The 54371-nt window shown below is 69.6% G+C and carries 58 protein-coding genes and 1 tRNA gene (2 of these 59 running past the window's edge); 29 read left to right on the top strand and 30 right to left on the bottom strand.

Annotation, left to right across the window (positions count from 1 at the left end):
* From AC1RKE_RS03405 to AC1RKE_RS03415, 3 genes are all read left to right on the top strand, one after another.
* Window positions 1-738: the 3' portion of a fumarylacetoacetate hydrolase family protein gene (locus tag AC1RKE_RS03405; protein WP_348683605.1), read on the top strand. Its footprint begins 282 nt before the window's first position; only the last 738 of its 1020 coding nucleotides appear in the window; its start codon lies beyond the left edge, outside the window; its stop codon occupies window positions 736-738.
* 52 nt (window positions 739-790) lie between these two features.
* Window positions 791-1339 (top strand): CcdC protein domain-containing protein, encoded by a 549-nt coding sequence (locus tag AC1RKE_RS03410; RefSeq protein WP_054764120.1) that lies wholly within the window; start codon window positions 791-793, stop codon window positions 1337-1339.
* Window positions 1340-1408: 69 nt separating this feature from the next.
* A tRNA-Leu gene (locus AC1RKE_RS03415) sits at window positions 1409-1493 on the top strand.
* 58 nt (window positions 1494-1551) lie between these two features.
* On the opposite strand, the gene AC1RKE_RS03420 is transcribed toward AC1RKE_RS03415, so the two are convergent.
* The 4 genes from AC1RKE_RS03420 to AC1RKE_RS03435 all read right to left on the bottom strand — a co-directional run bounded on the left by AC1RKE_RS03420 (window position 1552) and on the right by AC1RKE_RS03435 (window position 6345).
* Window positions 1552-2451, bottom strand: a complete 900-nt coding sequence (locus AC1RKE_RS03420) for a manganese catalase family protein (RefSeq protein ID WP_152949091.1) — start codon at window positions 2449-2451, stop codon at window positions 1552-1554.
* Window positions 2452-2477: 26 nt separating this feature from the next.
* Window positions 2478-2999, bottom strand: a complete 522-nt coding sequence (locus tag AC1RKE_RS03425) for a ferritin-like domain-containing protein (protein ID WP_231681367.1) — start codon at window positions 2997-2999, stop codon at window positions 2478-2480.
* A 337-nt stretch (window positions 3000-3336) separates the two neighbouring features.
* Complete coding sequence (locus tag AC1RKE_RS03430) at window positions 3337-4233, bottom strand: alpha/beta hydrolase (RefSeq protein WP_395942038.1); 897 nt, start codon at window positions 4231-4233, stop codon at window positions 3337-3339.
* Window positions 4234-4311: 78 nt separating this feature from the next.
* Window positions 4312-6345 (bottom strand): AsmA family protein, encoded by a 2034-nt coding sequence (locus tag AC1RKE_RS03435; RefSeq protein WP_348685158.1) that lies wholly within the window; start codon window positions 6343-6345, stop codon window positions 4312-4314.
* Between the two features lie 199 nt (window positions 6346-6544).
* On the opposite strand from AC1RKE_RS03435, the gene AC1RKE_RS03440 reads away from it, so the two are divergent.
* The gene (locus AC1RKE_RS03440) at window positions 6545-6898 is read left to right on the top strand and encodes a hypothetical protein (RefSeq protein ID WP_054764123.1); all 354 of its coding nucleotides are present in this window, start codon (window positions 6545-6547) and stop codon (window positions 6896-6898) included.
* 81 nt (window positions 6899-6979) lie between these two features.
* Here AC1RKE_RS03440 and AC1RKE_RS03445 read toward each other — a convergent pair whose 3' ends face one another.
* Window positions 6980-9103, bottom strand: coding sequence for a S9 family peptidase (locus tag AC1RKE_RS03445; protein ID WP_348684667.1), 2124 nt, complete (start codon window positions 9101-9103; stop codon window positions 6980-6982).
* Between the two features lie 111 nt (window positions 9104-9214).
* On the opposite strand from AC1RKE_RS03445, the gene AC1RKE_RS03450 reads away from it, so the two are divergent.
* From AC1RKE_RS03450 to AC1RKE_RS03495, 10 genes are all read left to right on the top strand, one after another.
* The gene (locus AC1RKE_RS03450) at window positions 9215-9457 is read left to right on the top strand and encodes a type II toxin-antitoxin system Phd/YefM family antitoxin (protein WP_054764125.1); all 243 of its coding nucleotides are present in this window, start codon (window positions 9215-9217) and stop codon (window positions 9455-9457) included.
* Entirely contained in the window at window positions 9454-9837 is a 384-nt protein-coding gene (locus AC1RKE_RS03455; protein WP_054764126.1) for a type II toxin-antitoxin system VapC family toxin, read from the top strand. Before AC1RKE_RS03450 ends, AC1RKE_RS03455 begins: the two co-directional genes overlap by 4 nt.
* Before the next feature lie 40 nt (window positions 9838-9877).
* On the top strand, window positions 9878-10735 hold the full coding sequence (locus tag AC1RKE_RS03460; RefSeq protein WP_054764127.1) for a GNAT family N-acetyltransferase: 858 nt from the start codon (window positions 9878-9880) through the stop codon (window positions 10733-10735).
* Complete coding sequence (gene tsaE / locus AC1RKE_RS03465; protein WP_054764128.1) at window positions 10732-11190, top strand: tRNA (adenosine(37)-N6)-threonylcarbamoyltransferase complex ATPase subunit type 1 TsaE; 459 nt, start codon at window positions 10732-10734, stop codon at window positions 11188-11190. The genes AC1RKE_RS03460 and tsaE overlap by 4 nt, the downstream gene beginning before the upstream one ends.
* Window positions 11177-12274 (top strand): N-acetylmuramate/N-acetylglucosamine kinase AmgK, encoded by a 1098-nt coding sequence (gene amgK / locus AC1RKE_RS03470; RefSeq protein ID WP_152949097.1) that lies wholly within the window; start codon window positions 11177-11179, stop codon window positions 12272-12274. Before tsaE ends, amgK begins: the two co-directional genes overlap by 14 nt.
* Window positions 12271-12987 (top strand): N-acetylmuramate alpha-1-phosphate uridylyltransferase MurU, encoded by a 717-nt coding sequence (murU, locus tag AC1RKE_RS03475; RefSeq protein WP_395942039.1) that lies wholly within the window; start codon window positions 12271-12273, stop codon window positions 12985-12987. Before amgK ends, murU begins: the two co-directional genes overlap by 4 nt.
* A complete protein-coding gene (gene addB, locus AC1RKE_RS03480; RefSeq protein WP_395942040.1) occupies window positions 12984-16034 on the top strand; it encodes a double-strand break repair protein AddB in 3051 nt (1016 codons plus the stop codon). Before murU ends, addB begins: the two co-directional genes overlap by 4 nt.
* Window positions 16031-19462, top strand: a complete 3432-nt coding sequence (gene addA, locus AC1RKE_RS03485; protein ID WP_348683795.1) for a double-strand break repair helicase AddA — start codon at window positions 16031-16033, stop codon at window positions 19460-19462. Before addB ends, addA begins: the two co-directional genes overlap by 4 nt.
* Before the next feature lie 117 nt (window positions 19463-19579).
* The gene (gene trxA / locus AC1RKE_RS03490; RefSeq protein ID WP_191558857.1) at window positions 19580-19918 is read left to right on the top strand and encodes a thioredoxin; all 339 of its coding nucleotides are present in this window, start codon (window positions 19580-19582) and stop codon (window positions 19916-19918) included.
* A gap of 71 nt (window positions 19919-19989) precedes the next feature.
* Window positions 19990-20178 (top strand): hypothetical protein, encoded by a 189-nt coding sequence (locus AC1RKE_RS03495; protein ID WP_183217897.1) that lies wholly within the window; start codon window positions 19990-19992, stop codon window positions 20176-20178.
* Here the strand turns inward: AC1RKE_RS03495 and AC1RKE_RS03500 are convergent.
* From AC1RKE_RS03500 to AC1RKE_RS03555, 12 genes are all read right to left on the bottom strand, one after another.
* Window positions 20175-21449 carry a bifunctional folylpolyglutamate synthase/dihydrofolate synthase gene (locus AC1RKE_RS03500; protein WP_348683793.1) on the bottom strand — a complete coding sequence of 425 codons (1275 nt, stop codon included), beginning with the start codon at window positions 21447-21449 and terminating at the stop codon, window positions 20175-20177. The two genes, AC1RKE_RS03495 and AC1RKE_RS03500, sit on opposite strands and share 4 nt — an antisense overlap.
* Window positions 21450-21454: 5 nt before the next feature.
* On the bottom strand, window positions 21455-22345 hold the full coding sequence (gene accD, locus AC1RKE_RS03505) for an acetyl-CoA carboxylase, carboxyltransferase subunit beta (RefSeq protein ID WP_348683791.1): 891 nt from the start codon (window positions 22343-22345) through the stop codon (window positions 21455-21457).
* A 10-nt stretch (window positions 22346-22355) separates the two neighbouring features.
* On the bottom strand, window positions 22356-23195 hold the full coding sequence (gene trpA / locus AC1RKE_RS03510) for a tryptophan synthase subunit alpha (protein WP_348683789.1): 840 nt from the start codon (window positions 23193-23195) through the stop codon (window positions 22356-22358).
* Window positions 23192-23641, bottom strand: coding sequence for a hypothetical protein (locus AC1RKE_RS03515; RefSeq protein WP_348683787.1), 450 nt, complete (start codon window positions 23639-23641; stop codon window positions 23192-23194). The genes trpA and AC1RKE_RS03515 overlap by 4 nt, the downstream gene beginning before the upstream one ends.
* The gene (gene trpB, locus AC1RKE_RS03520; protein WP_348683799.1) at window positions 23638-24840 is read right to left on the bottom strand and encodes a tryptophan synthase subunit beta; all 1203 of its coding nucleotides are present in this window, start codon (window positions 24838-24840) and stop codon (window positions 23638-23640) included. The genes AC1RKE_RS03515 and trpB overlap by 4 nt, the downstream gene beginning before the upstream one ends.
* Window positions 24841-24917: 77 nt before the next feature.
* Window positions 24918-25559, bottom strand: a complete 642-nt coding sequence (locus tag AC1RKE_RS03525) for a phosphoribosylanthranilate isomerase (protein ID WP_395942069.1) — start codon at window positions 25557-25559, stop codon at window positions 24918-24920.
* Window positions 25556-25969: a type II toxin-antitoxin system VapC family toxin gene (locus tag AC1RKE_RS03530; protein WP_395942068.1), complete on the bottom strand. Its 414-nt coding sequence runs from the start codon at window positions 25967-25969 to the stop codon at window positions 25556-25558. Before AC1RKE_RS03530 ends, AC1RKE_RS03525 begins: the two co-directional genes overlap by 4 nt.
* On the bottom strand, window positions 25966-26229 hold the full coding sequence (locus AC1RKE_RS03535; protein ID WP_182714770.1) for a type II toxin-antitoxin system Phd/YefM family antitoxin: 264 nt from the start codon (window positions 26227-26229) through the stop codon (window positions 25966-25968). The genes AC1RKE_RS03530 and AC1RKE_RS03535 overlap by 4 nt, the downstream gene beginning before the upstream one ends.
* Window positions 26230-26248: 19 nt before the next feature.
* Window positions 26249-26983, bottom strand: a complete 735-nt coding sequence (locus AC1RKE_RS03540) for a pseudouridine synthase (RefSeq protein WP_395942067.1) — start codon at window positions 26981-26983, stop codon at window positions 26249-26251.
* A gap of 142 nt (window positions 26984-27125) precedes the next feature.
* A complete protein-coding gene (locus AC1RKE_RS03545) occupies window positions 27126-28037 on the bottom strand; it encodes a class I SAM-dependent methyltransferase (RefSeq protein ID WP_348684798.1) in 912 nt (303 codons plus the stop codon).
* Window positions 28038-28082: 45 nt separating this feature from the next.
* Window positions 28083-28883, bottom strand: coding sequence for an undecaprenyl-diphosphate phosphatase (locus tag AC1RKE_RS03550; RefSeq protein ID WP_348684800.1), 801 nt, complete (start codon window positions 28881-28883; stop codon window positions 28083-28085).
* Between the two features lie 24 nt (window positions 28884-28907).
* Window positions 28908-30074, bottom strand: a complete 1167-nt coding sequence (locus AC1RKE_RS03555) for a citrate/2-methylcitrate synthase (protein ID WP_333897560.1) — start codon at window positions 30072-30074, stop codon at window positions 28908-28910.
* A gap of 157 nt (window positions 30075-30231) precedes the next feature.
* Between AC1RKE_RS03555 and AC1RKE_RS03560 the strand changes: the two genes are divergently transcribed.
* A complete protein-coding gene (locus AC1RKE_RS03560; RefSeq protein WP_333897561.1) occupies window positions 30232-31242 on the top strand; it encodes a cation diffusion facilitator family transporter in 1011 nt (336 codons plus the stop codon).
* Window positions 31243-31300: 58 nt separating this feature from the next.
* Window positions 31301-31987 carry an FtsZ-binding protein FzlA gene (fzlA, locus tag AC1RKE_RS03565; RefSeq protein WP_191554653.1) on the top strand — a complete coding sequence of 229 codons (687 nt, stop codon included), beginning with the start codon at window positions 31301-31303 and terminating at the stop codon, window positions 31985-31987.
* Here the strand turns inward: fzlA and AC1RKE_RS03570 are convergent.
* Window positions 31984-32319: a GIY-YIG nuclease family protein gene (locus tag AC1RKE_RS03570; protein WP_152949115.1), complete on the bottom strand. Its 336-nt coding sequence runs from the start codon at window positions 32317-32319 to the stop codon at window positions 31984-31986. The two genes, fzlA and AC1RKE_RS03570, sit on opposite strands and share 4 nt — an antisense overlap.
* Window positions 32320-32377: 58 nt before the next feature.
* On the opposite strand from AC1RKE_RS03570, the gene AC1RKE_RS03575 reads away from it, so the two are divergent.
* Complete coding sequence (locus AC1RKE_RS03575; RefSeq protein WP_054764148.1) at window positions 32378-32917, top strand: DUF2239 family protein; 540 nt, start codon at window positions 32378-32380, stop codon at window positions 32915-32917.
* A gap of 195 nt (window positions 32918-33112) precedes the next feature.
* Window positions 33113-34240 (top strand): tRNA epoxyqueuosine(34) reductase QueG, encoded by a 1128-nt coding sequence (gene queG, locus AC1RKE_RS03580; protein WP_054764149.1) that lies wholly within the window; start codon window positions 33113-33115, stop codon window positions 34238-34240.
* A 225-nt stretch (window positions 34241-34465) separates the two neighbouring features.
* Here queG and bamJ read toward each other — a convergent pair whose 3' ends face one another.
* Both bamJ and AC1RKE_RS03590 read right to left on the bottom strand, forming a co-directional pair.
* Window positions 34466-34981, bottom strand: coding sequence for a BamJ family beta-barrel-assembly machinery protein (bamJ, locus tag AC1RKE_RS03585; RefSeq protein ID WP_348684223.1), 516 nt, complete (start codon window positions 34979-34981; stop codon window positions 34466-34468).
* Window positions 34962-36164, bottom strand: coding sequence for a threonine ammonia-lyase (locus AC1RKE_RS03590; RefSeq protein ID WP_191555103.1), 1203 nt, complete (start codon window positions 36162-36164; stop codon window positions 34962-34964). Before AC1RKE_RS03590 ends, bamJ begins: the two co-directional genes overlap by 20 nt.
* A gap of 188 nt (window positions 36165-36352) precedes the next feature.
* On the opposite strand from AC1RKE_RS03590, the gene AC1RKE_RS03595 reads away from it, so the two are divergent.
* The 3 genes from AC1RKE_RS03595 (at window position 36353) to AC1RKE_RS03605 (ending at window position 37796) form a co-directional block, all read left to right on the top strand.
* Window positions 36353-36862 (top strand): hypothetical protein, encoded by a 510-nt coding sequence (locus tag AC1RKE_RS03595; RefSeq protein ID WP_054764151.1) that lies wholly within the window; start codon window positions 36353-36355, stop codon window positions 36860-36862.
* 67 nt (window positions 36863-36929) lie between these two features.
* Window positions 36930-37472, top strand: coding sequence for a BA14K family protein (locus tag AC1RKE_RS03600; protein ID WP_348684222.1), 543 nt, complete (start codon window positions 36930-36932; stop codon window positions 37470-37472).
* 129 nt (window positions 37473-37601) lie between these two features.
* Complete coding sequence (locus AC1RKE_RS03605) at window positions 37602-37796, top strand: hypothetical protein (RefSeq protein WP_182714603.1); 195 nt, start codon at window positions 37602-37604, stop codon at window positions 37794-37796.
* Window positions 37797-37810: 14 nt separating this feature from the next.
* On the opposite strand, the gene AC1RKE_RS03610 is transcribed toward AC1RKE_RS03605, so the two are convergent.
* The 5 genes from AC1RKE_RS03610 to AC1RKE_RS03630 all read right to left on the bottom strand — a co-directional run bounded on the left by AC1RKE_RS03610 (window position 37811) and on the right by AC1RKE_RS03630 (window position 41158).
* On the bottom strand, window positions 37811-38344 hold the full coding sequence (locus AC1RKE_RS03610; RefSeq protein WP_054764154.1) for a GNAT family N-acetyltransferase: 534 nt from the start codon (window positions 38342-38344) through the stop codon (window positions 37811-37813).
* A 164-nt stretch (window positions 38345-38508) separates the two neighbouring features.
* Window positions 38509-38796: a 50S ribosomal protein L27 gene (gene rpmA / locus AC1RKE_RS03615; protein ID WP_054764155.1), complete on the bottom strand. Its 288-nt coding sequence runs from the start codon at window positions 38794-38796 to the stop codon at window positions 38509-38511.
* Window positions 38797-38893: 97 nt separating this feature from the next.
* Window positions 38894-39460, bottom strand: coding sequence for a 50S ribosomal protein L21 (gene rplU / locus AC1RKE_RS03620; RefSeq protein WP_348684221.1), 567 nt, complete (start codon window positions 39458-39460; stop codon window positions 38894-38896).
* Between the two features lie 122 nt (window positions 39461-39582).
* A complete protein-coding gene (locus AC1RKE_RS03625) occupies window positions 39583-40116 on the bottom strand; it encodes a phosphoribosyltransferase (RefSeq protein WP_054764157.1) in 534 nt (177 codons plus the stop codon).
* The gene (locus tag AC1RKE_RS03630) at window positions 40109-41158 is read right to left on the bottom strand and encodes an MJ0042-type zinc finger domain-containing protein (RefSeq protein ID WP_348684220.1); all 1050 of its coding nucleotides are present in this window, start codon (window positions 41156-41158) and stop codon (window positions 40109-40111) included. Before AC1RKE_RS03630 ends, AC1RKE_RS03625 begins: the two co-directional genes overlap by 8 nt.
* A gap of 71 nt (window positions 41159-41229) precedes the next feature.
* On the opposite strand from AC1RKE_RS03630, the gene AC1RKE_RS03635 reads away from it, so the two are divergent.
* From AC1RKE_RS03635 to AC1RKE_RS03655, 5 genes are read left to right on the top strand one after another with little or no spacing between them, the layout of a single operon-like run.
* Complete coding sequence (locus tag AC1RKE_RS03635; protein ID WP_191554659.1) at window positions 41230-41949, top strand: cell division ATP-binding protein FtsE; 720 nt, start codon at window positions 41230-41232, stop codon at window positions 41947-41949.
* The gene (locus tag AC1RKE_RS03640; RefSeq protein WP_054764160.1) at window positions 41946-42851 is read left to right on the top strand and encodes a cell division protein FtsX; all 906 of its coding nucleotides are present in this window, start codon (window positions 41946-41948) and stop codon (window positions 42849-42851) included. The genes AC1RKE_RS03635 and AC1RKE_RS03640 overlap by 4 nt, the downstream gene beginning before the upstream one ends.
* Window positions 42848-43504 (top strand): YdcF family protein, encoded by a 657-nt coding sequence (locus AC1RKE_RS03645; protein WP_348685229.1) that lies wholly within the window; start codon window positions 42848-42850, stop codon window positions 43502-43504. Before AC1RKE_RS03640 ends, AC1RKE_RS03645 begins: the two co-directional genes overlap by 4 nt.
* Complete coding sequence (locus AC1RKE_RS03650; protein WP_348685231.1) at window positions 43505-44236, top strand: lysophospholipid acyltransferase family protein; 732 nt, start codon at window positions 43505-43507, stop codon at window positions 44234-44236.
* Between the two features lie 26 nt (window positions 44237-44262).
* Window positions 44263-45057 (top strand): MipA/OmpV family protein, encoded by a 795-nt coding sequence (locus AC1RKE_RS03655; RefSeq protein WP_348685233.1) that lies wholly within the window; start codon window positions 44263-44265, stop codon window positions 45055-45057.
* A 19-nt stretch (window positions 45058-45076) separates the two neighbouring features.
* Here the strand turns inward: AC1RKE_RS03655 and hisC are convergent, their stop codons facing one another.
* The 5 genes from hisC to AC1RKE_RS03680 are packed head-to-tail and all read right to left on the bottom strand — an operon-like array spanning window position 45077 to window position 51336.
* A complete protein-coding gene (hisC, locus tag AC1RKE_RS03660) occupies window positions 45077-46174 on the bottom strand; it encodes a histidinol-phosphate transaminase (RefSeq protein WP_348684715.1) in 1098 nt (365 codons plus the stop codon).
* A 14-nt stretch (window positions 46175-46188) separates the two neighbouring features.
* Window positions 46189-46875 carry a hypothetical protein gene (locus tag AC1RKE_RS03665; protein ID WP_348684713.1) on the bottom strand — a complete coding sequence of 229 codons (687 nt, stop codon included), beginning with the start codon at window positions 46873-46875 and terminating at the stop codon, window positions 46189-46191.
* A complete protein-coding gene (locus tag AC1RKE_RS03670) occupies window positions 46875-47927 on the bottom strand; it encodes a DUF2125 domain-containing protein (RefSeq protein WP_348684712.1) in 1053 nt (350 codons plus the stop codon). The genes AC1RKE_RS03665 and AC1RKE_RS03670 overlap by 1 nt, the downstream gene beginning before the upstream one ends.
* A gap of 54 nt (window positions 47928-47981) precedes the next feature.
* Entirely contained in the window at window positions 47982-48455 is a 474-nt protein-coding gene (gene ybaK, locus AC1RKE_RS03675) for a Cys-tRNA(Pro) deacylase (RefSeq protein WP_201463303.1), read from the bottom strand.
* A 1-nt stretch (window position 48456) separates the two neighbouring features.
* A complete protein-coding gene (locus AC1RKE_RS03680; RefSeq protein ID WP_395942360.1) occupies window positions 48457-51336 on the bottom strand; it encodes an ATP-dependent DNA helicase in 2880 nt (959 codons plus the stop codon).
* A gap of 96 nt (window positions 51337-51432) precedes the next feature.
* Between AC1RKE_RS03680 and AC1RKE_RS03685 the strand changes: the two genes are divergently transcribed.
* The 3 genes in view from AC1RKE_RS03685 to AC1RKE_RS03695 are tightly spaced (each overlapping or abutting the next) and all read left to right on the top strand, a layout consistent with a single transcriptional unit that may run on beyond the window.
* Window positions 51433-51672, top strand: coding sequence for a hypothetical protein (locus AC1RKE_RS03685; RefSeq protein ID WP_182714615.1), 240 nt, complete (start codon window positions 51433-51435; stop codon window positions 51670-51672).
* Window positions 51669-52106: a type II toxin-antitoxin system VapC family toxin gene (locus AC1RKE_RS03690; RefSeq protein ID WP_182714616.1), complete on the top strand. Its 438-nt coding sequence runs from the start codon at window positions 51669-51671 to the stop codon at window positions 52104-52106. Before AC1RKE_RS03685 ends, AC1RKE_RS03690 begins: the two co-directional genes overlap by 4 nt.
* Window positions 52076-54371 carry the 5' portion of a ligase-associated DNA damage response DEXH box helicase gene (locus AC1RKE_RS03695; protein ID WP_492896426.1) on the top strand. 323 nt of this gene lie beyond the right edge of the window, so 2296 of the gene's 2619 nt are visible here — the first part of the coding sequence; its start codon is at window positions 52076-52078; the stop codon falls past the right edge of the window. The genes AC1RKE_RS03690 and AC1RKE_RS03695 overlap by 31 nt, the downstream gene beginning before the upstream one ends.

Below are 54371 nucleotides of genomic sequence, written 5' to 3' on the forward strand. Positions count from 1 at the left end.
CGGGCGCGCGGCGCCGAAATGCCCGAAAGCTTCTGGACCGACCCCCTGATGTACCAGGGCGGCTCCGACGGCTTCCTGGCCCCCCGCGACCCCATCCCGCTCGCCGACCCCGCCTGGGGCTGCGACCTTGAGGCCGAGATCGTGGTCGTGACCGGGGACGTGCCCCAGGGCGCGACGCGGGACCAGGCCCTGGCCGCCGTCCGCCTGGTCGGCCTGGTCAATGACGTCTCCCTGCGCAATCTGATCCCGGCCGAACTGGCCAAGGGTTTCGGCTTCGTCCAGTCCAAGCCCTCAAGCGCCCTCTCGCCCGTCTTCGTCACCCCCGACGCCCTGGGCGACCGCTGGAAGGACGGAAAGCTGCACGGCGAGCTGACGGTCCAGCTGAACGGCAAGGACTTCGGCAAGGCCGACGCCGGGGTGGACATGACCTTCGACTTCGGAACCCTGATCGCCCACCTGGCCAAGACCCGGTCCCTGTCGGCCGGAACGATCATCGGCTCGGGCACGGTCTCCAACCGCGACGCCGACGGCGGACCCGGCAAGCCGGTCACGGAAGGCGGCCTGGGCTATTCCTGCATCGCCGAGGTCCGCACGGTCGAGACGATCCTGCGCGGCGCGCCCGAAACCCCCTTCCTGACCCACGGCGACACGGTGCGGATCGAAATGCTGGACGATCATCACCGCTCCATCTTCGGTGCCATCGAACAGACGGTGGCCCCGCTTCCGGCCGGGTCCTGACGGGTGTAGGCTGCCCCACGTCGGCTTCCGGGGGGGAGGCCCGGAGAACGACATGCCGCCTGAAAAACTGATTCCGCTTCTGGTCTTCCCGGCCGTCCTGGCGCTTGTCCTGCTGCGGAACCGGCGGCGGCGGCCGCTGAAGCTGAAGTTCATCTGGGTGACGCCTGCGGTGGTCCTGCCGCTGATCGCGCTTGGCCTTTGGGGTTCGACCCAGGCGCCCGGCGCGGTCCACGCGCCGTTCGGCCCCGCCGGCTGGGCGATCCTGGCCTTGGGCGGACTGTTGGGGGGCTTGGCCGGCTGGTATCGCGGCAAGACCGTGGCCATCGAAAAGGAGCCGGACGGCAGCCTCATGGCTCAGGCCTCGCCCCTGGGGCTGATCCTGCTGGTCGCCCTGTTCGCGGGCCGCACGGCCCTGCGCGACCTGATCGAAGGTCATGCGGCCCAGTGGCATCTGAACGCAATGGCCGTGACCGACGCCTTCCTGGTCTTCGCCATGGGGCTGATCGTCATGCAGCGCGTCGAAATCTACATTCGCGCCAAACGCATCCTCGCCGGCGGGACCGACGCCCATGTGGAGGTCGCGGCGCCGCCCGCCGCTTGACGGTGGGCCGACGCCGACGCGGTTGAATTGCGGCCGAGGCCGGTATAGGAGCGGTGCCTTCGCGCCTGTGCGGGTGTGGTGGAATTGGTAGACGCGCTGGACTCAAAATCCAGTTCCGAGAGGAGTGTCGGTTCGAGCCCGACCACCCGCACCAAAGATCAGATCCGGCGGACGCCGCCGCAGCCGCGCCCGCCGTCTCTCTTCTCGTCTCTTCAGTCTTCGATCGGGGTCGTCCGACCTGCGCCCGCCCCTGCGCCCAGGTCCGCGCCGGTCACGGGGTCCGACTCGGGGTCCGACATGGTCCGGCTCATGAAGGCTTCCACCGCCTTGCCCGCCTTGGCGTCCATCTCGACCGTGGCGTGGCCGTCGCCGCCGTCCACCGCCATCTGCATCTCGCGATCGGACACCACCTCCCACTGCTCGCCCTCGTTCCAGGGACCGGAGGCGTCGCCCTCGCCTTGGGACATGTTGTAATATTTGTCGGCGAACTCCGGCCGGCCGGGGATCTTGCCGGGCGGGAAGTTGGCGGGGATGGCGTAGAGCGCCTTTTCGAACGACTTCTGGTGCGCCACTTCGCGCGTCATCAGGAAGGACAGGGCGTCCTTGATCCCCGGATCGTCGGTGACGTTGATCAGCCGCTCATAGACGATCTTGGCCCGCGCCTCGGCGGCGATGTTGGAGCGCAGGTCGCAGGCCGGATCGCCGATGGAGTCGATATAGGCGGCCGTCCACGGCACGCCGGACGAGTTCACCAGGGCCGTGCCGCCGCCATAGAGGATCGACATGGTGTGGCTGTCTCCGCCAGAGGTCATGCTGGCGTAGAGATCCGCCTCTTCCTCGGCCGCCTCGGCCAGCTTGCCCTTGGCGCCGCGGTTCAACATGGCGACGATGGAGCCGATGACTTCCAGGTGGCTCAGTTCCTCGGTCGCAATGTCCATCAGCATGTCGCGCCGATTGACGTCCTCGTCGGCCAGTCCTTGGGTGAAGTAGCGCATGGCCGCCGCCAGCTCGCCTTGCGGCCCGCCGAACTGCTCCAGCATCAGGGTGGCCAAGCCGGGGTTCGGCTCGGCCACTCTTACCGTATACATCAGCTTCTTGTTGTGCATGAACATGGAGCAATCCTAGATTGTATCGCCGATCAACGGCTGGGGTTTTCGCCTTCGCGCTTAAGGCGCAGGAATTTATCGGTCAGGGTCGGCAGGCTCTCATCGACCCAGCGGGCCATCCGCTGCTCCTCCTCCAGGGTCGCAGCGAGCGGATCGAGCGCTGAGGTATAGTCGCCGTGCCGGGCCAGGAGGATCAGCCCCTTGTAGACGGCCGCCTCATAGTTCTCGAAGGCGAAGTTGGCGAAGGCGTTCTTCAGGATCTCGTCCTCGGCGAAGACATGGCCCATGGCCGCCATGGATCCGCCCATGGAAAGGGCGGCGTCCTTCAGGCCGGAAGGCGTCTCGTCAAACTGTCCCAGCAGCTGTTCCAGCCGGGTGATCTGCTGTTCGGTCTCGGCCCGGTGCGCCGTCAGCTGATCGGCGACCTCGGTGAAGTTCTTGGCGCGTTCGATCTGACGGTCCATCAGGGCCAGGGCCTGATGTTCGACCCCATGGGCGTTCTTCAGTCCGGTCACGAACACCTCGCGCCAGACGTCGTCTGTCATCACAGCCATACATCCGCTCCTTGATTGGGATGCGGAGGTAACCGGACCTGCCGGCCGATGTTTCCGGGTGTCGAATAGCGGACGCGCCGGAACGATCGCCGCCGTAATGCGCGTGCCGGACGGCCGGACCTGTGATGTGGAAGGGTCGCCTCTGCGGCGCGATCGGGGCGGCGATTACGCCGGGCCGACACTGCACGGCCTGTACCGGAGCCAGTCAGGTTCGGCGCGTCGCCGCGTCGGAGCCAGTCAGGTTCGGAACAGGCCGTGGAAGATCGAGGTACGATACAGGTTCGACCTGCGAAGGCTTTTGCCACTAAGTCGCAGTGTTGAAAAGATGCTTTTGTGCTTAAGCAAGTGTTTCGTCGTCCCGGTCCAAGGCGCGTCGCAGGAATCCGGTCACATCCTTCAAAACCGGGGCCTTGGCGCGAAACAGGGGCGAGAAGCTCGCCACCAGATCGGCGTGATCCAGGCCGGGATAGAGCTTGGCCTCAGACCGGCCGCCGACGGCGCGCTGGCGCGCGTGCAGCAGGCGGGTGTCCTCGTCATGGACCACGACGTCCGCCGTGCCGTGGCCCAGCCAGATCGGCGGAGCGTCGGGGCGGACGAAGGTGATCGGCTGGGTCAGGGTCGGATCGGGCGCCCGGCCGAAGGCGTTGCGGGACGCCGCCACATCGAAGGGCAGAAAGTCGTAAGGCCCCGCCAGACCGGCCGCGGCCCGGATCAGGTCCGGCCGTTCGACCGCCGCCATATAGCGCCGATCCAGGGTGATCATCATCGCCAGATAGGCGCCGGCCGAATGGCCCAGCACGCCCAGGCGGCGGGGGTCGCCGCCGTGGTCCGCCGCCGCCTCGGCCGCTGCAGCCGTCGCGGCGGCGGCGTCCTGAACGAAGGCGGGAAAGACCACCTGCGGAACCAGCCGATAGTCCGGCAGGGCGACGACGAACCCCTGGGCCGCCAGGGCCTGCGCCGCCCAGCCATACAGGTCGCGCGACCCTGAATCCCAGCCCCCGCCATAGAAGAAGACCAGGACCGGATGGGGACCCGGCGCCTTGGGCGCATAGAGGTCCATGCGCTGGCGCGGGTCGTCGCCGTAAGGCAGGTCGCGCGCCACGCGACGCGCGCCGGCATCCCGCGGGCCCAGGCTGTTCAACAGGCCGAGCGGCGAAAGCGCCGGGGAGCTCAGGGGCGAACAGGCCGCCGCCACCAGTCCCAGGGCGGGCGCGAAAAGGCCCCGGCGCGTCATCTGATCCGATCCATGGACCTCAATACGCCCGACGAGGCGAATCGGCTCAACATCGTCGAGACTCTTTTCCGGAAGTCCCTAGCGCGCGCCGGCGATCAGCTGGCCGCAGTTGGCGTCCTCCGCCAGACCGGGATCGACGAAGGCGAACAGGGCCGTCACCGGCGCCGCCACCGTCGCCAGAAGGCCGGCCAAGCCGCCCTGGCTCGCCACCGCGCCGACGTCCACCCCGACGCGGGGCGCCGTCAGCGGCCCCTGGACGGTGATGGGCGCCCAGACCCGCAGCAGGCGCGGCTTCTTGGACTCGCCGTCGATCCGCAGATTCAGCGTCTCCTGGCCCAGGTCGATCGACCCCCCGCCCTGGGCCAGCACCACATCGGTGTCGATGACCAGGGTCTTGGCGGCGGCCGTCCCGCCGCTGACGTTGAAATCGGCGACGGCGCAGCGGATCTGGGCGGTCGACTGATCTCCGCTCAGCAACTTCAACAGACCCGCGCTGGCGTTGATGCCCAACAGTTCGGCGAAGGCGGCCCGCATCCGCCCGTCCGGCACGACCAGGCTGATCGTGCCCTTGGACGAGGCGGCGAACTGGTGGACCGAGGCGCCCGGTCCCTCCAGTCGGGCGCGGCCCAGGGCACGACCCGTCAGCGGCGGCGCGCCGTTCCGGGCGGGCACGATGGACTCAAGAGGATAGCCGCTCAGCCGCAGGTCGACCCGGCTGTAGGGCCGCGCCTGGGTGGCGTCGATCCGCGCCGTCCCGTTCAGCGCCCCGCGATTGAAGTCGAAGCTGATCGGGTCGAGGTTCAATATCCCGTCCTTCAGCTCGGCGCCCAGGTTCACCGCCCGCACGTCCAGCTCATTGGCCTTCACCGCAGCGGCGCGATAGGTCAGGCTGCCGTCCATCTGGCGCAGCCGTTCTGTCTGGAGCGGCGCGTCCGGCAGCAGTTTTCCGCCCTTCGCCACCGGCGCCTCCGTCTCGGTTCCGCGCGCATTGGTGACGGTCCGCGCCCCCAGGACGGCCGCCAGGTCGTCGATGTCCAGACGACGCGACGCCAGTTCGGCCTCGACCCGCAGCCGGCCGCCGCCCTGGACCCGCAGATCGCCGGACAGGTCCGAGGCCCCCACCCGGCCGTCGAAGTCGTTGAAGGTCCAGACGGCCTCGTTCCGCTTCAGGGCGCCGCTCAGCCGGTAGGGGGGCGTATTGGGCAGGGTCAGGCCGGTCAGCAGATAGAGGTCCGCCAGATCGCGCCCCTCCAACGTCAGGGTCGCGTCGAACCGACCCAGGTCGAAGGGCCGGGTGACGGCGCCCGTAGCGGTCAGGCTGGAGCCCGCTCCCGCCATCCGGGCCTTGAAGCGATAGGGCCGGTCGCGGCGAATATTGACGAAGGGCCCGCCCTCGATCCGCAGCGTCAGAGGCGACCGGTTGACCGTCCCTTCGCCTTGCAGGAGGAAGCCCGCGTCGCCGTCTGCGCCTTCGTGCGCATCGACGGCCGCATCCAGGGTCATCTTGCGCCGCCGCTCTTCGAACACCAGACGCCCGTCGGTGATGACCAGCTTCTGAATCACCGGCAGTTTCATGCCTTGGCCGTCGTCGGCGTGGTCGGCGTTCAAAGCCCAGCTCTTGCGGCCGTCTTCGGCGGCGATCAGGACCACCTGCGGCCGGGTGAAGCGCAGCAGGGGCATTTCGACCTGGCCCGCCAGCAGCCGCCGCAACCGCACCGAGGCCTCGACCGTGTCGATTCTGGCCGTGTCGCGATCGCGCGCCCAGTCCGGGCCGCCGATCTTCAGTCCCTGGACCCTGACCGAGGGGGTCCAGCTGAAGAGATGAACATTCAGATCGCCGTCGATGGCGATGTCGCGGTGATATTCCGCCGAGGCCCAACGGCCGATCGGTCCCCTCAGCCGGTTCCAGTCGAACCAGGCCAGAAAGATCAGGACGACGGCGATCAGAAACAGGGTCAGGCCGCCGGCCCACCATTCGGCCGGTCCTGGGCGGCGCACGGCGGCGTAGACGGGATCATTGCGCCTGATCCAGTCGCGTCCCTGGACGGCGCGCGCCTTGGCCGAGGCGGCGCCCGCGCCGATCCGCGTCCTTAAGGCGTTCCAGTTCAACATCTTGGGCAAGGGCCGGCCTCCAGAAGCAGAGACAACGCCCCAAGGCGGTTTTGGCGCCGCCGCCCCTTTCGGGCCCGCCTCATCCGCCTCGATATTGGTCCGTTTACCGCATATTTTTCGCAATAGCTTTACATTGTAGAAAATGCGCGCATATTTGGTCCGAGTCCTGACTTTAATTCAGGCCGTAGGAGGATGCCCGATGACCCGTTTGATCACCCCCGCCCTGATCGCCGCCGCCTTGATCGCGCCCGGTCTGGCGCACGCCCAAACCCAGCCCGAAACGCAGGATAAGCCCCGTCTTCAGGCCGTTCGCGCCGAGCTCGACCGCGCTCAGACGCGCAGCTCTGCCGTCCAGCCGGTGATGATCTGTGAAACCGACGCCGCCACCCGGCGCGCCTACCAGCGCGAGTTCGGCGCCGCGCCCGTCTTCGTCACGGCGGAGGACGCCATGGCCGCGCGCCGGGCGGGTGAACATTGGGCCGCGCCCCGTTGCATGACCGAGCGGCAGTACGAGCGGCTGGTCTCCTCGACCCAGGACCGCGCCGGCCTCTAACCCCGTCGCGCATTAAAAAAGGGGCGCGGCCTTTGCGGCTGCGCCCCTTCGTCGTTCCGGCGTCGTTCCGGAGCACCGCCCCTATTGGGCGGGGGCCAGGTGTTTGTTCAGCCAGCCGAACACCTCATTGTGCCATTGCAGGCTGTTGGCCGGCTTCAGCACCCAGTGGTTCTCGTTCGGGAAGACGATCAGGCGGCTGTCGATTCCGCGGCGTTGCAGGGCGGTGAAGGTGGACAGGCCCTGAGCCGTCGGAATGCGGAAGTCCAGGTCGCCCTGGACCACCAGCATCGGCGTCTTCCAGTTCTCGACATGGTTGGCCGGGTTGAACTTCTGATAGCCCTCCGGCCTGTCCCACGGCGTGCCGCCGTATTCCCACTCGGTGAACCACAGCTCCTCGGTCGAATAGCCCATGCCGAAGGTGTCGAAGACCCCGTCGTGATTGACCAGGCACTTGAAGGCGTCCGACCAGTTGCCGGCGATCCAGTTGATCATATAGCCGCCGTAGGAGGCCCCCAGGGCGCAGGCGTTGGCGCCGTCCAGGAAGGCGTACTTCGCTTGAGCCGCCGCCCAGCCCTTCTGAAGGTCCTCCAGCGGCCGGTCGCCCCAGTGCTGGCTGATGGCGTCGGTGAAGGCCTGGCCGTAGCCGGTCGAGCCGTGGAAATCGATCATCACCACCGCATAGCCGGCGCCGGCGTAGGTTTCGGGATTCCAGCGATAGGACCAGCTGTCGCCGAACGAGCCCTGGGGGCCGCCATGGATCAGGAAGGCGACCGGATATTTGCGACCCTCGACATAGCCGACCGGCTTGATGACATAGCCGTGGACCGTCTCATTGTTCCAGCCGGGGAAGCTGAACTGCTCGTATTCCCCGAAGGCCTTGGCGTCCAGGGCCGGATTGGCCTGGGTCAGGCGACGCGGCGTTTCACGACCCAGATAGGTCTTGAAATACAGATCGCTGGGCGACTTCAGACTGTCCTGGGCGAAGACGAAGCCCGACGGCGTCTGCTGGAAGGCCGAGACATGGCCGGGTCCGGTGACCGGCGTCACCACCCCGTTGCGCGTATCCACCGCGAACAGCTTGGTCGAGCCGACGTCGCCGGCGGTCGTATAAAGGGTCTGGCCGTCGCGCGACCATTGCAAGGTGTCCGCCGAACGATCCCAGTTCGAGGCGATCTCGCGCTTCTGGCCCGACTGAACGTCCATCAGCACGATCTGATAACGATCGGCCTCAAAACCCGGACGCGCCATGGCGCGATAGGCCAGGGTGCGGCCGTCCGGCGAAAACACCGGGCCCGCGTCCCAGGCCGGATTTTCCTGGGTCAGATTGGTGAAGGTCCCGTCCCCGCTCAGGCCGTTGGTCTTCCACAGGTCGAAATTGGTGCTCCACGGCTCGCTCTTGCCGGCCAGACGCGCCGAAAAGACGATGGAGTCGCCGGCCGGGGTGAAGACGAAGTCGCTTTCGTCGCCGAACGGCTTGGACGGGGTGTCGCCGTCGAAGCCCTTGGTGACCCAGACCGGATTGCCGGTCGCCTGGCCGTTGCGGCCGATCGACTGGACGAACAGGTGGTTCTGGGTGTGGTCATTCCACGTGTCCCAATGGCGCACGAACATCCGGTCATAGACCTGGCCGGTCGACTTCCGCTCGGCCACGGCCTCGCCTGTCTCGACCGAGGCGTTCAGGTCGGCCGCGTCCGGATAGACGGCCAGAGACACCGCCACCTTGTCGCCCGAGGGACTGATCCGATAGGCGTTCACGTCCAGCGGCAGATTGGTCACCTGCACCGGCGCGGCCGTCGGCGAGGCGACGCGCCACACCTGGCTGGTCCCCGACTTGCCCGACAGGAAATACAGATTGCCGTCGGCGCCCCAGCGGGCGGTGTTGGCGCCCTGGTCCGAAATGGCCAGCCGGCGCGGCGCGGCGTCCGGCGTTTCCAGGTCCAATATCCACAGGCTGCCGCTGCGGCGGTTCGCCTCCACATCCGTCGTCGTCACCGAATAGACGACGTAACGGCCGTCCGGCGACACCTGCGGATCGCCCAGCCGGTTGGCCGAGATCATGTCCTGATAGGTGAAGGCGTCAGGCGTCGCGGCCGGCGCCGGAACCGGGGCGGGCGGAACCTGGGCCAGGGCCGGAGCGGCGCTCATCAGGGCGCCCGAGAAGGCGACGGCCGCGCAGGCGGCGAACAGGAGGGAACGGTGGCGCATGAAGCAGTCCTCGCAAAGCTTGCAGCGGCGAGGCGTAGCACCCTCGTTCGCCGGGCGGAAGTTGCTGACAGCTCAGAAGTTAGCTAAGCTGTTTGGACCAAGGAGCGCGACATGACCACCGTCACCGTCCACCACGCCAAGACCCATCTCTCCAAACTGATCGCCGCCGCCGAACGCGGCGAAGAGGTGGTGATCGCCCGCGGCGACAAGCCGGCGGTGCGGATCGTGCCGTTCGAGGCGGCGAAACCTGAACGCAGGCGAGGTCGGCTGAAGGGCATGGGGCGTTTCGACGAGAGCTTTTTTGATCCGCTGCCCGAAGAGGAACTCCGCCTCTGGGAGGGCCGGGGAGATTGAACCTCCTGCTCGATACCCACGCCCTGATGTGGTGGGTTTGGGACGACGAACGGCTGTCGGGCGCAGCCGACGACGCCATCCGGAACGCTGACGCCGTCTTTGTCAGCAGCGTGTCGGCCATCGAGATCGCGATCAAGTTTCGCATCGGCAAGCTGCCGAACGCCCACGCCCTGGCCGAGCAGTTTGCGGACGTCATGCGTCGAGAGGGGTTCGCCGAACTCCCTGTGAGCTGGCGCGAAGCCAGCCTGGCCGGTCGGATGGCCGGCGATCACCGCGACCCTTTCGACCGGCTGCTGATCGCCCAGGGCCTGCTCAACGACCTGACCCTGGTCTCGAACGAAACCCTGTTCGACGGCTTCGGCGTGGCCCGGCTCTGGTAGGCTTGCTCCCTTTCGCCGAACCGGCGACAAGCGGTCGTCCATGAATTCCGCCGCCCTTCCCGTCCGCCGCTCGCCCCACATCGTCGATGTGCTGATCGCCGAGCGTGCGCCCCGTCTGACCGCCTCGCCGCTGTGGCCGGCGGTGCGCCCGCTGCTCTATTCGATCTTGAACTACAAGGCGGCCGTGCGGATGGCCGACGCTGTGCGTGACCGCTCGGGCTCCGAGAGCCTGGACTATGTGTCGGACCTGCTTCGGCTGAAGGTGACGGCGTCCCCTCTGGACCGCCTGCCCGCGACGGGCCGGTGCGTCGTCGTCGCCAACCATCCGACCGGCATAGCCGACGGGGTCGCGGTCTATGACGCCGTAAAACGGCGCCGTCTCGACGCGGTCTTCTTCGCCAACGCCGACGCCCTGCGCGTCTCGCCCCGGCTCGCCGAGACGGTGATCCCGGTCGAATGGGTTCACGACAAACGCACCCGCGAGAAGACCCGCGCGACGCTGAACGCCGCCAAGGCGGCCTTCGAAGCCGAACGCTGCGTGGTCATGTTCCCCGCCGGCCGTCTGGCCCGCGTCGGCGCCGACGGCCTGCTGACCGACCCCGAATGGGCGCCGACCGCCGCCTCCCTGGCGCGGAAATACGGCGCGCCGGTCGTGCCCATGCACGTCGCCGGCCCCTACAGCCGGCTGTTCCACCTGTTCGACAAGGTTTCGCAGGAGCTGCGCGACGTGACCCTGTTCCACGAACTGCTGAACAAGGCGGGCAAGCCTTTCGATATCTTGGTCGGCCGCCCCATCCCGCCCGAACGGCTGGACGTGGACGCCGTAAAGGCCACCGTGGCGCTGAAACATTTCACCGAACGCACCCTGGCCGCCGATCCAGACGCGGTCTTCCCATGAAGGTCGAACTCCCTGACGCCGAGGCCACCACCCGTCTGGGCCAAGTCATCGCCCCCCTTCTGGCGCCGGGCGACAGCCTGCTGCTGTACGGGCCGCTGGGCATGGGCAAGTCCACCCTGGCGCGCGGCCTGATCCGCGCCCTGACCACGCCGGACGAGGAGGTGCCGAGCCCCACCTTCACCCTGGTCCAGTTCTATGAATCCGACCTGCCCGTCGCCCATTTCGACCTCTATCGCCTGACCCGGCCGGAAGAAGCCTTCGAGATCGGCCTGGACGAGGCCCTGGACGAGGGCTGCGCCCTCATTGAATGGCCCGAGCGGCTGGGCGAGGATCCGGGCCGGTTCTTGGGGCCCGACCGCCTTGTCATTGAGATTTCCGAACACGGCGACGGCCGTGTTGCGACCGTTTCCGGCGTAGGCCGGTGGGAAGACCTGATCGACCATGTCCGTCTCTGATCGCGAACAGCTTCGCCTCGACTTCCTGGCCGCCGCCGGCCTGGCCGAGGCTGCGCGCGCGCCTCTGCCGGGCGACGCCTCGACGCGGCGCTACGAACGGCTGACCCCGCCGGGCGGCCCCACCCTGATGCTGATGGACCAGGCGCCCGCCGCCGAGAGCCCGCCCGCCGATCCGGCCTGGACGCCCGAGCAGCGTCACGCCGCAGGCTGGAACGCCGTCGCCCGCCTTTCGGCCGGTCGGATCGAGGCCTTCGCCGCCGTCGCCGCCCATCTGAAGTCGCTGGGTCTGTCCGCGCCTGAAATCCCGGCCTTGGACGCGCCCAACGGCCTGGCGGTGCTGGAGGATTTCGGCGACGCCCTGTTCGCCCGCGTCATCGAGGACGGCGCCGAGGAGACGCCCCTCTATCTGACCGCCATCGAGGCCCTGGCCGCCCTGCACGAGGCCGGGACCCCGCCTGAGGTGCTGACCGGTCCCGGCGGCGACTGGCCGCTCCTGACCTATGACGAGACGGCGCTCCAGGGCGGGGCCGACCTGTTCGTCGACTGGTTGCCCCGTCTGGACGCGCGCGTCGCCTTCGACGCCGCCGCGGTGGCGGAATGGCGAGAGGCCTGGGCGCCGATCGTCGCCTCGGGCGCCGCCGGGGCCTCGGTCATGGCCCACCGCGACTATCACGCCGAGAACCTGATCTGGCTGCCCGAGCGTGAAGGCGCCGCCCGCGTCGGCATGATCGACTTCCAGGACGCGGTGCGCGCCCACCCGTCCTGGGATCTGCACTCCCTGCTTCAGGACGCCCGCCGCGACGTGTCGCCGGCGCTGGAGGCCGAGGCCCTGGACCGCTATTTCGCCCTTCGCCCCCAGGTGGACCGCGCCGCCTTCATGGCCGACTATGCCGGGCTAGCCGCGCTGAACGAGGCGCGGATCATCGGCATCTTCGCCCGACTGATCGCGCGGGACGGCAAGCCCCGCTACCGCCAGTTCCTGCCGCGCATGTGGCGGCATCTGAACGCCAATCTGGACCAGCCGGCCCTGGCGCCCGTCGCCCGCTGGTTTGATCGCCACGTCCCTGTCGAGGTGCGCGCATGACCCCGCCGAAAACCGCGATGGTGCTCGCCGCCGGCCTGGGCACCCGGATGCGCCCCCTGACCGACGACCGGCCCAAGGCCCTGGTCGAAGTGGCGGGCCGCGCCCTGATCGACCATGTGCTGGACCGGCTGGCCGACGCCGGGGTGGAGACGGTGGTCGTCAATGTCCACTGGTTCGCTGACCGGCTGGAAGCCCATCTGGCCGCGCGCGGACGCGGCCCCCGCATCCTCCTCTCCGACGAACGGGCCGAACTGCTGGAAACCGGCGGCGGCCTGAAGAAGGCCCGCCCCCTGCTGGGCGACGATCCGATCTTCGTCGCCAATATCGACAGCGTCTGGATCGACCGGGGCGACGCCCTGTCAGACCTGATCCGCCTGTGGAACCCGGACACGATGGACGCCGCCCTGCTGCTGGCCCGCCGCGAGGGCTCCATCGGCTTCGAGGGCGACGGCGACTTCTTCCTGGCCGAGGACGGAAAACTGACCTTCCGCGGCGACGCCCCGTCCGCCCCCTTCGCCTATATGGGGGTCCACATCACCCGCCCCGGCTATGCCGACCAAGGCCCCGACGGCCCCTTTTCCCTCAGCCCCCTGTGGCGCAAGTCCGCCGCCGAGGGCCGTCTCTACGGCTGCGTTCTGGACGGCGACTGGATGCACGTCGGCGATCCCCAGGCGCGGGATCAGGCCGAGGTGAAATTGGCGGGATTGGAGTGAGCGCGTTCGATCCCTTCACGGCGTCCTGCCCCCGCTGGTACGCCGTCCCCGCCCACCGGCCCTTCCTCGAAGACCTGGCCGCCGGCGTCCTGGCCTGGCTGGGCGATCTGCCGCCCGAGACCCTGTCCGACGCCACCCTCCTTCTGCCCAACCGGCGCGCCGCCCGCGCCTTCACCGGCGCCCTGTCGAAACTCTCCCAAGGCCGCCCCGTCCTGCTGCCCCAGGTCCGGCCGCTGGGCGATCTGGAGGAGGACGAGCCCCCCTTCACCCCCGGCGCCCTCGGCCTCGACCTGCCGCCCGCCATCCCCGCCCTGACCCGCCGGTTCGAGATGGCGCGGATGATCGTCGAGCAGTTCGACGACAGCCTGACGCCGATGCGGGCCCTGGATCTGGCGGATGCGCTCGGCGGCTTCCTCGATTCCTGCCAGCTGGAAGAGGTTCCGAACCCCGAACGGATCGCGACCCTGGTCGACGGCGAAATGGCCGAACACTGGGAACGCTCGGCCGAATTCCTGGGCCTGGCGGTCGAGGCCTGGCCCAAACGCCTCGCCGAACTGGGCCTGGTCGATCCAGCCTGGCGCCGCGCCACGCTTCTGCGCCGCCTCGCCGAACTGTGGGACCACACGCCCCCGACCCAGGCCGTCATCGCCGCCGGTTCGACCGGCACCGTCCCCGCCGCCGCCGACGTCCTGGGCGCCGTGGCCAGAGCGCCCCTGGGCTGCGTCGTCCTGCCCGGCCTCGATCTCGATCTGGACGCCCAGGTCTGGGACCGGCTGGACGAACAGCATCCGCAGAGCGCCATGAAACGCCTGCTGGACCGGGTCGAAGTCGCCCGCACCGACGTCCGCCCCTGGTTCGCCCCGTCCCAGCCGCCCGCCGCCCTCGCCCGCGGCCAGGCCCGCCAGCGTCTAGTCAACGAGGCCCTGCGGCCCGCCGAGGCCACCGACGACTGGCGCCGCGCCATCCGCGACCTCCGCTCGACCGCCGCCGCGCGCGGCGAGGCCCGCGACCCCATAGCCGAAGGTCTGCAAGGCCTGTCCCTGCTGACCGTCCGCGCCGAGGAGGAGGCCGCCGCGGCCATCGCCCTGATGATGCGCGAGACGCTGGAAACCCCCGGCAAGACCTGCGCCCTGGTCACCCCGGACCAGGCCCTGGGCCGCCGCGTCGCCGCAAGACTGGAACGCTGGGGCGTGGTCCCGGATTCCTCGGCAGGCAGCCCCCTGTCGCGCCTGCCCGCCGGCGCCCTGGTCGATCTGTGCGCCCGCTGGATCGCCGATCCCGTCCAGCCCCATCTGCTGCTGGCGATCATCAAACACCCGCTGGTCCGGTTCGACCTGGGCGACGCTCCTCAGGCCGCCGCCGTCGCGGCGCTGGAAGAGCACGCCCTGCGCGGCCCGCGCCCCCGCGACTTCGCCGCCGTGCGCCGCCGTCTGCTGGAAGCCGTTCAGCCCGACCGGCGCGGCAAGGCTCCGCCCGAGTGGAAACGGGAACGCCTGTCGGCCGCCACCCGCCTGGTCGAGCGTCTGCAAACCGCCGTCGAGACCGCTACCGCCGTCTTCACCCCCGACGCAGACCTGAACGTCGCCGCCTCCGCCCTGACGCGCCTGATCGAGACCCTGGCCGGCCAGGACGCCTGGGCCGGTCCCGACGGCGAGGCCGCCGCCGCCCTTCTGTCCGGCCTGATCGAGGGGGGCGCCGCCCTGGGCCGTATCGACCGGGCCGACCTGGCCGAGCTGACCTCCTCCCTGGTGCGCGAGACCGTGGTCCGCACCGGGGGCGCCACCCATCCGTCTCTGCGGATCCTGGGGGCCATAGAGGCGCGGCTTGTGCGCGCCGACCGGATGATCCTGGCGGGCTTGGAGGAAGGCGTCTGGCCCCAGGCCGCGCCCACCGACCCCTTCCTGTCGCGCCCGATGCGCAAGGCCCTGAGCCTGCCCCCGCCCGAACGCCGCCTGGGCCAGACGGCACAGGACTTCGTCCAGGCCGCCTGCGCCGAGGAGGTGATTCTGGTCCACAGTGAACGACGCGGCGGCCAGCCTGCCGTCCGCTCCCGCTGGCTGTGGCGGCTGGAGATGCTGACGCGGGGGGCGGGAGTCGACCTGCCCCGCCCCAGCACCGTCCTGGACTGGACCCGCGCGCTCGACGCCCCTCCGCCCGGACCGCCGCGCTTCGCCAAACGGCCCGAGCCGCGCCCGCCGGTGCATCGCCGCCCGCGCAGCCTCTATGTCACCCGCATCGAACGCTGGGTGCGCAACCCCTACGCCATCTACGCCCTGTGGGTGCTGGGGCTGGAGGCGATGGAGCGTCCCGGCGCGTCCGCCGAAGCGCTCGCCCGCGGCGACGCCGTCCACGCCGCTGTCGAACGGCTGACGCTGGACTGGCCCCATGACCTGCCCGACGATTGCGAAACCATCCTGCACGACCATCTGCTGCGCGAACTGGGCGCGCGCGGGTTCGAGGACGCGGCCATGGCGCGCGAGGCGCCGCTCGCCCGCAACTGCGCCCGCTGGCTGACCGATTTCGAGCGCCGCCGCCGCGCGCGCGGGATCGAAATCCTGGTCGAGCAACAGGGCGCCCTGACCTTCGACGCCCCCGCCGGCCCCTTCACCGTCAAGGCCTTCGCCGACCGGATCGAACTGTCGTCCGACGGGGCGGCGGTGATGGACTTCAAGACCGGGGCGGCGCCGTCCGCCAAACAGGTCAAGTCCGGCTTCGCCCCGCAGTTGACCCTGACCGCCGCCATCCTGGCCGACGGCGGGTTCGAGGGCGCCAAGGGCCCGGTCACGCCCGACGAACTGACCTATGTCCGCGTGGTCGGGCGCAAGACGGCGGGCGAGGTCATCACCCGCGCCTCGGGCGCCGAGGCCGCCGACCTGGCCCAGGCGGCGCTGGAGGGGCTGAAGCGCCGCGTCGCTCGCTTCGACGACCCGAACACCCCCTATGTCTCCTGGGCCGCGCCCCAGTTCATGGGCGCCCAGGGCGGCAACTACGACCATCTGGCCCGCGTCTGGGAATGGTCGGTGATCGGCGACGGGGACGAAGAATGAGCGTGTCCCCCCAGATCGTCGCCGCCGACCCGCGCCTGACCGTCTTCGTCACCGCCAACGCCGGCTCGGGCAAGACCACCACCCTGGTCAACCGGGTGGCGCGACTGTTGCTGGATCAGGTCGATCCCGGCGCCATCCTGTGCGTCACCTACACCAAGGCCGCCGCCGCCGAGATGCAGGCCCGGCTGTTCGACCAGCTGGGCGGTTGGGCCGTGCTGGACGACGCCGCCCTGTCGCGTGAACTGGCCCGGCTGGACGACGGCGATCCGCAGACCCTCGATCACGCCGCCCTGTCCCGCGCCCGCAAACTGTTCGCCCGCGCCCTGGAGACGCCGGGCGGGCTGAAGATCCAGACCCTTCACGCCTTCTGCGAGAAGCTGCTGCGCCGGTTCCCGCTGGAGGCCGGGGTCTCGCCCCGCTTCACCGTTCTGGAAGACCAGGCCGCCACCGCCCTCAGCCATGCCGCGCGCGAGGACCTGGCCCGCGCCGCCGTCGCCGACCCGGACGGCCCTGTCGGCCAGGCCTACAGCCATTTCGCCGTCGAACTGGACTGGCAGCGGTTCCAGGCCCTGCTGTCGATGATCGAGGCCAGGCGCGCCGATCTGCTGGACTATATCGACCGGGCCGAGGCGGGGGCCGCGCCGGACCCTTACGCCCTGACCGGCGCGGAAGCGGGCCGCAGCCCGGAAGACCTGGAGCGGGACTTCGTCGCCTGGATCGACCCCGCCGAATGGAACCGCATGGCCGAGGCCATGGCGACCGGCTCGACCAATGACAAGAAGATCGCCGACGCCATGAGCGTGGCCGCCCCGCCCCAGGCCGGCTTCGCCGCCCTGGCGGGCGTCTTCTGCACCCAGGCGGGCGAGCCGCGAAAAAGCATGGGCACCAAGTCGGCGCCCCAGGGCGCCGTCGGCTGGCTGTTGGACCTCCAGACCAAATACCTCGCCGCCCGCGAGGCCCTGCGTAAGGCCAAGGTCGCCGACGACACGATCAAGGTCCTGACCCTGGCCCGCGCCCACGCCGCCTTCTACGAGGCCGCCAAGGCCCAGCGCGGCGCCCTGGACTTCCCCGACCTGGTCGCCCGCGCCGCCGCCCTTCTGACCCGCAGCGGGGCCGCCGCCTGGGTGCTGTACAAGCTGGACGGCGGGGTCGACCACGTCCTGATCGACGAGGCCCAGGACACCGCCCCCGACCAGTGGGCCATCGTCCGCGCCCTGACCGGGGAGTTCTATTCCGGCCAGACGTCGGGCCGCACCGTCTTCGCCGTCGGCGACGAGAAACAGTCGATCTACTCCTTCCAGGGCGCCCGACCCGAGCGCCTGCGCCAGGAACGAGATGTCTACAGTCAGCTGGCGATAGGGGCGGGGCTGGAATACCGCGGACCCGAGCTGAACACCTCCTACCGCTCGACCGAAGAGGTGCTGACCTTCGTCGACGCCGTCTTCGCCGATCCCGACCGCACCCGCGCCCTGACCGGCCCCCAGGGCGACATCGCCCGTCACATCCCCGCGCGGGTCGGCCAGCATGGCTCCATCGACCTGTGGCCCCTGTTCCTCGACGAGCCCGCGCCCGAGACCGACGCCTGGGACGATCCGGTCGATCAGGAGAGCGCCGGCAGCGCCAGGAAACGCCTGGCCCGCGACCTGGCTCGCGAAATCCGCCGCCAGGTCGAAAGCGGCCTCGCCGTCTTCGACAGCCGAACGCGGGATCTGCGCCCCGCAGGCTATGGCGACTACATCGTCCTGGTCCGCCGACGCGACGCCACCTTCGAGGAGATCATCCGCGCCCTGAAGACCGAGGGCGTCCCCGTCGCCGGCGCCGACCGGCTGAAACTGTCCAGCCATATCGTCTTCGACGACCTGATCTCCCTGGCCCGCTTCGCCCTCTTCCCCGACGACGACCTGTCCCTGGCCGAGGTGCTGCGCAGCCCCCTGTGCGACGTGGACGAAGACGGCCTCTACGCCCTCGCCGGGCGCGAGAACCGGAAGGGCGGCCAGCTGTGGCGCGACCTGCGCGACCGGGCGCACGAACGCCCGGAATGGACCCGCGCGCGAGATGCGCTCCAGGCCGCCATAGCCGCGCGCGGCGACGACCCGTTCGCCTTCTTCTCCCAGGCCCTGAACCGGGTGGACGACTTGGGGCTCTCCGGACGCGCCCGCATCCTGGCCCGGCTGGGCCGCGAGGCCGAGGAAGCCATAGACGAGACCCTGAACCAAGTTCTGGCGGCCGAGAACCGCGGCGCGATCGACCTTGAATCCTGCCTCGCCCAGCTCGAGGCCGCCGACGTGGAGGTGAAGCGCGAACTGGAGGGCGCGCGCGGCGAGGTCCGCGTCATGACCGTCCACGGCGCCAAGGGGCTGGAGGCGCCCATCGTCATCCTGCCCGACACCACCATGAAGGCGAAGGCCCAGGGGCCGTCCCTGATGCCCGCCGTCACGCCCGAGGGCGAAGGCGAAGCCTGGCTGATGGCGCCCGGCTCGGCCCGTGACGACTGCCCCGCCTCGGCGGACGCTCGCGCCGCGCGCCAGGCCCGCACCGACGACGAGACCCTGCGCCTGCTCTATGTGGCCCTGACCCGCGCGCGGGACCGCGTCATCGTCATGGGCCGCGCCTCCAGCCGGGGCGCCGAGGCCGGCAGCTGGTGGTCGGTGATCGCGGAGACCTTCGACCGGCTGGGGGATCAGGTGCGCGAGGTGGAGAACGGCGTCCGCCGCTTCGGCGTCGATCCCGAACATCGCCCGACCCAGGCCGCCGCGACCGCCTCCGCCGACGCCCTGCCCGCCTGGGCCGCAGTGCCGCCCCCGCCCGACGCCGCCGCCCGCTTCGCCTCGCCGTCGCGGATGGAAGGCCAGGTCCGCATCCCCGCCCCCTCGCCGCTCGCCCGCAGCGCGGCCGGCGGCGCGTCTTTGGGCCGGTTCCGCCGCGGCGACCTGATCCACCGGCTGCTGGAGCGCCTGCCCGAGATCGCGCCCGCCGACCGCCCCGACGCCGCCCGCCGCCTTCTGGCGCGCGAGACCGATCTGGACGAGGCCCAGCGCGCCGAGATGATCGCCGCCGCCTTCTCCGTGCTGGACGACGCCCGCTTCGCCCCCGTCTTCGGCCCCGGCTCCCGCGCCGAGGTGGCCCTGACCGGCGCCCTGGCCGGCCCCCCGGCCGGCCTATCGAACGTGGCGATCAACGGCCGGATCGACCGACTGGTGGTCACGCCCGATCGGGTGCTCGTGATCGACTACAAGACCAACCGCCCCGCCCCCGACGCCCTGGACCGGGTCGATCCCGCCTATGTGCTTCAGGCCGCCGTCTATGTCGCCGTGCTGAAACGCCTCTACCCCGACCGCCCGGTCGAGGCCGCCCTGGTCTGGACCGACGGACCCAAGCTGATGCCGATCCCGCAGGCCATGCTGGATGCGGCGTTGGCGGACAGTTGAATTGCCCGCGATTCGCTCCCACATCTGCCTCCGAACCCGGACAGACCGGACCATCTCAACATGCGCTCAAGCCGCTCGCCCCTACGGGCCCGGCGACCGCGCCCCAGGGAGCCATTCATGGCGACAGTCAAAGTCACGGACGAAAGCTTCGACGCCGACGTCCTGAAATCCTCCACCCCCGTCCTGGTGGACTTCTGGGCGGAATGGTGCGGCCCCTGCAAACAGATCGGCCCGGCTTTGGAACAGATCGCCGACGAACTGGGCGGCCAGGTCACCGTGGCCAAGATCAACATCGACGACAGCCCCCTGACCCCGTCCAAACTGGGCGTGAAGGGCATCCCCACCCTGATGCTGTTCAAGGACGGTCAGATGGCCTCGATGAAGGTCGGCGCCATGCCCAAGGGCAAGATCGTCGAATGGCTGGCCGAGGCGGGCGTCAAGGCCGACGCCGCCTGATCTCGGACGAAATCTGAACGACAGACGCCCGCCGGTACCGACCGACGGGCGTTTTTGCTAGAAGGCCGCTCATGAGCGACGAAACCCCGCCCGACCACATCCCGGACGACATCCCCGGCGAAACCCCGGTTCAGAAGGCCCTGCGCCTGAAGACCGCCAAGCTGGAGGCTCGGCCCAAGCCGCCGCGGGGCGGACGCTTCCAGCGCGAACAGGCCGCCCGCCTCGCCGCCGGCAAGTCCAAACCCTGGATGACCCGCTAGACGGGCCAGGTCTCCGGGCTGGCGCCCAGCACCTCGCCCGCCAGATACAGAGACCCGCAGATCGCCACCCGGCCCGCACCGAACCGCAAGGCCAGGTCCAGGGCCTCGCCGACCGAGCCCGCCGGGGTCGCCGCCAGACCATGGCCGCGCGCCACGGCCGCCAGGGCCGCAGGCTCGGCCGCCGCCCCGTCGAAGCCGACGGTGAAGACCGTGGCCTGGCTGTCCTTCAGGGCCGCAAAGAAACCACCGGCGTCCTTATTGCCCAGCATGCCGCAGATCAGGGCCAGGGGGCGCGGCGCCCGCGCCTGACGCTCGGCGAGAAAAGCCGCCAGCGCCCGTCCGGCATGGGGATTGTGCCCCCCGTCCAGCCACAGCTCCGCCTCCGCCGCCTTGGCCGCCTGCCCATAGGGTCCGGTCGAGATCCGCTGCAGCCGCGCCGGCCACCGCACGGCCTTCAGCCCTTCGATGATCGCGCTTTCCGGCAGATCCAGCTCCAGGGCGGCGGCTATGGCCACGGCCGCATTGTCGATCTGGTGCGCGCCCGCCAGGGCGGGCGCCGGCAGGTCCATGAACAGGTCCGCCGTCTGGAAGGCCATGCCGCCCCGCTCGGCCCAGGCGTCGAAATCCACCCCCAGCACCGTCAGCCGCGCACGGACGTCGGCGGCCCGGCGTTCGATGGCCTTGAACGCCTCCTCACGCTGGCGCCCGATCACGCCCGGCGCCCCCGCCTTCAACACCCCGGCCTTTTCCGAGGCGATCCCGGCCAGGTCCGTGCCCAGAAACTCGGCATGATCATAGTCGACCGGGGTGATCACGCTCAGCAGCGGCCGCTCGATGACGTTGGTGGCGTCCAGCACCCCGCCCAGGCCGACCTCGATCACCGCCAGATCGGCCGTTGTCTCGGCCATGGCCAAAAATGCGGCGGCGGTGGTGCTCTCGAACACCGTGGCCTCGCCGGACACGCCCTCGATCCGGTCGAGGATGGCGTTCAGATGATCGTCCTCGATCAACCGCCCCGCCAGCCGGATCCGCTCGTTGAACCGCACCAGATGGGGCGAAGTATAGGCATGGACCTTCAGCCCCGCCGCCTCGGCGACGGCCCGGATCAGGGCTACGGTCGATCCCTTGCCGTTCGTCCCCGCCACATGGACCACCGGCGGCAGCCGATGCTGCGGATCGCCCAGGGCCGCGCACAGGGCGCGCATCCGGTCCAGCGACAGATCAATCCGCTGCGGATGTCGGGCGCGCAGCCGCTCGGAGATGGGGTCCAAGGCCGTCAGGCCGCCTGGCGGTTTCCGCCCATCAGCATGGACAGGATCCGGCCCAGGACTTGGGGCAGATCGGCGCGGGTCACGACCCGGTCGACCATGCCCTTCTCCTGCAGATATTCGGCGCGCTGGAAGCCCGGCGGCAGTTTCTCGCGGATGGTGGCCTCGATCACGCGCGGACCGGCGAAGCCGATCAAGGCCCCCGGCTCAGCCAGATGCACGTCCCCCAGCATGGCGTAGGAGGCGGTCACCCCGCCCGTGGTCGGGTCGGTCAGCACCACCACATAGGGCAGTTTCGCCGACTTCAGCTCTTCGATGGCCAGGGTGGTGCGCGCCATCTGCATCAGCGACAGGGCGCCTTCCTGCATCCGCGCCCCGCCGGCGGCGGTGAAACAGACCAGCGGAACCTTGCGGGCCACGGCCTCGCGCGCCGCCTTGATGAAGGCCTCGCCCGCCGCCATGCCCAGCGACCCGCCCATGAAGGTGAAGTCCTGAACGATCACCACCGCCTTCTGACCGCCGACCGAACCCCAGCCGATGGCCATGGTGTCCTTGCGCCCCGCCGCCTTGCGCGCGGCGTTCAGCCGGTCCTTGTAAGACTTGCCGTCCGAGAACTTCAGCGGATCTTCCGGCACGTCCGGCGTCTCGATGGGCTCGTATTGGCCGCCGTCGAAGGTGGCCTTCAGCCGCGTCGGCGCATCGATCCGCATATGGCGGCCCGACGGCGTCACCCACAGGGCGGCCTCCAGGTCCGAGCGGTACAGCATCTCGCCGGTGTCGGGGTCCTTGACCCACAGATTGTCGGGGGTGTCGCGGCGCGAAACGATCTTGCGGACGCCGGGCGCGAAACGGCTCAGCCAGCCGCCGCGCTTTTCCTGGGGTTTGTTCTTCTCGACCATGGGCGGGCTCTTAGACGGTTTCCGTCACGGAAGCACTAGTCACCGATCGAACCGCGTCGCCCAGCGCCTTGACCCGGGCCAGCACGCGCGTCGCGGCTGGCTCATTGGCCTCCACAGCGGCGGCCACCTCGTCCACCAGGGCCGAGCCGACCACCACCGCGTCGGCGACGCGGGCGATCTCGGCTGCCCGTTCCGGCGTCTTGACCCCGAAGCCGACCGCGACCGGCAGGCCCGAGGCCTTGCGCACCCGCTCCACCGCCGGCGCCACGACGTCGGCCTTCGCCTCCTTGACCCCGGTCACGCCCGCGACGGCGACATAATAGACGAAGCCCGAAGTGCCCTGGACCACGATCTTCAGCCGTTCGTCGTCCGAGGTCGGGGTCGCCAGGCGGATCAGCGAGATCGAAACCTTGTCCAGCGCCTCGATCAGCGGCCCGGCCTCTTCCGGCGGGCAGTCCACCACGATCAGCCCGTCGATGCCGCACTCGGCCGCATAGGCGGCGAAGGCGTCGTATCCCAGGCTCTCGATCGGGTTCAGATAGCCCATCAGTATGATCGGCGTCGTCTGGTCGTCCTTGCGGAACTCCCGCGCCAGATCCATGGTCGAGCGCAGGCCGAAACCCGCCGCCATGCCTCGGATCGCCGCCCGCTGGATCGGCGGCCCCTCGGCCATCGGATCGCTGAACGGAAAGCCCAGTTCGATGATGTCGGCCCCGGCGGCAGGCAGCCCCTTCAGGATCGCCAGCGCCTCTTCGCGCGACGGATCGCCCCCCATCACATAGGGGATAAAGGCCGCCCGGCCCTCGGCCTTCAGTGCGGCGAAACAGGCGTCGATACGGGCGGTGGTCATTGGGTCGATGCGTCCGAAGCAGGCTTCTCGGCGGCGGCGGCCTGCCCGCACACGTCGCCCGGAATGGTGGCGAAGCCCAGATAGGCGGGCAGTTCGGCGACGGCGACCCTGGCCGTGTCGTAGAAGGCGACCATCTGCATACCGTCGCAACCGCCGCCCTCGCGACGCTTGATCAGGACGACGCGGTTCTCGTCGCCGCCCGCCGCCAGCCAGTTCTTTGTCGCCAGATCGGCGATATAGGCGTCGGCCAGGGCGCCGACCTGACCGAGGGGCGCGGTCACGCACCAGGCGCGGCCCGCCAGATTGTTCAGACCGCCGCAATCGGGCGACAACTGCGCGCCGGGCAAAAGGCCGACATCGGCCGGTTTAACGTCCACCGGCGTCTGGGCCTGAACGGCGGTCGAAAGGCTCAGGGCGGCGGCGATCGCCGACAGGCTGCGGATCACAATTCCACTCCCAGATGACGGGCGACCTGGAAGATGTCCTTGTCGCCCCGGCCCGACATCAGCAGGACGACATCGCCGCCCTTGCCGACTTCGCGCGCCACTTCGCCGGTCCGCGCCAGGGCGTGGGCCGGTTCCAGGGCCGGAATGATGCCTTCCAGCTTAGAGCACAGCTGGAAGGCCTCCAGCGCCTCATTGTCGGTCGCCGAGCGATATTCGGCCCGGCCGATGTCGTGCAGCCAGGCGTGCTCCGGCCCGATGCCGGGATAGTCCAGCCCGGCCGAGATCGAATGGCCCTCGACGATGTTTCCGTCCTCGTCCTGCAACAGATAGGTCCGGTTGCCGTGCAGAACCCCGGACCGCCCGCCCTTCAGCGAGGCCGCGTGGTCCGGCGTGTCCAGTCCGTGGCCCGCCGCCTCGACCCCGATCAGCCGCACGCCTTCGTCCTCGATGAAGGGGTGGAAGGCGCCGATGGCGTTCGATCCGCCGCCGATACAGGCCACGACGGCGTCCGGCAGCTTGCCGAACTGAGCCTGGGACTGGCGCTTGATCTCCTTGCCGATCACCGACTGGAAGTCGCGCACCATGGCCGGATAGGGGTGCGGACCCGCCGCCGTGCCGATGATGTAATAGGTGTCCGAGACATTGGTCACCCAGTCGCGCATCGCCTCGTTCATCGCGTCCTTCAGGGTCGCGGCGCCGGCGGTGACGGGGAAGACCTCGGTCCCCAACAGACGCATGCGGAAGACGTTCGGCTGCTGCCGCTCCACATCGACCGCCCCCATATAGACGGTGCAGGGCAGGCCGAACCGCGCCGAGACGGTGGCCGAGGCGACCCCGTGCTGGCCGGCGCCGGTCTCGGCGATGATCCGGGTCTTGCCCATGCGGCGCGCCAGCAGGATCTGGCCCATACAGTTGTTGATCTTGTGCGCGCCCGTATGGTTCAGGTCCTCGCGCTTCAGCCAGATCTTCGCGCCGCCGAAATGTTCGGTCAGGCGTTCGGCGAAATACAGCGGGCTCTCGCGCCCCACATAATGGGTCAGATAGCCGTCCAGTTCGGCCTGGAAGCTCGGGTCCGTCTTCGCCGCCTTATAGGCCGCGTCCAGCTCGTGGATCAGCGGCATCAGGGTCTCGGCCACAAACTGCCCGCCATAGGGCCCGAACCGTCCCTGCGCGTCCGGCCAGGCGTAGGCGTTGGACAGCGACTGGGCGGGATCAGGGGCTTGGATGGGGGTTTGAGCGTTCACGGTTTCGACTTTCACGCGGAGAGGCGTCGTAATTACGACCGGCGCGCGTTTTGGATGAAGGCCGCGATCCGGTCGGCGTCCTTAACACCCGGCGCGCTTTCGACGCCAGAGGAGACGTCCACCATCGGCGCCCCGGCGATCCGCAGCGCCTCGGCCACATTGTCGGGATTGAGCCCCCCCGCCAGGAACCACGGATGACGGAACGCCCGATCCGCCAGCAGGGTCCAGTCGAAACTGTGCCCCACCCCGCCGGGCAGGACCGACCCCTCCGGCGGCTTGGCGTCGAACATCAGGTGCTCGGCGTGATAGTCCCATTCGTCGGCGGCGGCGAAGTCGTCGCCGTGCCGGATCGGCATGGCCTTGATCACCCCCGCCCCGGTCAGGGCCCGCACGGTTTCCGCCCGCGACGGGCTCTCAGCCCCGTGCAGCTGGATAAAGTCCGGCCTCAGCGTCCGCGCGATCTCTTCCAGCAGGGCGTCGTCCGGATCGACCGTCACCGCCACGATCTTCGCCCGCCCCCGCGCCCGCTCGAACAGGTCGGCGGCCGCCGCAAGCGCCAGGTGGCGCGGGCTCTTAGGGAACACCACCGCCCCCACGAAATCCGCCCCGCCGCCCAGGGCGGCGTCCAGTGTGTCGACGGTGGCCAGGCCGCAGATCTTGATCTTGGTCGTCATGGGACGATCACCGTCAGCCCTATGTCGCGGGCGACCGACGCCATATCCTCATCAAGGGTCGCCAAGCTGCAGCCATGCCTCGCCGCCAGCGCGAGATGAAGCGCATCGGGAGCGCGCAATCTCACGTCGTTTTTCACCAGGCGCCGCGCTTCCACCATGTCCCCGTCAACCACAGAAAGGACGACCCTGCCTCTCAACCATTGGTCCAGTTGCAGTTCGAACTCGCGCCGATCCCTGTCGCGCAGATTGCGCATACGAGTCTTCACCGCCAAGGCGGAGGAAAACTCTGTGAGAGCCCAACTGCTCATGACGAAGGCATCGACACCCGCGATCCAGACCGACGCCCGCTCAGTGTGCTTGTCGGTCTGAAACAGGGACATCAGGACGCTGGTGTCCAGATAGACGGTCAAATCTCTTCGTTCCGCATCCGGCGCAAGAGGGTTACGGAGTCCATCTCGGCTTCAGACTTGATCCGCACACGTTTCAGCCAGTCCATGTCCATCGGCCCTGACGTCGGCTCGACCTCCTGCGCCGGCTCCAGTCGCGCCACAGGCACGCCGCGCCGTGTGATGGTCACGGCCTCGCCCGCCAGCATGCGATCCAGCAGCTTGGGCAGGTTGTTCTTGGCTTCGGCGACGGAGTAGCTGGACATGGCCATCAAGATAGCCATCTGACCGTCCAATGTCCAATCAGTCGAAGATTAGCGCGATCTCCTCTGGCGTCAGCAGCCGCCACTGCCCCGGCGCCAGATCGGCCGGCAGCGTCAGCCCGCCCAGCCGCTCGCGATGCAGGGTCTCCACATGGTTGCCGACGGCGGCGAACATGCGGCGCACCTGGTGATAGCGTCCCTCCGTCACCGTCAGCAGGGCCTCGGTCGGGGACACGACCTCCAGCACGGCGGGCGCCAGTGGCTTGTCCTCGCCCTCCAGCACCAGCTCGCCGGAGGCGAACAGCGCCCCTTCCGTCCCCGTCAGCGGCCGCGCCAGTCCGGCGCGATAGACCTTGGCCACATGGCGTTTGGGACTGATCACCCGGTGCAGCAGGTCGCCGTCGTCGGTCAGCAGCAACAGGCCGCTGGTCTGTTTGTCCAGCCGGCCGATGGTCGAGATGGCCGGATCGCGCCGCCGCCACCGATCCGGCAGGATGTCATAGACCAGCGCCCCCTCCTCCTTGTGGGAACAGGTCATGCCCAGCGGCTTGTTCAGCAGGATCACCAGACCCTGGACCGGGTCCAGCGGCTCCCCGTCGATCTCCATCCGGCTGGGCAGGTCCGGCGTCACGGCGATCCGCCTCGACACGTCCGTCAGGTCCGCACCGTCCAGCACGATCCCGCCCGCCTTGGCCATCCGCGCCATCTCGGCCCGCGACCCGTAGCCCATCGAGCCGAGCAGTCGATCGACGCGCGAGGTGGGGGTCTTGGTCATGTCGCACCCCCGACGCCCGTCATCCTAGGGCTTGTCCCTAGGATCCAGACTCCCGGTGCGTCGGCAGACAGCACTCCCGTCGAACACCGGGAGTCTGGATCCTCGCCACAAGGGCGAGGATGACGGCTCAGAGAAGAGCGCCTCACTTCACCGCCTCGAACAGCTTGTACCCGCCCTCGTCGGCGACCAGTCGCACCCGGCCGAAGGCGGCGTTCAGCTCGGCCTCATAGGGCAGATGCCGATTGGCCACGATCCAGGCGACCCCGCCCTTCTTCAGCAACTCCGCCGCCTTGCGGATAAAGGCCTGGCCCAGCCGTCGATCCTCGGCCCCGCCGTCGTGGAAGGGCGGATTGCTGACGACGAAGTTCAGTTCGCCCGCCGCAGCCAGCGTTCGCACGTCGGCCCATTCAAAGCTCGCCCGCGAGTCTTCGACATTCTTCCGCGCCGCCTCGATTGCGCGGCGATCCAGGTCGATCAGCCGCAGACCCGTCACCCCCGGCGAACGCAGGACCACCGTCGCCAGAGCCCCGTAGCCGCAGCCGAGATCGGCGCCCGCCCCCTTCAGCGCCGGCAGGTGTTGCGCCAACAGGGCCGAGCCTGCGTCGATCCGGTCCCAGGCGAAGATCCCCGGCTGAGACCAGGCCTCCAGCCCCGGCACGATCCGCGCCGCCCCCTCGGCTATGGCCTCGTCGATCCCGGCCATCGTCTCGGGTCTGATTACGATGCAACGCCGGTGGTGCGCCTTGGCCGTCTCGCCCACCTCGACGCCGAAGCCGGTCAGCTCCTTCTTCAGACGCGACCCGCCCTTGTCCTTCAAGGCCATGACGTCCAGCCGCCCCCCGACCTTCAGCGCCTTCAGCGCCAGGGCCAGGGTGTAGCGCCGCTCCAGCACGCCGGGCGGGGCGTAGATCATGATCTCGTCGACCGAGCCTTCGCTCACAGCCTCCAGGGCGGTCGAGCCGGGGATCAGGGGCGAGACTTGGATCGCGGCGCCGGCGCCGGCGCTGGGCGGATCGAAGACGACCGGCGGTCGGCCGTAAAGAAGCGTGCTCATGCCCCGCCCCTTAGAGGCTGGGGGCGAAAATCGCCAGCCGGGGCGTCAGAACCCCGCCTGCAACAGGGCCAGACCGACCACCCCGACCACGATCCGCCACCAGGCGAAGGGGCCAAAGCCGTGCTTGGAGACGAAGTCCAGCAGGAAGCGCACCACCACCAGGGCCGTCAGGAAGGCCACCACGAAGCCCACCGCGATCAGACCGACGTCGCTGAAGTCCAGCGTCTTATGGTTCTTCAATAGGTCATAGGCCACCGCCGCCCCCATGGTGGGCAGGGCCAGAAAGAAGCTGAACTCGGCCGCCGACCGCTTGTCGGTCTTCAGCAACAGGCCGCCGGCGATGGTGGCGCCGGATCGCGATACGCCGGGGATCATGGCCAGGCACTGGAACAGGCCGATCAGAAAATAGACCCGCATCGGATACTGGCTGGCGTCCAGCCACTGCGGCCGCTTGTCCATCCGGTCCAGGGCCAACAGGATCACCCCGCCGACGATCAGGGCGACGCAGATCACCTGGGGCGTTTCGAACAGCACGTCTTTGATGAAGCCATAGGCCAAAAAGCCGACCGCCACGGCGGGCGCAAAGGCCAGCAGCAGGCCGATCAGGAACCGCCGCGCCTCCGGATCAACAGGCCAGCGCGTGGCCAGGGTCCACAGCCGTTTGAAATAGACGCTGACGATGGCCAAGAGCGCCCCCAGCTGGATGACGATCTCGAACGTCTTGCCCGCGCTCTCGAAGCCCATGAAATGGCCCAAAAGCAGCATGTGCCCGGTGGAGGACACTGGAATGAACTCGGTCAGTCCTTCGACCAGGCCGAGAATGATCGCCGCAAGCCAGTCCGACATGAAGTCCCCGTCACAGGCCGGAGGTCAGTGCGCGCCCGGCTCGGGCCCCACATAGCGCAATCGCGCCCGGATAGGCGAGCCGTCCGTCGCCTGATCCACAGCATGGGCCAAAAGGCCGACCAGCCGCCCCAGCAGCAGCAGGTCGCCCGCCCCCGTCGGCCCCAGGTCCAGCCGTCGCGCGATCAGGGCCAGGGCCAGATGGAAGCCGGCCGGCCGGCCCGCCGCCGCCTCGCCCTCGGCGAGCAGGGCCTGGAGATCGACCGGCAGCCCCGCCGCCTCCAGCAGGGGTCGCGCCCGCGGATCGATCCGGCCGAAGGCCGCCGTCTCCTCGAAGCCCGGAACCCCGCCCTTCAGGGCCAGCCAGCGTCGCGCCGCGCCCGACGGGTCGCGCCGCGCCTCCCCGACATAGGCCACGACCTCGCCCAGTTCGCCCAGAGGGGCCCCGCTCAGGGTGGTGATTCCGGCCAGGACCGCCCCGGCCAGGGGCGCGCCGCCGAAGGCCGCCGCCCGCGTCGCCAGCACCGCCTCGTCCAGACCGCAGTCGGCCCCCAGCACCAGGGCGCGGCGGATCAGATGGCTGTCGCGTTCGAACGCCTTGAAGCCGCGCGCCAGCCTCTGGTGCAGATACAGGCGCGGCCCGGGCCCGGAGACGCTGTCCACCACCTCGTTCAGCAGCGAGGCCGCCTCCTGTTTCAGGCCCGCCGGATCGTGACTACGCAGTGAGCGGTCCTCGATCGCGCGACGGCCCAGTACGGCCAGAACCCGCCTCTGGGTCGAACCGCCGACGATCGGATCGATACGCGGCTTCAGTCCGACGAAGGGGTCCCCGTCCCGCACGTCCCACAGCAGGCGGGCCGCCGCCTCGACGGTCGCCGTCTCAGCCAGCTGCACCGCGTCCAGACCGCGATAGAACAGCCGGCCTTCGGCGATCAGGCCTACGGAGGATTGAATGTCGGCCTCGCCGCGCGCCGCCGCCCCCACGACCGGCGCCCGCACCTCGGTCTCGCCTTCGGCCCCGTCGCCGCACAGGCGGGCCACGTCGGCGGCGGCGTACAGGCTTCTGCGGGGATCGGAGGGGTCGGGACGGGCGGCGATCCGGCCCCGACTGACATAGGCGTACAGGGTCTGGGCCTTGACCCCCAGCCGGGTCAGGGCCTCATGTCTCGCGATCCAGCGTTCGTCAGCGTCCATGCCGCCCCCACGACTACGACCGATGCCCCGTATGAACGGAGACCGGCATAGCGCCGTTTCGTGTCCTTAACCCTAATGACGCGCCCGATCCAGTTGGACCAGTCCAAATGAGCGCCCCGGTTGGCTTTCCGCCACGATTGCGCGACAAGACCAGCCGATGACGCCGACGCCCGCCCCCGCCCGACCGCCCGCCCCGACCCCTTCGGAGGATCCGCATCTGGCCACGCGCCGCATCACGCGGCTGTCGGTCGGGGCGGCCCTGACCCTGATCGCGCTGAAGGCCTTCGCCCTGGGCGCCTCCGGCTCGGTCTCCATCCTGGCCAGTCTGACGGATTCGGTTCTGGACCTGGCGGCCTCCCTGGCCACCTTCTTCGCCGTGCGCTGGGCCGCCGCGCCCCCGGACGAGGATCATCGCTACGGCCACGGCAAGGGCGAGGCCCTGGCGGCCCTGGTCCAGGCGGGTCTGGTCTTCGCCTCAGCCCTGTTCATCGGCTGGGAGGGGCTGCAGCGCATCTTCGACCCGCGTCCCGTCACCGCCGGAAGCTGGGCCGTGGGGGTGGTCATCGCCTCCATCGCCGTCACGGGCTGGCTGGTCTGGATGCAGACCCGCGCCCTGAAGACCAGCGGCTCCCTGGCGGTCGCGGGCGACCGCGCCCATTACGCCGCCGACCTGGCCTCCAATCTGGTGGTGCTGGTCGGGGTGATCTCGGGCGCCTTCCTCGGGGCGCCGGGCCTGGACGCCGCCGCCGGACTGGTGGTCGCCGTCTGGCTGTTCTGGGGCGCGATCGGCATGTTGAGGGCCGCCGCCGACCATCTGCTGGACCGCGCCGTCCCGGAAAGCGACCGCGCCGCCATCGCCCAGGCCGTCCTGGCCGACCCCCGCATCCAGGGCGTCCACCAGCTGCGCACCCGGATGGCCGGTTCGGTCATGATGATCCAGATGCATGTCGATCTGGACCCCGATCTGCGTCTGGAGGCGGCCCACGCCATCGTCGTCGAGGCCGAACGCCGCGTGCTCAGCCACTATCCCACGGCCGACATCCTGATCCACGCCGACCCGCGCCGGCGCGCCGTCGCCCCCGCCGCGTCCGAACCGGCGCCCGCCGCCGAGGCCCAGGCCCCTGCTGCGGACACGCCGCCGGCCCCGCCCAAAGGCCCCTGGTCCTGACCGCCCCGCCGTCGATGCGGTAAACGGACATTAACGGGTGCGGGCGCATCTAGGGCCTATGTCCGGCTCCTGCGTCCTGTTCCACTTCCCCTTCCAGCCCGCCTCGCGCGCGGCGCGCCTGGGCCTGGGCGAGGCGCGGATCGAATGGACCGATACGCCGGTTCGTCCGTGGGAAGAGGATTGCCCGGTCAATGATCTGAACCCCTCGGGCCTGCCGCCCGTCGTCCAGACGACCGACCGCGGTCGCCCCCTGACCCTGTGCGAACTGCCCGCCGTCCTGGGCTGGATCGAGGACCAGCAGAAGTCCCCCCTGCTCCTGCCCGCCGACCCCGCCGAACGGGCCGAGGCGCGCCGCCTGACCGGCTGGTTCGAGCGCCGCTTCACCGACGAAGTCGACGCCGTCCTTCTGCACGAGCGGATGGAGAAACCCCTGCTCAAACTGGGCCCGCCCGAGGCCCGCGCTTTGCGCCACGGCCGCGACGCCCTGAAATCCCACCTCGCCATGCTGGAAGACCTGGTCGCCGCCCGCGACTGGCTGGCCGGCCGCCGGCTGTCCCAGGCCGACCTGATCGCCGCCGCCCACCTGTCGGTCCTCGACTATTTCGGCGAGGTCCAGTGGACCCACTGGCCCGCGCTGAAGCTCTGGTACTCCAAGGTCAAATCCCGCCCCTGCTTCCGCCCCCTGCTGGCCGACCGCTTCGTCGGCGTCCCCCCGTCGGGGTGGTATGCCGACCTGGACTTCTAAAGCGCCTCGGCCCCCAATCGCGCGATCCACAGCTTCGCTCGACTGATCAGCTCATCCTTGCGGCGCAGGTCCGAGACGTCCTCCGGCAGACGGTCCAGCTGTTCGAAGCGGAAATCCTCGGGTGCGTGCGCCTTCCAGGCCGCCTGGAGCGACCGATAGGGGCTGCCGCCGTGACGCAGCGCGAACCACAGGCCGTTCTGTTCGGTGTCGATGTGGCGGCTCTTGCCGACCCAGACCTGGCCCGTCGCGCTGCAGATCACAGCATAGACCCCGGCGATGGTCGGCCGCTCCTTATATTCCGCGATCAGGGTCTTGCGATCTGTCTGGGTCATGGCGCTCTCTTATTTATCCGGGTATAAATATGACGACTAATTTTATCCGGGTAAATACATGGGCGACGAAAATCGCAATCTGGTTCTGTTCGACGGCCCCCGCCGCATCGCCAGAGGCTCGGACGCCGCTGTAGCGGCCGCCTTGCGCAAGGCCCTGGAGGCGGCGCCTCAAGCCGCGCTGCGCGTGTTCGATCTGGCGACCGGTCGGCCGGTCGACCTGGACCTCCGCGAGACAGAAGCCGCTCCGGCCGCCAGGCGCGGCCGTCCGCGCCTGGGCGTCGCCGCGCGCGAGGTCACGCTCCTGCCCCGCCACTGGGACTGGCTGGCCAGCCAGCCGGGGGGCGCCTCGGCCGCCCTGCGGCGTCTGGTGGACCAGGCCCGCAAGACCGGCGCAGACGACGACGCGCGGCGCCGCCGCACCGAGGCCGCCTATGGCTTCATGGTCGAGATGGCCGGCGACGCCCCCGATTTCGAAGAGGCCAGTCGCGCCCTGTTCGCCGGCGACCGCGACCGGCTCGCCGCCCTGATCGCCCCGTGGTCGCCCGACATCCAGGCCCAAATCCTTGAGCTGTTCGACGGCGCCGCATCGACCGAATGACCGCCCCAGGATCCTCTCCCGCTTGCGGGAGAGGCGGCCCGGCGTCCGCGCAGCGGACCAGGGTCGGAGAGGGAAGTGTCGCCAAAGGCTAGACTTCCCCCATCGTCAGGCGTGTCGCTTCGCGCCACGGCCTGACACTTCCCCCGCAAGCGGGGGAAGGTCTTCCTCGCCCGATTTCGTGCTATCCCCCGCCCCGTGTCCGACCGCCTGAAAACCTTCATCCGCCGGCGCGCGGCCGAGCTCGGCTTTGACGTCTGCCGCTTCGCCTCGGCCGCCGACGCCTGGCCGGCGGGCGAGCGGCTGCGCGAGTTTGTCGATCAGGGCCGACACGGCGACATGGCGTGGATGGAAACGACGCTGGACCGCCGCGCACACCCCACCGCCATGTGGGACGAGGCGAAGACGGCCATCGTGCTCGGCATGAACTACGGCCCCGACGACAATCCGCTGGACCAGTTGGCCGACCGGTCGGCCGCCTATATCTCGGTCTATGCGCGCGGCGACGACTATCATGAGGTCATCAAGGGCCGGCTGAAACAGCTGGCGGGCCAGATCGCCGCCCGCAACGGCGCCGACATCAAGGTCTTCGTCGACACCGCCCCCCTGATGGAAAAGCCCCTGGCCCAGCGCGCCGGACTGGGCTGGCAGGGCAAACACACCAATCTGCTCAGCCGCACCCACGGCAACTGGCTGTTTCTGGGCACGATCCTGACCGCCGCCGAGATCGAGCCGGACGCGGCCGAGACCGAACACTGCGGCCGCTGCACCGCCTGTCTCGACGCCTGCCCCACCAAGGCCTTCCCCGCCCCGTTCCAGCTCGACGCCCGACGCTGCCTCTCCTACCTGACCATCGAATTCGGCGGTCCCTGGCCGGTCGAGTTCCGCACCCTGACCGGATCGCGCATCTATGGCTGCGACGACTGTTTAGCCGTCTGTCCGTGGAACAAGTTCGCGCAAGAGGCCCGCGAGATCCGGCTTCAGCCCCGCCCGGCCCTTGAAAGCCCACGCCTGGACGACCTGCTGGGGCTGGACGACCCCGCCTTTCGCGCCCTCTTCGCCAAGAGCCCGGTCAAGCGGATCGGCCGGGATCGGTTTCTCAGGAACGTGCTCTACGCCGTGGGAAACTCGGGTGACGCGACGCTGATCGCCCCGACGAAAGCCTTGCTGGCCGACCCCTCGCCCCTGGTGCGCGGCGCCGCCGTCTGGGCCCTGTCGCAGCTGACGCCGCCCGCCGAATTTGCGGCCTTGGCCCAGGCGACGACCGAAACCGATCCCCAGGTTCTGGAGGAATGGCGGCGGTCCGAAACGGCTTGGTCCTCATGACCCACGCGATGGACGGACGCGATTTCAAAAGCTTGCTCGAAAAAAATCAGCGCTCTTCAACCCACCGCGCGCGCCGAGACGGTTATACTGCCGTCCTGATCTTTGACATTCACCGCAACGCTGCGAGCCGATCGCAAAAATCTGCACGAAAGTGCACTCAAAAAATTCGCAGTGCACTTTTCGTCTCCTCCCCACGACGTGGGGAGAAGACGGATCGTGCGGGCCTCACCCCATCGCGGTCCCGACGCCCGATCCGCCGCCCGGCGCCTTGGCCACGTCCAGCAGCTTCAGCCGGAAGATCAGGACCGAATTGGCCGGGATCTTGGGGCCGGCGCGTTCGCCATAGCCCAGGGCGGGCGGGACATAGAGGATCCATTCGTCGCCGACATGCATCTTCTGCAAGGCCTCGGTCCAGCCCTTGACCACCTCCTCGGGGGTGAAGATGGCCGGCGCCCCGCGCGCGAAGGAGCTGTCGAACACCGTATTGTCGATCAGCTTGCCCTCGTAATCGACCTTGACCAGATCGTTGCGGTCCGGGCTGACGCCGCCGGCCGGACCCGACTGGACGACCTTGTACTGCAGGCCGCTGGGCAGGGTGACGACGCCCTCTTCCTTGGCGTTCTTCTCCAGAAAGGCGACGGCCTCGGCCTTGCCTGCGTTCGGATCGACCGGCTCGGACCGGCCGCAGCCCGCCAGCAACAGAACGGCGACCAGCGCCGCCTTACCCCATCCGAAGTTCATAGCCGCGTTCCTTCAAGGCCTCGCCGATCTCGTCGGCGTGGGCGCTATCGCGCGTTTCGACCATGATGTCGAACTCCGCCCCCTTGGCCGGCACGTCCAGGGCCAGACGGTTGTGGACCACGTCGATGATGTTTCCGCCCAGGCCGCCGATCACCGCCGCCATGGCCGACAACATGCCCGGCCGGTCGTCGCCCAGGATGCGATAGACGATCAACCTCCGTTCACGGACCATCTCGCGGTTCAGCACCACCGCCAGCATCCGCGGATCGATATTGCCGCCGCACAGCTCCAGCCCGACCTTCATCCCCTTGAACCGATCAGGATAGGCCAGAAGCGCCGCCAGACCGCCCGCGCCCGCCCCTTCCGACACCGTCTTCTCATAGGTGACGAAATAGGAGACGGCCCGTTCGAAGTCCGCCTCCTCGCAGACGAAGACCTCGTCGACCAGCGGATTGGCCAGGGCGAAGGGGATGTCGCCGACCGCCTTGATGGCGATGCCCTCGGCTATGGTCTGGCCGGTGCAGACCGGGGGCTTTCCGGCCCGTTTGGCGGTGAAGGAGGGATAGCGCGCCGCCTCCACCCCGAAGACCTTGATGTCCGGCTTCATCGCCTTGGCCGCGATGGCGCAGCCGGCGATCAGGCCGCCGCCGCCGATCGGAATGATCAGGGCCTCCAGATCCGGCGCGTCCTCCAGGAACTCGATGGCGCAGACCCCCTGGCCCGCCACTATGCCTTCGTCGTCGAAGGCCGAGACGAAGACGTAGCCCTTCTCCGCCTCCAGCCGCTTGGCCGCCTCGGTCGAGCCGGTGAAGTCCAGCCCCTCGATCACCACGGTCGCCCCGTGCGACCGGGTGCCGTTGATCTTGGCGAAGGGCGTGCCCTCCGGCATCACAATGGTGACCGGCACCCCCAGCCGTCCGCCGTGATAGGCCAGGGCCTGGGCGTGGTTGCCGGCGCTGGCCGCGACCACGCCGCGCTTGCGCTCCTCGGGGGTCAGCATCAGCAGCCGGTTCAGCGCGCCGCGCTCCTTGAAGCTGCCGGTGAAGTGCAGATTGTCGAACTTGACCCAGACCTCGGCCCCCGTCAGCTGCGACAGCTTGCGGGAATAGCGGGCGGGGGTGCGGTCCACCTGACCGGCGATCCGGCCCTGGGCCGCCTCGATATCGGCGAAGGTGACGGTCATATAGGCGGGCTCCAGTACTGCCTGCCGGGCGCTGCGCCCGAGCATTTCCGCCGCCTCTTTCGCGCTTTGTCGGTTCCGGGTCCAGAGGGTGCAACCTTGACCGTGGCGAGGGCGTTGTGGGTCGTGCGATAATGGACCGTCGCATCCCGGCCCTTCCCCTGGGGCCGGATTCTCGGAAGGAAGCCCCCATGTCGATCCGCCCCCTCGCCCTGGCCGCCGTCGCGGCCGCCGCCCTTTCGGCCTGCGCCCCCACGACCTTCCCCGCCGGCGCCCCGACCGGCGGCCCCGCCGCCTTCAACGCGGCCGACTTCGCCTGGTCCCAGCGCACCGGCCAGGCCGCCATAGAGGGCCGCGTCGCCTACGCCCAAGACGGAAAGTCCTACGCCTGCGTCGCCTCGGCCGGCCTGACGCCCGAGACCCCCTATACCCGCGCCCGTTTCCGCACCCTCTACGGCTCCACCGACCGGGCCGCCGTCCCCGCCGCCGTGGTGCGGGCCCGCACCGTGCCCGACGCCAGCGCCGACTACACCGGCTTTGTCCGATCCGAGCCCTGCCGCGACGGCCGGTTCCGTTTCAGCGACCTGCCCGACGGCGGCTGGTTCCTGATCGTGCCGGTGCGGACGGGCGACGAGCCGCCCCTGGTCCTGATGCGGCGCGTTGACACGCGCGGCGGCCGCGTCGTCAACGTCACCCTGTAAGCTGATCCGTAGCGTCCCCACGATCCTCCGCCCGGCGAACCGCCGGGCCCCGTTCAGGGAGACTGACATGAGACCCGCCCCGATCCTCGCCGTCCTCCTCCTGTCGTCGGCCGGCCTTTCGGTCGCCGCCCCGACCCAGGCCCAGACTCAGACCTATTCCAGCTACGGCTCCTACCGGACCTATGAGTACGGCTATGGTCATGAGGACCGGGCTTGGCGCCGCGACGCCCACCGCCGCTACGACTTCAACGGCCAGGCGGATCGGCCGGGCGACTATCGCTGCGACCGCTATTGGGACGCCGGCCGCAGCGACTGCGGCGCCGCCTGGCGCGACCAGCGGCCGGTCCGCGATCGGGCCTGGAGCGATCGCCGCTGGGCGCCGGATTACGGCCATGGCCGCCCCGGCGTCTATCCCGGCGCCTACGGTCGCCCTGACCTGATCTATCCCGGCGGCGGCGTCGGCTACGGCCAGGACTATGGACGGGGTTACGGCTACGGCGCGGCGCGCGATCCCTATCGCGTCGCCTGGTGCCGCGCCTCCTATCGCTCCTATGACCCGGTCGGCGGCTACTACCGCACCTACGACGGGCGACTGGTCTTCTGCGGCTGAGCCGCAGAACCGTCTTCGTACGGATGAAGCTCACGAAGTTGCGATTCCGGTAACGGGGATCGCCATCTTCTGGCCGCGACCGGCCCCGACTTATCCCCGCCTGTCGCCGAAGATCAGGGGAGGATCTTGATGTCCCAGCATAATATCATCGGGTCCGAAGCCTTCACCCGGGGTCCGATGATCCTGGTCCGCCAGTATCGGGCGGGCGGCGCGCGCCGTCGCCGCGCCCGAACGGCGGCCGCCTTCATCGCCGGGGCGACCGCCATGCTGCTGGCCGGCCTGGTCGGAGCGGCCGTGGTCTACGGCCCCGGCCTGGCAGGCTGATCGAGAGGCGCGGCTCAGGCCAGCCAGACCATCATCCGCGTGTCCGCCTCGGCGCCCCGCGCGCGGCTCCAGGCGCGGCGGGTCTCTCCCGTATAGAGAAAGCCCGCCTTCTCCAGCACCCGGCCCGACGCCGGATTGTCGGCGAAATGGCCGGCGACCAGGGCGCGCCGCTTCCACCGCCGTCCGGCCCAGACAAGGGCGCCGTCCAGCGCCTCGGTCGCAAATCCGCGCCCCCAATAGTCTCTGCCGATCCAATAGCCGGTCTCGGGCACCCGGTCCTCGCCTTCGAACAGGCCGATCACCCCGATCGGCCCTTCCGCCTCATGCTCGATGACGAAGGTGTTGGCCCGCGCCGGGTCCTGGGAGGCGACCTGAATGACGAAGTCTTCCGCATCCTCGATGCGGAACGGGTGCGGCATTCGCTTGGTCATGCGCGCAATGTCCAGATCATTGGCCAGGGCCGCGATGCGCGGCGCGTCCTGCGGCGCAGGGGCGCGCAGGATCAGGCGCCGGGTCTCCACGACGGGAGAGGTTTCGATGACGCACATGGCGTTCGCCTCCGTTCGGACCGCCTCCTTGGAGGGCTCGGGCGGTCTTCGAGGCGGGGAAACGCAAACGGGGAGCCTGGTGATCCAGACTCCCCGCGGAATAGTTCCCTGGTCCGGATCGGCTGCTTCGGTGAGCAACGCGATCCGGAGTGTTCCAGACTGCGTTACTCGGCGGCGAGCGCCTGGGCGGCGTCGTCATTCGCCGCAAGGATCGACACGTAACAACGGCCGCCGCGTTTGGTGGTGAACTTCACCGCACCGTTTGTCAGGGCGAACAGGGTATGGTCGCGGCCCATGCCGATGTTCTCACCCGGGTGGAAGGTGGTGCCGCGCTGACGCACGATGATGTTGCCGGCCAGCACGCGCTCGCCGCCGAACTTCTTCACGCCGAGGCGCTTCGACTCAGAGTCGCGACCGTTGCGCGACGAACCGCCGGATTTCTTGTGAGCCATCTTGCCGCTCCGTCTTTCCTGAGCGTCCTACCGGCCTGTCGGCCTACTTGAGGACGTCTCTCTTAACTGGTCTGGCGCCAGGGCGCCGGTGAATGTCTTAGGCTTCGTCGCCGGCGGCTTCAGCCTTGGACGCGGCCTTCTTCTTGGCCGGGGCCTTCTTGCCAGAGTCTTGGGCGGGAGCCGAGCTCTCGACCACGGCGGCCTTGACGTCGGCGCCGTCGGCTTCGGTCACGACCGTCTCGGTCGAACCCAGCGACGAGGTCGCGCCGCGGGTCGCGAGACCGCGGGCCCGCAGATTGATCTCGGCCTTGGTGATCAGCTCGACCTTGCCGTCCCACTTGGCGGACTGGCCGGCGCCTTCGATGCCGGTGATGCGCAGGACCGATTCCATCTGACGATGGCCGTTGGTGCGGCGATAGCCCTGGCGACGGATTTTCTTGAAGATCTTGATCTTCTCACCCTTGCGGGTCTCGATCAGGGTGGCACCGACGAAGGCGCCGTCGACCAGGGGCGCGCCCACGGTCACGCCGTTGTCGCCGCCCAGCATCAGGACGCTGTCGAACTTCAGCTCAGCGCCGGCGTCGCCGTCGAGCTTTTCGACGACGATGGTGTCGCCCGGTTGAACCCGGTACTGCTTGCCGCCGGTCTTGATCACCGCGTACATGTTGAAGCCTCAGCGCAAACGCAAAAAAGAATACGCCCTCCGGGAGGACCCCCGGGGGCGAAGAGCGGCGACATATACGGAAGGGCGTCTCAGAGTCAACGCCGAACCGGCCGCTTTTATCGTCAGTCCAGCGCGCAGATGTCCGGCAGGCCGCGCAGGCCGCCGGCGTTGTCCAGGCCGTAGCCGACCAGAAACCGGTTCGGCGCCTCCCAGCCGACGAAGTCCGGCTCGGGCGCGCGGGGGGCGGGCCAGGGCTTGCGGGCGAAGACGCAGGTCAGGACTTCGGACGCCCCGCCTTCGCGCGCGATCCGCGCCGCCTCGGCCAAGGACAGGCCGGTGTCGAAGACGTCGTCCAGGATCAGCACCTTGCGCCCGGCGATCGGCCGCTGGAACGGCGCATAGACGTCGATCGCGCCCCGGCTGGTCTTCTCGTCCCCATAGGAGGCGAGCCAAAGCGCGTCGAAACGAAGGTTGCGGCCGATGCGGGACAGGGCGCGGGTCAGGTCGGCGGCGAACCACAGCCCCCCGGTCAGAAGGACGGCCGCAACCGTCTCGTCGTCGGTGACGGGGGCGATGCGGGCGGCGAGGTCCGCCACGATGCGGGCGATGTCGGCCTCGGCCAGGAGAACGGTCGGCGTGGGGGAAGGATCAGCCATGAGAGGCGGATACCGCCTCCCCATGAGCCCTGTCCACCGTCGCGAGGGGTCGGGCCTCGACCGGAGCGGCCTGACGCCCGCCCATCCCCGGCGCCACCGCCGAACGCAGGCCGTTGGAGGCCGGCGCCAGTTCCGCATGGGCGTTGGCGGGCGCGTGGCCTTCGGAGGCGGCGGCCGGCCCATGATCGGCCGGAGCGTGGGCGGCGGCGGGCGGCGCATGGGCCTCGCCGTGGGCCTCGCCCCCATGGCCTTCGTCTCCATGGCTTTCGGGCGACCCGTGGGGAGCCGGTGCGTGGCCGTTCGGCGCTCCGTGCGCCTTGCCCGGCGCGGCGTGCGGCGTCTCGGCGGTGACGAAGTTGACGCCGATGTCGGCGGCGTGGCCGCCGGGGTCGGGAATCAGGACGGCGAAGCCCTGCACCTTGCCGGGCAGGACCGGCGCAGCGTCGATGGCCACCAGTTTGAAGCCGATCTCGGCGCCGTGTTCGTCCAGCAGGGCCACCCGCACCGGCGGGGCTACGATCTCGGTGTCACGCACGTTGCGCAGGGCGCCGGAGACCAGGACCATGCCGGGCCGCGAAGGAACCTCCTTGGCGCTCATGGCCTCGAAGTCCAGGCCGACGGGGTTCACCGGGGCGCCGACCGCGGCATAGGCGGCCGCGGCGCGGGGAAAGGCGTCGACCACCTCGATCCGGAACAGGAAGGCCGAGACGATCAGGCCCACGAAGACGCTGGCCAGACCGGCCCAGACCACGCCGTGGGTTGCGGCCCGACGCAGGCGTCGCTGCTGTTCGGCGCGGGCGCGGAAGGCCTTGGGCAGTTCCGGCGCCGGGGTTTCGGCCAGGCTGGCGGGCTCGGCGACGGCTTCCGGCTCGGGCGCAGAGATGACGCGCGGTTCGGGCGCGACGCTCAGCTCCAGCGGTTCATCGGGGCTCGCCCGCCACACCTCGCCGCAAGATTTGCAACGGACCTTGCGGCCGTTCGCCCCCAAGACGTCGTCGGGAATGAAATAGCTGGTGGCGCAGGCGGGGCAGGTCAGTATCATGTGGCTGACTGCGAGGCTGTCGCCCCCTCCCGTAAGGCGCGGTCCACGCCCTGTCCCTGAAAACAAACCCTATGCCGTCCCCGCCCCCCAGCGCCGCCGATTCCGCCCCCGTCGCCGAGACCGCCCGCCTGTCGGGCGTCGGTTTCGGCTATGCGGACGCGCCCGACGTGCTGCGAGACGTTAACCTCATTCTGACGCGAGGCTCTTTCCACTTCCTTACCGGACCGTCCGGCGCCGGAAAGTCGTCGCTGCTGCGGCTTCTGACCCTGGCCGACCGGCCGACCAAGGGAAGCCTGCGCCTGTTCGGGACCGACGTTTCACACATCGACCGGCGCGACATTCCCGCTTTTCGACGCCGCATGGGGGTGGTGTTTCAGGATTTCCGCCTGCTGGACCATCTGTCCGCCTTCGACAATGCGGCCCTTCCGCTGCGGCTCGCGGGCGGGCGCGAGGCCGACTACGCCGCCGATGTCGAAGAGATGCTGAAATGGGTCGGGCTGGGCCGCCGGATGGACGCCCGTCCGCCCGCCCTGTCCGGGGGCGAGAAACAGAGGCTGGCCATCGCCCGCGCCGTCATCACCCGTCCCGGCCTGATCGTGGCGGACGAACCGACCGGCAGCGTGGACGCCGTCATGGCCGACAAGCTGCTGCGCCTGTTTCAGTCGCTGAACCGCCTGGGGGCCACCGTGCTGATCGCCAGCCATGACCAGGCCCTGGCCGAACGGTCGGGGGCCAGGGTGCTGAAGCTGGACCAGGGCCGGTTGAGCGAAGCCGGCAGGATGGCCGCATGACGCCGTCGATCCTGGCCCGGAGCCTTCCCCGACGTCGACCCGGCCTGCTGCCCCCCGCCGCTGCGGGCGAGCCCTGGCTGATGACGGTCATCGCCGTCCTGTGTTTTCTGGCCTGTCTGGCCGCCGTCGCCGCCTCGGCCGCCGATCGGGCCGCCCACGGCTGGGCGCGTCAACTGGGGGCGGAGGCGACCGTCCAGGTGCGGCCCCGCGTCGGCGAAAGCGGCGACACCGCCGCCGCCCGCGCCGCCGAAACCCTGGCGGGCGTCAACGGCGTCGAAGAGGCCGCCGCCCTTGACCGCAAGGCGGCCGAGGATCTGCTGCGGCCCTGGCTGGGCGACGCCGTCCTGCCCGACCTGCCCCTGCCGCATCTGGTGACGGTCCGGCTGGACCCCGACGCCCCGGCCAGCGCCGTGACCCTGAGCCGCGCCCTGGCCGAGGCCGGTCTGGACGCCACGGTGGACGACCACAGTCTGTGGCGAGGCGAGGTCGAACGGTCGGCCGCCCTGATCACCGTTCTGGCGGGCGCGGCCTTCCTGGCGATCGCCTTCGCCGCCGCCGCCGCCATCGCCTACGCCACCCGCGCCGGCCTGGCCGCTGGACGGGGCGTGATTGAGACTCTGAGCCTGAACGGCGCGACCGACGGGCGCATCGCCTGGCTGTTCCAGCGGCGGTTCGCCCTGATCGCGGCCGGCGCCGGCGCCGTCGGCGCCGTGCTGGCGGCCCTGCTTCTGGCCTTTGTGCGGTTCCTGGGCGGATCGGGCGGCCTGACCCAGGCCCTGCCCGTGACCTGGGGGGATCTGCTGTTGCTCTCGCCATGTCCGCTGCTGGCGGCTACGGTGGCGCTTGTCGCGGCCAGATTCGCCGCCATGCAGGTGCTGGGCTCAGGCAGGGGGAAGGCATGAGACTGCTCGTCGTCATCGGCATCGTCGCCCTGATCTGGCTGGTCGGCCTGTTCGCCTTCGCCCATCGGGTGCGCGAACTGACCCCGGCGGAAGAGCCCGCCCCCGCCGACGCCATTGTGGCCCTGACCGGCCCCTCGTCCGAACGGGTCAACGCCGCCATCCGCCTGTTGGAGCAGGGCAAGGGCGAGCGGGTGCTGATCTCGGGCGTGAACCGCGAGGTCCGCCGTCGCGAACTGCGCGAGCTGACCCCCGGCTCGAGCCGACTGTTCAACTGCTGCGTCGATCTGGGCTTCGAGGCCGAGGACACGGTGGGCAACGCCCAGGAGATCGCCGCCTGGGCGCGGGCCAAGGGCTATGACCATCTGATCGTCGTCACCTCGGACTATCACATGCCCCGCTCCCTGGTGGAGATCCGGGGCCAGGCGCCGGGGGTGAAACTGACCCCCTACGCCGTCTCGACCCCGTCGCTGGACAATCGGCACTGGTGGCGCGCGACGGTCACGGCCCGGCGGATGACCCTGGAATATATGAAATACCTCGCCGCCCTGGGGCGCGAGGCCGTTCGGCGGCTCAGCCGCGACGCCCCAGCCCCAGCCCCAGCCTCAGCCTCAGAGCCCGAAGCTTCCGCCCCGACCGAAAAGGCCCCCGCCTAAGTGAACACCCTGCGTTCCCTGCTTTTCACCGCCTGGCTCTATCTATCGATGCCGATCATCGCCATCGGCCTGTCGCCCGTGCTGCTGGCGCCGCACCGCTATGTTCAAGGCGTCTGCAAGCTGTGGGCGCGGATCGCCCTGTTCGGGCTGCGCTGGATCGCCGGCGTCAAGGTGGAGGTGCGCGGGCTGGAGAACGCCCCCTCCGGCGCCGCCCTGATCGCCTCCAAACACCAGGGGATGCTGGACATCGTCGCCCTGCTGGCGGTCCTGCCCGACGCCTGTTTCGTCATGAAGAAGGAGCTGATGCCCCTGCCCTTCTTCGGCTGGTTCGCCTGGCGCGCCAAGATGATCGCCGTGGATCGCGCCGGTCACGCCAAGGCGCTCAAGGACATGACCCGTCAGGCCAAAGACCGCCTGGCCGAAGGCCGTCAGATCGTCATCTTCCCCGAAGGCACGCGCAACGCACCCGGCGTCCCTGGCGATTACAAGCCCGGCGTCGCGGCCATCTATCGCGATCTGGAGGGACCCTGCTGGCCCGTGGCCACCAACTCGGGCGTCCACTGGCCCGCCCACGGCTTCCGCCGCTATCCGGGGACGGTGGTGTTCGAGTTCCTGGAGCCCATCCCCGCCGGACTGAAACGCGGTCAGATGATGGCGTTGCTGGAAAGTCGCATCGAGACGGCTTCCGCCGCCCTGTTGGAGCCAAAGGCCGCGCTCGAACGTATGGGGTGACCGATCCCGTATGAGGAAGCTCCCCCATGTCCCTGCGCCGCCTGGCCCTGACCGCCGCCGCCTTCACCGCCGCCGCCCTGACCGCGGGCGCCGCCCTGGCCCAGTCCCAGCCCTATGAGCAGATCCGCCCCGCGGCCGACGGCTGGACCGTCGATCTGGGCGTCGGCGCCCTCTACAGCAAGGACAGCGGCGGCGACACGGGCTCTGAGACGCGGGTCGTGCCCTGGGTCTCGGCCAACTATCGCGACGTCGTCTATCTAAACGCCATCGACGGCCTGGGCTGGAATGCGATCAAGACCGACAGCTTCCGCGCCGGGCTGCAATTGCGCCCTCGCTTTTCGCCGGAAGACATCGAGGGCCTGGACCTGGATCGGCCGGACTTCGGCGCCGACGTCGCCGCCTACGCCTTTCAGCGCCTGCCGGGCAACATCGTGGTCGGCGGCCGGGTCAGCCGCGACGTGTCGGACGTCAGCGAGGGTACGGAATACTACGCCTCGGTCGGCCACCAGCGCGTGACGCCGATCGGCCTGATGAATGTCTCGGTCTATGCGCGCGGCGGCGACGCCAAACTGGCCGACGCCTATTACGGCGTCAGCCCCGAAGAGGCCGCCCGGAACGGCATCGCCCCCTATTCGCCGGGCAGCGGCCTGCAAGGCGCCGGCGCCAGCCTTTTCCTGCTGGTCCCGCTGAACGACAAATGGGGCGCCGGCGCCCTGATCAACTATGAGCGCCGGCTGGGCGACGTGGCCGACAGCCCCCTGTCTGAGGAAGACGACACGATCCGCACGGGCGTCTTCTTCGCCCGTCGCTTCGGCGGCTGAAGCGGAATGCGGCGACCGATCAGGTCGCCGCGAACTCGCTGAACGCGTCGATGACGGCGCGGTTCTGGTCTTCGGTGCCGATGGTGATCCGCAGGCCCTGCGGCAGGCCGTAGCCGCCGACCGGCCGCACGATGATCCCCTTGCCGTTCAGATAATCGCTGGCCGCCGCCGCCCGTTCGGCCGTCTCGAACAGCACCAGGACGAAGTTGCCCGCGCTGGGCAGGACCTCCAGGCCGAAGCCGCGCAGGGCCTGGGTCAGGCGCGGCTTCCACGTGGCGATCAGCTCGCGCGACGCCTGCTGGTGCGCCTCGTCGCCCAGCGCCGCCGTCGCCGCCTCAAGCCCCGGAACCGAGACGTTGAACGGCAGGCGGATGCGGTCGATCGCCTCGGCCACCTTCAGCGGCGCATAGCCGAAGCCGATCCGCAAACCGCCCAGGCCGTGGATCTTGGAGAAGGTGCGGGTGACGAGGATGTTCTCGGCGTCCTTCGCCAGGGGGAAGGCCGTCTCCCAGTCCGGCTCGGTCACATATTCGGCATAGGCCTCGTCGATCACCAGGATGACGTGAGCCGGAAGAGCCGCGTGCAGGCGGCGGACTTCTTCGCCTGAGTTGTAGCTGCCGGTCGGGTTCGACGGATTGGAGACATAGACGATCTTGGTCCGCTCATCGACCTGGGCCAGAAGCGCGTCCACCTCGGCCTTGTAGTTGGGCTCGGGCGCCAGCTTGACCTCGGCCTCGCAGGCCTTGGCGCTAATGCGATAGGCCAGGAAGCCGTACTGGCCGCAGACGATGTTGTCGCCCGCGGTCAGATAGGTCTGGTTCAGCAGGGCGAAGACCTCGTCCGAGCCGTTGCCGAAGATCAGCCGCTCGGGCTCCAGCCCGTGGGTCTGGGCCACGGCGGTGCGCAGTTTGGTCGCCCGCCCGTCCGGATAGACGTGGATGTTGCGAACCGCCGCCTCATAGGCCGCACGGGCCTTTTCCCCGGCGCCCAGCATGTTCTCGTTGGAGGACAGCTTCATCGGTTCGGCGACGCCGACGATGGACGACTTGCCGCCGACATAGGGGGCGATGTCGAGGATGCCGGGCTTGGGCTGGGGGCCCTGGGGCGCGTCGGTCATGGAAAACCTTGATCTCAGAAGATGGGGGCGGCGCCGATGACGCCGGTCAGGCGGCCGGGGGCGTTCGTCAGCCGCCCGTCCTCGGCCTGCACATAGCCTGCCAGGGCGAACAGCTTCAAGCCGCCTGCCGCAGCCAAAGGATCGGCGATCAACCCGGCCTCGCCCATGGCTTCCACGATCTTAGTGTCGGACCAGCCGCTGTCGGTGACCCAGAAGGTCCGATCCTCGCCGGTCGGCCCGGACCCCTCGCGCGTCACCAGAAAGGCCTGGGGACGGGCGCGGGCGTCGTCCGGCAGGGCCGCAGCGATCTTCAGCTCCGGCCGGGCCAGGAGCCGACCCCACCAGGGACGATCGGACGACAGGTCGATCAGAGCCCGCGCCCCCTCCTCGGCGGCCTTCAGCGCCTCTTCGGCCGGCAGGGGCCGCCCGCCCAGGCCGTACCGGTCAGCCGCCAGCGCCTGGGCCAGGCCGCCGCTGGTGATCAGGGACGGCCCGGCGGCGGCCTCGATCCGCCCCCACAGGGCCTTCAGCACCTTCGTATCGCCAGGCTGCGCCCCAGCCAGAAGCGCGCGCAGACTCAGGGCCGAGGCGTCCAGGCGCGTGCGAGGGCCGGCGGCCAGGCGCGCTCGCACCGCCTCGACCACCGCCCGGTCCAGGGCGTCCAGGGCCGCATCGGCCGGGGGTTCGTTCAGGAACGCCATCAGAACAGCTTGGGCGCAGGGGCCAGGGCGAAGGGCCCCAGCCAGGTCCGGCCGTCGCGGAAGACCAGGGTCAGCGGAACCTCTTCGCCCCCGGCCGCCTGGGCGGCGCCCGCCGCAGCGGCGGCCCCGGCCGCGCCCAGACGTTCGCCGGGCCGGCTGCGGCTTGCCACCAGGCCCGAAAGCGCCGGCAGCGGCCTTTGCGACTGGAGCGTCACCTGGCCGGTCAGCCGCCCGTCGGCGTCGGCCTTCAGGACGTCGCTGCTCAGGGTGGCGCGGCTTTCGCCCGCTTGAAGATCCCCGCGCAGATTGCGAAAGGTCCCGCCGCCCTTGGTCCAGGCGGAAAAGACCCCTGCGGCGTCGCCCCCCTTCAACAGACTGGCCTGACCGATCGTGGCCTCCAGCTGGGTCGTCAGCTGCCCGTCCTGAGCGAAGCCTTCGACCGGTCCATCGCGTCGCCCCTGGCCGTCGACCAGTCGGAACATGACGTCGATGTCGTCGGTCGCAACGGTCGAGCCTTCCAGATGCGGCCGCGTGTAGAATTCGATCCGCGCCGCCCGGGCGATGGGGAAGGGCTCGCCCTGGGGCAGTGCCGTGAAGATCGGATTGACCAGCTCCAGCGCCAGATTGGGCCAGCGCTGGTCAATGCCGCCGGCGCTCATGCGGATCGCATCGCCGTGGACCGCCACCTTGCCCTTGCCGGCGCGGGTCAGGACCAGCCCCTCCGGCGCCGCGACCACCCATTTGGTCGGCTGATAGGCGTTGGCCTCGGCCTCCAGCTCCGGCGCCGCCAGGGCCAGGCCCGAAGGCGCGGCCACGGTGACGTGGGTCAGGCGCACATGGGCGCGGAACGGCCAACCGACGATCCGCTTGTCGGCGTAACGGACCTCCCACCCCTGCTGGCGCAGCTTCGCCGCCTGGGCCTCCAGCCCCGCGTCGATCCGGCGGGTCAGATAGAACCACCACCCCGTCCAGGCGGCCAGGGCGATCAGCACCAGGATGAAGGGGCCGTAAAGGCCGGCGCGGCTGTGTCGCGGGGTCGAGGGCTCGGTCATGCAAACTCCGGTTCAAGGCCGCTATACCCCAACCGGCCCCGCCCGCATAAGGCGTCAGGCCGTCAGATCGACCAGCCGCGCGGCCGCCGCCCGCACCGCCTCATCCGGCGCCAGACCCAGCAGCAGCCCCCTCTGGCCGCCGTTGATCAGGATCTGGTCGAACAGCGCCGCCGTCTCGTCGAACAGGGTCGGAACGGCCTTGCGCTGACCGAAGGGACTGACCCCGCCGACCTTGTAGCCCGTCAGCCGTTCGGCGTCGGCGGGCTTCATCATCTGGGCCGATTTGGCGCCGAGGGCGGCGGCCAGCTTCTTCATGCTGACCTCGGCGTCGGAGGGAATGACGACACAGGCAGGCGCCCCGTCCGCCAGGGTCATCAGGGTCTTGAAAACTTCTTCCGGCGGCCGCCCCAGGGCTTCAGCCGCCTGAAGCCCCACGCGCGGCGCATCGGGATCATAGGAATAGGGAAACAGTTCGAACGCGACGCCCGCCTTGGCGAGGGCGACGGTGGCGGGCGTGGTCTTCGACATCTCAATCGGTCTCGGTCTGGGGCGTCGTCTGAAGAAAGTCACGGGTCAGGGCGACGGCGTCGGCCAGACCCATGCGCTGCACCTCTATCCCAGGCGGCAGGCTGGCGAACAGCCGGGTCGGGGTGGCGGCGTCCAGCATCAGGAAGACCCCCTTGTCGTCGCCGCGCCGGATCAGCCGCCCGAAGGCCTGGGCGATGCGGGCGCGGGCCAGGGCGTCGTCATAGCCCCTGCCCTGCCCGAACTGGCCGCCCAGCCGTTCGCGCCGCGCCTTGTGCAGCAGGTCCGGGCGCGGCCAGGGCGCCCGGTCGAAGGCCAGGACTCGCAGGGACCGGCCCGGCACGTCCACCCCGTCCCGCACCGCGTCCGTGCCCAGCAGGCAGGCGTTCTCCTCGACCCGGAACATGTCGACCAGGGCGCCGACCTCCAACGGATCGACGTGCTGGGCGTAAAGCGGCACCCCGGCCTTGGCCAGGTCCGGCCCCAGCCGCTCATAGACCGCCTTCAGCCGACGGATGGCGGTGAACAGGCCCAGGCCCCCGCCTCCGGCCGCCAGGAACAGCTCACGCATCGCCGCCGCCGTCTGGCGCGGATCGTCCTTGACCAGATCGTTGACGACGATGACCCGGCTGTTGGCCGCATAGTCGAACGGGCTCTCGACCTTCAGGGTGCGCGGCGGCTCGATCAGCCGGGCCGAGCCGGTCCTGAGCCGCGCCAGGTCGAACGGATCGTCCTGCAAGGGGTCCGACAGGGTCGCCGAGGTCACCAGCACCCCGTGCGAGGGCGCGATCACCGCCGCCTCCAGCGGGACGGTGGGATCGATCCAGTGGCGGCGCAGGGCCACGTCGTGGATGCGGCCGAAGGCGGTCTCGGCCGACAGCCAGTCGACGAAGTCGGGATCAGGTTCATCCCCGCCGTCCTCCAGCGCCGCCAGCATCGACCGCCAGCCGGGCAGGGTCATGCGGGCGCGCCGGTCCAGGCCCCGCAAGGCCCCCTCGATCCGCGACCGCTGCGACCCGTCCAGCTCGGCCGCCTCGTCGTCGAGGACGTCCTCCAGATGCCGGGCCAGGGCCAGAAGCGGGGCCTCGACCGCCGCCAAGGCCTGGGCCGCCGCCCGCGCCGTCTCGGCGACCGGATCGGTCACGGGCTTGAGCGCGCACTCCATGCCGAACTCGGCCCCGCCATAAGGGGTTTCGGCCGTGCGGGCGCGCAGCTGATCCAGGGCGGCGGCTAAAAAGGCCTCGATCGGCCCGATCGGATTGACCTCGCCCGAGGCCGGGGCCACCCGGCCGGACACCCCCTCGCCGGGCAGGGCGGCGGCCGCGCGGATCGCGTCCTGAAGCGCCTTCAGCGCCGCCTCATTGTCCCCGACCAGATCGCCCAGCCTCTGTTCCAGACCGCGTCCGCGCCGCCCCCGCCCCTCGGGTCCGCGAATCCAGCGGCGCAGCTCGGCGGCCTCCTGGCCCGACAGACAGGCGGAAAAGGCGCTGTCGGCGGCGTCGAACAGATGGTGGCCCTCGTCGAAGACGATCCGCTTCAGCGCCGCCGTCTCTCCGTCCTGCTGCTGGCCCCGAGCCGAGCGCGCGCCGTCGAAGGCGGCCTGGGTCAGGACCAGGGCGTGGTTGGCGATGACCAGGTCGGCGCGACGGCTGGCGCGTATGGTCTTTTCGACGAAACAGGTGCGGTAGTGGGGACAGGCGGCGTGGACGCACTCGCCCCGCCGGTCGACCAGATTGGCCGCACCCGCCGCATGGGCGGGCGGAACGGCGAACAGGCCCGACAGCCAGCCGGGGAAGTCGCCGCCGGTCATGTCCCCGTCGCGCGTGTGCAGGGCCCACCGTCCGGCCAGGCCCAGGCCGATCAGGTCGCCATTCCCCAACTGGGCCGCCTGGACCAAGTCCTGAAGATTGAGGACGCACAGATAGTTCTCACGCCCCTTGCGGATCACCGTCTTTCGGCGGCGCTCCTCCGGATCGGGCCACAGAGCATGGCTTTCCCGGTCGATCTGGCGTTGCAGGGCCCGCGTATAGGTCGAGATCCAGGCCGCCCCCTGGTTCCGCTCGGCCCAGAGCGAGGCCGGCGCCAGATAGCCCAGGGTCTTGCCTGTCCCCGTCCCCGCCTCGGCCAGCAGCACCCGCGGCCGCCCCTCTTCATTCCTCGGCGAAAAGGCGAAGGCGGCCTCGGCGGCGTAGTCGGACTGGGTCGGCCGCGTCTCGTCCAGGCCCGAGGCCTGAAGCAGCTTCTCCAGCCGGATGCGCGCGCTCTCGCTGTCGACGGGGGCCGAGCCCGCCTCGCCGCGCGGCGCCTCGTCCTCCCATTCCGTCAGCCGGCTCCAGACGTCCAGGCCCGAGCCGCGATGCTGGCGCGCCCGCACCCCGCCCGCCTCCAGGGCCTCAACCACCCGCTCGCCCCAGGCCCAGCCCGCCCGTTGCAGGGTCAGGGCCAGGACATAGGCGGCTTCACGTTGGGGATAGGCGGGCGCCGCCAGCTCACGCAGCAGCTCGGCCGCCGCTTCACGCAACACCGCCGCCTGCGCCTCCGGCGACTTCGGCTCCGCCAGCCCCAGGACCAGGGCCAGGCCGGTCGGCGAGGGCGCGCAGAACTGAGCGGGCCGCACGAAGGCGTAAAGCTCCAGCACATCCATCAGGTCGCCGGACCGAGACGGCGGCGTCAGCCCCAGCCGCCGCGCCGTCAGCGAGGCATGGGCCACCAGCACCGGCCCGCCGGTGAAGAAACCCTCGGCCGCCCCCCGCCCGATCTTCCTCGCCCCCTGGTCGTCGCACACCGCGCCCGCGCCCGGCGGGGTGGCAAGCGCCGGCGGCAGGTCGAGCCAGGGCTCGGCGCCGCTCAGGCGGGATTCGGCGATGACGGATTCGTCGGACACGGCCTCAACATAGCGAGCTGACCAGCGAAACGGAACGGGAACATCTGGTTTCGCCGGCCTTCTGGCTCTATATGTCGTCCAAACGAGGAGATCGCCGTGAACAAGCCGATTGATCCCACCGAATGGCTGGCCGCCATGGCCGCAAAAGTTGAGGCGGAAGGTCCGCAGACGGTTGACGTTGCAGGCCACAGTCGCGTCACCTTGATCACAGAAGCGGACTTTCGTCGACTGAGCGAACGTAAGCCGACCTTCAAGGAATGGCTTCTGACCGGGCCGCGTCTCGACGACGTGGAGATCGAGCGCGATCCTCGCCCCAGCCGCGACTTTTCCTTTTGAAATTTCTGCTCGACACCAACGCCATCAGCGAGACGCTGAAAACTCGGCCTGATGAGGGATTTCTGAATTGGCTCGACTCCGTCGGCTCCCCTGAAGACTTGTTCGATGACCGACTTCACCTCAGCGTCCTGTCGATCGCAGAGATGCGAAGAGGCGCCCTAAAGCTCGACCCTGGCCGGAAGCGCGCTCTTATAGAGGCGCGCATTGAGGGTATGATTACAGATTTCAAGGATCGCATCCTGAGGGTCGATCTTTCGGTTTCCGAAAACTGGGCGGTCCTGGCCGAAGCTTATCGACGTCAGGGCGTGACAGTCGGATTGATCGACGAACTGATCGCAGCGACAGCCCTTGCCTACGACCTGACCCTCGTCACCCGAAATGTCCGCCATTTCGAACACAGCGGATGCCGCCTGCTGTCGCCGTGGAGCGGATGACGACGCTTCCGCCCTTGTTCACCGACTGGTTCTCCGGGCGCGGCTGGTCGCCCCGGCGGCATCAGCTGGAGATGGTCGCGGCGGGCCAGGCGGGGGCGCACGCCCTGCTGGTCGCGCCGACCGGCGGGGGCAAGACCTTGGCGGGCTTTCTGCCCAGTCTGATCGACCTGGCGGAACGCGGCCCCAAGCCGCAGACGGGGCCGGGCTCGGGCGTCCACACCCTCTATCTGTCGCCGCTGAAGGCCCTGACTACCGACGTCGAACGCAATCTGATGACGCCGATCCGAGAGATCGGGCTGAACATCCATGTCAAGACGCGGACGGGCGACACCAAACAGTCGAAACGCCAGCGTCAGCGCGACTTCCCGCCCGACATCCTGCTGACCACGCCGGAACAGTTGGCCCTGTTCTGCGCCTGGGAAGGCGCCCGAGCCTATTTCGCCGATCTGAAATGCGTCGTGCTGGACGAGGTCCACGCCATCTGGAGCGGCAAGCGCGGCGACCTGCTGTCGCTGGGTCTGGGGCGGTTGCAGAGCTTCGCACCCGGCATGCGCCGGGTGGGTCTGAGCGCGACGATCGAAGACCCGGACCTGATCCGGGGATGGCTGGCGCCGCGCTTCAATCCTCCCCCATTGGGGGAGGGGGACCGCGAAGCGGTGGAGGGGGCCGACCTTGACGCCGACTCCGAAGCAAGCCCCCCTCACCAGGCTTCGCCTGGTCCCCTCCCCCCATCGGGGGGAGATTTGGTGCGCCTGGTCAAGGGCGATCCCGGCGCTCCCGCCGTCATCGACGTGCTGATCTCCGAGGGCCATGTGCCCTGGGCGGGGCACACCGGCCGGCACGCCATCCCCGAGGTCTATGCCGCCATCCAGCGCGCCAACCTGGCCCTGATCTTCGTCAACACCCGCTGGCAGTCGGAATTCGTCTTCCAGCAACTCTGGGCGATCAATGACGATAACCTGCCCATCGGTCTGCACCACGGCTCCCTGGCCGCCGAACAAAGACGCAAGGTCGAGGCGGCCATGGCGCGGGGCGACCTGCGGGCCGTGGTCTGCACCTCGACGCTGGATCTCGGCATCGACTGGGGCGACGTCGATCTGGTCATCCAGATGGCGGCGCCCAAGGGCTCCAGCCGTCTGGTCCAACGGATCGGCCGCGCCAACCACCGGCTGGACGAACCGTCGCGCGCCCTCTTGGTGCCTGCCAGTCGGTTCGAAATGCTGGAATGCCAGGCGGCGCGCGAGGCGGTCGCCGACAACGCCTTCGACTGGGAGCCGATCCATATCGGCACGTTGGATACGCTGGCCCAGCATGTGATGGGCGTGGCCTGCTCCGAGGCCTTCGACATGCAGGCCCTGTACGACGAGATCACCGGCTGCGGCCCCTATCGCGACCTGACCTGGGCGCAGTTCGAGGAGGTGGTCGATTTCGTCGCCACCGGCGGCTATGCGCTGCGCACCTACGACCGGTTCGCCCGCATCGTCAGGACGCCGGACGGCCGCTGGAAGGTGCGCAACCAACATATCGCCCAGCGCCACCGGATGAACGTCGGCGCCATCGTCTCGGCCGGAACCTTGAACGTGCGCGTCGCCGGCCGTCGCGGCGGGGCCTCGCGTCAGCTGGTCCCCGGCCGCAAGGTGGGCGAGGCCGAGGAATGGTATTTCGAACAGCTGACGCCCGGCGACACCTTTCTGTTCGCCGGTCAGGTCTGGGCGTTCCAGGGCATTGTCGGAACGGACGCCCTGGTCACCCACGCGAACGACAAGGAGCCCAAGATCCCCTCCTGGGGCGGGTCGAAGTTCCCCCTGTCCACCTCTCTGGCCGATCGGGTGCGGACGATGGTTCAGGACCCCGACCACTGGCGCGTCCTGCCGCCGGACGTGCAGGAATGGCTGGCGCTCCAGGCCGAGCGCTCCGCCATCCCTGACGCCGAATCCATGCTGGTGGAGACCTTTCCGCGCGGCAGCCGGCATTTCCTGGTGGCCTATCCGTTCGAAGGCAATCTGGCCCACACCACCCTGTGCATGCTGCTGACCCGGCGGCTGGACCGGCTGGGCGTCGGACCGCTGGGCTTCGTCGTCACCGACTATTCCCTGGCGATCTGGTCGATCAAGCCGATGGACGGGATCGACCTGGACGCCCTGTTCCAGCCGGACATGCTGGGCGACGACCTCGAGGCCTGGCTGGAGGAAAGCTTCATGATGAAGCGGTCCTTCCGCAATTGCGCCCTGATCTCGGGCTTGATCGAGCGCCGCCAGCCGGGCG

The sequence above is a fragment of the Brevundimonas sp. GW822-FHT03E11 genome (assembly GCF_058801445.1).

Coding starts and splice junctions, on each gene's coding strand:
- hisC (WP_348684715.1), bottom strand. CDS start 46,174: ATGACCGACGCGCCCCAGGGCCCCCAGCCCAAGCCCGGCATCCTCGAC.
- AC1RKE_RS03540 (WP_395942067.1), bottom strand. CDS start 26,983: ATGACCAAGACCCCCACCTCGCGCGTCGATCGACTGCTCGGCTCGATG.
- AC1RKE_RS03420 (WP_152949091.1), bottom strand. CDS start 2,451: ATGTTCATGCACAACAAGAAGCTGATGTATACGGTAAGAGTGGCCGAG.
- AC1RKE_RS03430 (WP_395942038.1), bottom strand. CDS start 4,233: ATGACGCGCCGGGGCCTTTTCGCGCCCGCCCTGGGACTGGTGGCGGCG.
- AC1RKE_RS03595 (WP_054764151.1), top strand. CDS start 36,353: ATGTCGATCCGCCCCCTCGCCCTGGCCGCCGTCGCGGCCGCCGCCCTT.
- AC1RKE_RS03495 (WP_183217897.1), top strand. CDS start 19,990: ATGAGCGACGAAACCCCGCCCGACCACATCCCGGACGACATCCCCGGC.
- accD (WP_348683791.1), bottom strand. CDS start 22,345: ATGGTCGAGAAGAACAAACCCCAGGAAAAGCGCGGCGGCTGGCTGAGC.
- AC1RKE_RS03555 (WP_333897560.1), bottom strand. CDS start 30,074: ATGGACGCTGACGAACGCTGGATCGCGAGACATGAGGCCCTGACCCGG.
- AC1RKE_RS03450 (WP_054764125.1), top strand. CDS start 9,215: ATGACCACCGTCACCGTCCACCACGCCAAGACCCATCTCTCCAAACTG.
- AC1RKE_RS03590 (WP_191555103.1), bottom strand. CDS start 36,164: ATGACCGTCACCTTCGCCGATATCGAGGCGGCCCAGGGCCGGATCGCC.
- AC1RKE_RS03575 (WP_054764148.1), top strand. CDS start 32,378: ATGGGCGACGAAAATCGCAATCTGGTTCTGTTCGACGGCCCCCGCCGC.
- AC1RKE_RS03440 (WP_054764123.1), top strand. CDS start 6,545: ATGACCCGTTTGATCACCCCCGCCCTGATCGCCGCCGCCTTGATCGCG.
- AC1RKE_RS03425 (WP_231681367.1), bottom strand. CDS start 2,999: ATGGCTGTGATGACAGACGACGTCTGGCGCGAGGTGTTCGTGACCGGA.
- AC1RKE_RS03570 (WP_152949115.1), bottom strand. CDS start 32,319: ATGACCCAGACAGATCGCAAGACCCTGATCGCGGAATATAAGGAGCGG.
- AC1RKE_RS03445 (WP_348684667.1), bottom strand. CDS start 9,103: ATGCGCCACCGTTCCCTCCTGTTCGCCGCCTGCGCGGCCGTCGCCTTC.
- bamJ (WP_348684223.1), bottom strand. CDS start 34,981: ATGAACTTCGGATGGGGTAAGGCGGCGCTGGTCGCCGTTCTGTTGCTG.
- AC1RKE_RS03640 (WP_054764160.1), top strand. CDS start 41,946: ATGACGCCGTCGATCCTGGCCCGGAGCCTTCCCCGACGTCGACCCGGC.
- AC1RKE_RS03435 (WP_348685158.1), bottom strand. CDS start 6,345: ATGTTGAACTGGAACGCCTTAAGGACGCGGATCGGCGCGGGCGCCGCC.
- AC1RKE_RS03410 (WP_054764120.1), top strand. CDS start 791: ATGCCGCCTGAAAAACTGATTCCGCTTCTGGTCTTCCCGGCCGTCCTG.
- AC1RKE_RS03610 (WP_054764154.1), bottom strand. CDS start 38,344: ATGTGCGTCATCGAAACCTCTCCCGTCGTGGAGACCCGGCGCCTGATC.
- rplU (WP_348684221.1), bottom strand. CDS start 39,460: ATGTACGCGGTGATCAAGACCGGCGGCAAGCAGTACCGGGTTCAACCG.
- trxA (WP_191558857.1), top strand. CDS start 19,580: ATGGCGACAGTCAAAGTCACGGACGAAAGCTTCGACGCCGACGTCCTG.
- rpmA (WP_054764155.1), bottom strand. CDS start 38,796: ATGGCTCACAAGAAATCCGGCGGTTCGTCGCGCAACGGTCGCGACTCT.
- AC1RKE_RS03525 (WP_395942069.1), bottom strand. CDS start 25,559: ATGACGACCAAGATCAAGATCTGCGGCCTGGCCACCGTCGACACACTG.
- AC1RKE_RS03655 (WP_348685233.1), top strand. CDS start 44,263: ATGTCCCTGCGCCGCCTGGCCCTGACCGCCGCCGCCTTCACCGCCGCC.
- AC1RKE_RS03665 (WP_348684713.1), bottom strand. CDS start 46,875: ATGGCGTTCCTGAACGAACCCCCGGCCGATGCGGCCCTGGACGCCCTG.
- AC1RKE_RS03645 (WP_348685229.1), top strand. CDS start 42,848: ATGAGACTGCTCGTCGTCATCGGCATCGTCGCCCTGATCTGGCTGGTC.
- trpA (WP_348683789.1), bottom strand. CDS start 23,195: ATGACCACCGCCCGTATCGACGCCTGTTTCGCCGCACTGAAGGCCGAG.
- addA (WP_348683795.1), top strand. CDS start 16,031: ATGAGCGTGTCCCCCCAGATCGTCGCCGCCGACCCGCGCCTGACCGTC.
- AC1RKE_RS03670 (WP_348684712.1), bottom strand. CDS start 47,927: ATGACCGAGCCCTCGACCCCGCGACACAGCCGCGCCGGCCTTTACGGC.
- AC1RKE_RS03625 (WP_054764157.1), bottom strand. CDS start 40,116: ATGGCTGATCCTTCCCCCACGCCGACCGTTCTCCTGGCCGAGGCCGAC.
- AC1RKE_RS03605 (WP_182714603.1), top strand. CDS start 37,602: ATGTCCCAGCATAATATCATCGGGTCCGAAGCCTTCACCCGGGGTCCG.
- fzlA (WP_191554653.1), top strand. CDS start 31,301: ATGTCCGGCTCCTGCGTCCTGTTCCACTTCCCCTTCCAGCCCGCCTCG.
- AC1RKE_RS03630 (WP_348684220.1), bottom strand. CDS start 41,158: ATGATACTGACCTGCCCCGCCTGCGCCACCAGCTATTTCATTCCCGAC.
- tsaE (WP_054764128.1), top strand. CDS start 10,732: ATGAAGGTCGAACTCCCTGACGCCGAGGCCACCACCCGTCTGGGCCAA.
- AC1RKE_RS03535 (WP_182714770.1), bottom strand. CDS start 26,229: ATGGCTATCTTGATGGCCATGTCCAGCTACTCCGTCGCCGAAGCCAAG.
- AC1RKE_RS03560 (WP_333897561.1), top strand. CDS start 30,232: ATGACGCCGACGCCCGCCCCCGCCCGACCGCCCGCCCCGACCCCTTCG.
- AC1RKE_RS03550 (WP_348684800.1), bottom strand. CDS start 28,883: ATGTCGGACTGGCTTGCGGCGATCATTCTCGGCCTGGTCGAAGGACTG.
- AC1RKE_RS03460 (WP_054764127.1), top strand. CDS start 9,878: ATGAATTCCGCCGCCCTTCCCGTCCGCCGCTCGCCCCACATCGTCGAT.
- AC1RKE_RS03545 (WP_348684798.1), bottom strand. CDS start 28,037: ATGAGCACGCTTCTTTACGGCCGACCGCCGGTCGTCTTCGATCCGCCC.
- amgK (WP_152949097.1), top strand. CDS start 11,177: ATGTCCGTCTCTGATCGCGAACAGCTTCGCCTCGACTTCCTGGCCGCC.
- ybaK (WP_201463303.1), bottom strand. CDS start 48,455: ATGTCGAAGACCACGCCCGCCACCGTCGCCCTCGCCAAGGCGGGCGTC.
- AC1RKE_RS03600 (WP_348684222.1), top strand. CDS start 36,930: ATGAGACCCGCCCCGATCCTCGCCGTCCTCCTCCTGTCGTCGGCCGGC.
- murU (WP_395942039.1), top strand. CDS start 12,271: ATGACCCCGCCGAAAACCGCGATGGTGCTCGCCGCCGGCCTGGGCACC.
- AC1RKE_RS03635 (WP_191554659.1), top strand. CDS start 41,230: ATGCCGTCCCCGCCCCCCAGCGCCGCCGATTCCGCCCCCGTCGCCGAG.